This is a genomic window from Phyllobacterium sp. P30BS-XVII, assembly GCF_014138335.1.
GTDB lineage: Bacteria > Pseudomonadota > Alphaproteobacteria > Rhizobiales > Rhizobiaceae > Phyllobacterium > Phyllobacterium meliloti.
The window spans coordinates 1-57,671 of record NZ_JACGXO010000013.1; the positions used below are offsets into that span (position 1 = coordinate 1).

The window sequence follows — 57,671 nt, forward strand, 5'->3', positions numbered from 1 at the left end:
GCCCTTTGGGGTGAAGCCTATGGCTCGCGCAGCCATGCGGACAGAACAAGCAATGCATCCGCCTATAGCCGCAATACCGGCGGTTTCGTCACCGGGTTCGACGGGGTGATTGCCGATACATGGCGCTTTGGTCTCTTGGCGGGTTATGGCAATACGTCTGTCAACACGGCGCGTGGTCATGCCTCAGCCGATAGCTATCAGGTCGGTGTTTATGGCGGCACCAGGATCGATGCGCTGACCTTGAGCCTTGGCACCAGCCTTGCCCATCATGAGATTGATACGCGCCGCAAGGTGGTCTTCGGCGGGATCAATGACAGCAACACCGCAGATTATTCCGCCAACACGGTGCAGCTGTTCGGTGAAGCCGCCTACCGGATCGATACGGCCTATGCTGCATTCGAACCCTTTGCCGCAGCCGCCTATACGCATCTGAAAACCGCTGGCTTTACCGAAACCGGTGGTATCACCGCGTTGTCAGGTCAATCAGACACAACGGACCTGACCACCACAACCCTTGGTCTCAGAGCCTCGCATCGCTTTGCCGTGAGCGAGGCAACCGTGCTCACCGCTCATGGCATGGCGGGTTGGCGGCATGCCTTTGGTGATACCACACCGGAAGCCTCGCTGGCCTTTGCCAGTGGTGGTCAGGCTTTCGCGGTCAGTGGATCACCCATTGCATCCGATACGGCACTCGTCGAAGCCGGACTGAACTTTGGCATCGGCAAGGCCACCACGCTTGGCATCAGCTATACCGGCCAGTTCTCGCAACAGACCCGCGACAACGCCGTCAAGGCCGATCTGACGGTGAGGTTCTAAAGGGGAAACGTGCAGTGGCAACTCAACCAAAACAGGCGGATACCCGACCATGGCAAGGCATTACCGTTGTTGAGAACCTGCTGAATGCCCACGAGCAGCAGGCCATCTACCGGTTCCTTTCTAGTGGAGGCTGGGGTTATGGGTGGCGATCTCATAGCGGCGAAGGTGCGCAATCCTTCTGGCATAAACATTTTGCCGGAGCGATCGGTGATACAGTTGAACCCCAAGAAGGAAAGAAACCGAATATTGGATGCGAGGCTGAACTCGCATCCAAAGCCCCTCTCCTTCACGTATTTTGGCAGCAGCTCAGTCAAACGGCGCTGAAAGGGCATGTTCTCCAGCGCTGCTATGCCAATGGCCTGCCCTATGGCAACGATGGTGCAACCCATACGGATTCCCTGGAACCGGGCGCTTGTACTGCCGTCTACTATCCGCATGAGAAATGGGACCCCGACTGGGGCGGGGAAACAATTCTGTTTAATCAGGAAAAGGATGATATTCTTGCCGCCATATATCCGAAACCGAACAGGCTTCTGCTCTTTCCGGGCTTTGTCCACCATGTCGCACGCGGTGTCTCGCGGGTTTGCCCAACCATCCGGATCACATTGATGTTCAAGACACGCGTGAAACCGGAATGACGAGATAGTCGCAGATTGTTGCGGACATCGCCGGGATTGCACTTCAAAGCTTAGATTATAGTGGCTCTAGGCTTGACTTTTTGGCGGGTGTTGGTATGTGTCCGCCTGAATTTCCGCTTATAGCCACGTTGTTGGACTGAACGGCGGTCCTCTTCTAATTAAAACAGGTAAACTGAAAATGGCTAAGGCTGCGAACATCAAGATCAAGCTTCTGTCGACCGCTGACACCGGTTTCTTCTACGTTACGAGCAAGAACAGCCGTACGAAGACGGAAAAGATGTCTTTCCGTAAGTACGACCCGGTCGCACGCAAGCACGTTGAATTCAAGGAAACCAAGATCAAGTAATCTTGGCTTTTCCCTATGATCAAAATGCCGCCTTCGGGCGGCATTTTTGTTTTCAAGCATATGCATTCGATTCGCACCAACGCACGCGGCGGCGGAATAAAATCACGCAGTGGCAGAGCGTGCTTACGCAACAGCGAAGCAGTTCACGCCGCGCGGAGCGGACTCACATTATAGCGCAGAAATCTTATGCAGCGGCGGAAACAACCTTGTTCCGCCCCGATGCCTTGGCACCGTAAAGCGCCTCGTCGGCGCGCTTGAGCATGTTCTGTACCGTGTCATCCTTTGACTGCACGCTGGCAATGCCGATGCTGATGGTTACCGGCACACTGGTAATACCGTCATCAACAAAGAATGGCGTCGAGGCCACCTCGCGGCGGATTCGCTCGGCCACAATAGCCGCCATGGTCAGGTCCGTATCGGGCATCACAATAAAAAACTCCTCGCCGCCATAACGGCTGGCAAGATCGCTTCCGCGCACATTGCGGCGCAGGCGGCGGGCAAATTCACGCAGCACCTCATCGCCGCCATCGTGTCCGTGCGTATCATTGATGAGCTTGAAGCGATCAATATCGGTCATCAGGATCGACAGTGGACGGCGGCGGTCGATGGCGCGCTTGAACAATGTCGCGAGGTGCGTTTCAAGATAAAGCCGGTTGTGCAGACCGGTCAGGCTGTCGGTGACGGCCATTTCGTAGGTCTTGACCACACTGGCGCGCAGGCCGTCATGATAGGCCTTGCGCCGCAGCTGGGTGCGCAAACGTGCCAGCAATTCATTCGAATTCAGTGGCCGGACCACATAATCATTGACGCCAAGCTCCAACGCACGCCTGATTTTCGGCTCCTCGCCCGGATCGGCAACAAGGATGATCGGCATGGACCGGGTGTTGTCGAGCGAGCGCAGCTGCGCGCAAATCCGCAAGGGATCGTGCGCGGCAAAACTCGATGCGATGATCAGGCAATCATGATTGCCTTGGATGGCATCAAAGAAACCGGTCTGGGGATCAGTCTGGACATCAACCACGCATTCCGGCGACAGGACGCTCCTGATCCGCTCGGCGCTGGCCGGGCGTTCATCGATCAGCAGAATCCGCGCATCCCGCCCAATGGTTTCGATCCCGCTCGGAAAACGCAGGATGGATTCAAGGCCGACATCGCGGGTTGTCGCGACGCGCAACCGCAATTCATCCGTGAGGTTCTTCAGGCGCACAAGGCTTTTGACCCGCGCAAGCAGTTGGAGATCATTGACCGGCTTGGTCAGAAAATCATCAGCACCAAAATTCAGGCCGGTGATGCGATCCATGTCCTGATCAAGCGCCGTCACAAGAATAACCGGGATATGCGCCGTATGAGGCTGGGATTTCAGCCGGCGGCAAACTTCGAATCCGTCCATCCCGGGCATCATCACATCAAGCAGGATGACATCAACGCTGTTGTTTTCGCAAAACTCCAGCGCCTCATAGCCATTGGTGGCGGTGACAACTTCATAATATTCGGCGCTCAGCCGCGCTTCGAGCAGCTTCACATTGGCTGGAACATCATCTACGACAAGAATGCGGGCCGTCATATTTCACTTCTCCGGTAAAACTGACGGGTCAAACGTCGCCAAGATAGGATTTGATGGTTTCGATGAATTTCGGCACCGAGATCGGCTTGGATATATAGGCTTCGCATCCGCCCTGCCGGATGCGTTCCTCATCGCCTTTCATGGCAAAGGCAGTGACAGCAATGACCGGGATAACATGCAGGTCATCATCGGCTTTCAGCCATTTCGTCACCTCAAGTCCGGAGACTTCAGGCAGCTGGATATCCATGAGAATCAGATCAGGGCGGTGTTCACGCGCCAGATCAAGCGCTTCAAGGCCATTGCGCGTCCGGATGGTTTCATAGCCGCTGGCTTCGATAAGGTCGCGGAAGAGCTTCATATTCAGCTCATTATCCTCGACAATCATAACTTTCTTCACCATTGGCCACTTCCCATAGATCGTGCGTTGTGTGGGATTGCCGTATTGACAAGGCTCCCACTGCAGCATCATTGAATGGATGCATTTGATAGCGAGTTTTGATTGATGAAAAGGAAACTCTTCATGCCAATCAAAAATGCTGCGGATCATGTTTAACCAAGGCTTTATTGAACATGTTATTTTGATCAGATTCAATTGGCGCGTGCGCATTTGACCTGCCGCAACCGGCCTGAATGGCTTCAATTGGCAATATTGTTGGTTGAGGTGCCCTGTTGAGCACACATTACGGAGCAGACAAGACCGATGAAACAACAGATGAACCTCGACAGCGCGCAGGATCTGGCGATCAATTCTCTGGTCTTTCTGGCTGGGGATACGGAGTTGCTTCCGCGCTTTCTGGCCCTCACGGGCATTACCGCCGACCAGATTCGTGAGGCGGCACAGGAACCCGGTTTCCTCGCTGGCGTGCTGCAATTCTATCTCGCGCACGAACCAACCCTGATGCGCTACTGCGAGGCGACGCAAACGGACCCTGCCCTGTTTCAGGAAGCGCTGCGGCTGTTGCCGGGCGGACGACAGGATGTGTATTGAGGCGTAAACGGCTTGCAAGAGGCCTGCCACTTCGGTACGTTCGGCATGTTCTATTTATGTTCCTGGTATCATGGCAACCCTTAACGATCCCGAATTTGGTTTTTGCCGCGACTGTCTGACAGCGCAAGCGTCGGCCGGGCGCCGGTGCCAGCAATGCGGCAGCCCGCGCCTGTTGCGCCATCCGGAACTCTACAAGCTCTCAATCGCCCATGTGGATTGCGATGCATTCTATGCTTCGGTCGAAAAACGCGACAATCCTGATCTGCGTGACAAGCCTTTGATCATTGGCGGCGGCAAGCGCGGCGTGGTCTCCACCGCCTGCTATATCGCCCGCATTCACGGCGTAAAATCGGCCATGCCGATGTTCAAGGCGTTGGAAGCCTGTCCGCATGCGGTGGTTATCAGCCCTGATATGGAAAAATATGTGCGTGTCGGGCGGGAAATCCGCCAGATGATGCGCGATCTGACCCCGCAGGTTGAGCCGCTATCCATCGACGAGGCATTTCTTGACCTGACAGGCACACAGCGCCTGCATCACGATCCGCCTGTCCGGGTCATGGCGCAGTTTTCCAATCGGGTGGAAAAGGAAATGGGCCTGTCCGTTTCAGTCGGCCTCTCCTATTGCAAATTTCTGGCAAAGATCGCCTCGGACTTTGATAAACCGCGCGGGTTTTCCATCATCGGCGAGGAGGAAACACCACGTTTTCTCTACGACAAGCCGGTCACTATGATCTGGGGTGTCGGCAAGGTGTTTGCCGCCACACTGGAGAAGGACGGGATTCGCACCATCGGTCAATTGCAGACCATGGAGCTTGGCGCGCTGATGCGCGCTTATGGCACCATGGGTCAGCGCCTTTATCAGCTCTCGCGCGGCATTGACACGCGCCGGGTGGAACCCGACGGTGAATCCAAGAGCGTTTCGGCAGAAACCACGTTTAACGAGGATATCAGCACGCTTGACGATCTGGTTCCGATTCTGCGCTCGCTCTCGGAAAAAGTATCGCGGCGCTTGAAAGCCGCCGATATTGCCGGCAGGACTGTGGTTCTCAAGCTCAAATCCAGCGATTTCAAACTGAAAAGCCGCAATCGCCAATTGGCTGATCCCACCCAGCTTGCCGACCGGATTTTCCGCACTGGTCTGGCATTGCTGGAAAAGGAGATTGACGGCACACGGTTTCGCCTCATCGGCATCGGTGTAACCGATCTTGGCGATGATGGCCGCGCCGACCCGCACGATCTTGTTGATGTTCAGGCCACAAAACGCGCTGTTGCGGAAACCGCTATCGATAAATTGCGCGGGAAATTCGGGAATAATGCCGTCGAGACGGGATATACATTTGGCAAGATCAGACAGAGATCAAGGCCAGTGCCGGATGAGATAGATTAGAGTTTTCTGATATTTATGGGTTGTTTTTATAGATTGAGTCAGGTGCGGGTAAGTGGCGTTGGGTGTTCACCCCCCTCTGTCCTGTCGGACATCTCCCCCACAAGGGGGGAGATCAGCTGTCATCGCTGCCGTTGCACAATCTCCAATGCTTCCTGTGGTGGGAAAGCGTTACTGTCAATGTGATCTCCCCCCTTGTGGGGGGTCCGAAGGACGGGCGAGACCCGTGGCTCGCCCAGGTAGTCCGACAGGACAGAGGGGGTGAGCGCCACCGGTTCGTGGTTCGTGGTTCGTGGTTCGACATAACAACACACCACGTCATTGCAACGTCAAAACGCTACACCATCTCCACATCGACCACACCTGGTATCGCCTTCATCGCGCTGGCCACCTGCGGGCCAACCCGGTAGCGGTTGGGTAGCTCGATTTCCACCTCGCTCGCACCGTTTTCCTTGATCAGGATCAGGCTGACGATCTGACCGTCATTCTGCGGAGCGAGATAGGGTGTAATTGCACTGAGAGGTTCACTGGAGCGCATATAGAGCCGCAAGGCCTTCTGCATACGCGTCGCCTCGTCCTCGAGCGATTGCGCCGTCTGGATGCGCAGGCTGATGCCCTCGGGCCGGTCTTCGGCACCAACAGTCACCACAACGGAACGTCCGGGCTCCAGAAGATCGCGATATTGCGCCAGCGCCTCGGAAAACAGCACGGCTTCAAACTGGCCGGAGGCATCGGAGAACTGGATGATCCCCATCTTGTTGCCGGTTTTGGTCTTGCGTTCCTGCTTGGCGGTGATGGTTCCAGCAAGACGCCCGGCATTGGCGCCGCGCTTGACGGCAGCGGAGAATTCGGCCCAGCTCTGCACCCGCATCTTTTCGAGGATCGGGCGGTATTCATCCAGCGGATGGGCGGAAAGATAGAAACCAGCGGCCTCAAATTCACGCCGCAATTTTTCTGCCGACAACCATGGCGCTGCATTAGGTAGCTGCAAGCCCTGCGAACCACCAGCGGCCATACCGCCAAAAATATCCGCCTGCCCGCTGACACTGTCTTCCTGTGTGCGCTGGGCATGGCCGATAATGCGGTCGAGACCGGCAATGAGCGCAGGCCGTTCGCGGCCAAAGCAATCAAACGCCCCGGCATTGATCAGACTTTCAAAAACACGGCGATTGACCACACGCGGGTCAATTCTTTCACAGAAATCTTCAAGGCTGGCGTAGGGTTTGTCGCCGCGTTTTTCGACGATGTGATCGACAGCTGCCTCACCAACGCCCTTGATGGCGGCCAGCGAATAGAAAATGCGGTTATCACCCACTTCGAAGAGGCGGAACGAGGTGTTGACCGATGGCGTGACCACCTCGATGCCGAGGCGCAACGCCTCGCGCCTGAAATCATTGAGCTTGTCGGTGTTGGCCATGTCGTAGGTCATGGACGACGCGAGGAACTCAACAGGATAATGCGCCTTCATATAGGCTGTCTGGAACGACACGATCGCATAGGCGGCGGCGTGCGATTTGTTGAAACCGTAATCGGCGAATTTGGCAAGCAGGTCGAAAATGAAGTTGGCCTGCGGCTTGGTAACACCGCGCTCCACCGCACCATCGACAAAGCGCTCGCGCTGCTTGTCCATTTCGGCGCGAATCTTCTTACCCATGGCGCGGCGCAGAAGATCGGCTTCACCCAGCGTATAGCCGGACATTTCCTGCGCGATCTGCATCACCTGTTCCTGATAGATGATGACGCCCTGGGTTTCCTTGACGAGATGGTCGATCTTGGGATGGATCGAGGCCATCTCCTCATCGCCGTTCTTGCGCGCATTATAGGTCGGGATGTTCTCCATCGGACCCGGACGATAAAGCGCAACGAGCGCGATAATGTCCTCGATCCGGTCAGGCTTCATACCGATCAGCGCCTTGCGCATACCGGTACTTTCCACCTGAAACACGCCGACGGTCTCGCCGCGCGACAGCATTTCGTAACTCAGCTTGTCATCAAGCGGCAGATTGGAAAGATCGACGGTAATGCCGCGCCGCTTGACCAGATTGACGGCCGTTTGCAGCACGGTGAGGGTTTTCAGGCCAAGAAAGTCGAATTTGACCAGACCCGCCTCTTCCACCATCTTCATGTTGAACTGCGTCACCGGCATGTCGGAGCGTGGATCGCGGTACATCGGTACAAGTTCGGAGAGCGGACGATCACCGATAACGATACCGGCGGCGTGGGTCGATGCGTGGCGGTAAAGCCCTTCCAGCTTCAGCGCAATATCAAGCAGACGCTCGACAACTGGCTCCTTGTCGCGTTCCTCGCGCAGACGCGGCTCATCCTCAATGGCTTTGGCCAGCGTTACCGGATTGGCCGGGTTGGCCGGAACCATTTTGGTCAGGCGATCCACCTGCCCATAGGGCATTTCCAGCACACGACCAACGTCGCGCAGCACAGCGCGCGCCTGCAGTGTTCCGAAGGTGATGATCTGCGCCACCTGATCGCGGCCATATTTGGCCTGAACGTAGCGGATGACCTCGTCTCGGCGCTCCTGACAGAAATCGATGTCAAAGTCCGGCATCGAAACGCGGTCCGGATTGAGGAAGCGTTCGAACAGCAGGGAGAAGCGCAGAGGATCAACGTCGGTGATGGTCAGCGCATAGGCAACGAGCGAGCCCGCACCCGAACCACGACCGGGACCCACAGGAATATCATGGGCTTTCGCCCATTTGATAAAGTCAGAAACGATGAGGAAGTAACCCGGATATTTCATCCGGGTGATGATGGAAATCTCGTATTCCAGCCGCTCGGCATATTCCTGCGGCGTGTGGCCATCGGCAAGACCAAGTGTTTCGATGCGGCTTGCCAGACCTTCACGCGCCTGACGCGCCAACTCATCGGCTTCTTCCTGTAATGCGGCTTCCGGATCACCACTTTCGCCGGTAAAACGCGGCAGGATCGGTGCGCGGTTTTTCGGATAATAGGAACAGCGCAACGCGATCTCGACGGTATTTTCCAGCGCCTCCGGAAGATCGGCAAACAGCGCAACCATCTCGTCTTCGGTCTTGAGGTAATGATCCGGCGTCAGGCGGCGGCGATCATCGATAGAAAGGAGCGAACCGGCGGCAATGGCAAGCAGCGCGTCATGCGCCTCATAATCCGCACTCTTGGAAAAGAACACGTCATTGGTGGCAACGAGCGGCAGTTCCAGTTCGTAAGCCAGATCAATATGGGTTGCTTCCAAGGCACGGTCATAGCCGCGATGGCGCTGCAGCTCGACATAGAGCCTGTCGCCATAGATCGAGCGCAGATGGATCAGCCGCTGGCGCGCTCGGTCAATGCGTTCATCCTTGATCGCCTTGGCGATAGGACCCTCAGGACCACCCGAAAGCACAATGATGCCATCGGACACATCAGGCAGCCATGCGGCGGCAATATGCACGGGATCGCCCGCAGGCGTTTCCAGATAGGCGCGGCTGACGAGCCTGACGAGATTGGCATAGCCCGCTTCCGTTGCGGCCAAGAGAACAAGCGGCGCAAGACCAAGCGCTTCGCGCCGGTTGGCGCTGCGGCTCTCCTCGGCCTGATCGTGGAAGGCAATATCAAGCTGGCAACCGATAATCGGCTGCAAACCGGATTTGGAGCCCTTCTGGGCAAATTCAAGCGCACCGAACAGATTGTTGGTATCGGTAATGGCAATGGCTGGCGCTTTGTTGGCAACGGCCAGATCAATGACCTTGGCGACCTGCAGCGCACCTTCCAGCAGCGAATAGGCGGAATGCACGCGCAGATGAACAAAACGAAGCGCCTGCTTTTCCGCATTGCCTTCGTTCGGGTTACGCTGTCCGTCTGCCAATTCCTGCATCTCCAAAAACTTCCCGGTGAATGCGCTGATTCACCTTTTGGCCATTCTCGGGCAATGGCTCTGGGGTGTCCACCTATACTTTGGCCGCCGGATCGTGCGACTGTGAACAACCCCGCATTTGCACACGAAAGGCCCCATGAATGAGCAACGCATTTCCTGAAATCTATCTGGTTCGGCATGGCCAAACGGAATGGAGCCTTTCCGGCAAACATACGGGCCGAACCGACATACCGCTGACAGCAGCGGGCGAAGCGTCAGCACGCCAACTCGCGAATCGTCTGCAGGGCCACGCCTTCGATGCCGTATGGTCGAGCCCGTCACAGCGCGCATCGAACACCTGCGCCCTCGCCGGTTATGGCTCCGCCCGTCTCATCAAGGATGATCTGGCCGAATGGGACTATGGTTCCTATGAAGGTGTTACCACCAAAGAGATTCTGGCTGAACGTCCCGGCTGGCAGCTTTTTCGCGACGGCTGCCCCAAAGGGGAATTGGCATTCGATGTCGGCGCCCGTGCAGACAGGATCATCGCCGATATCCGCAACGCGAACAGCAGAATTCTCATCTTTTCAAGTTCGCATTTCCTGCGTGTCCTTGCGGCACGCTGGCTTGGCTTGCCGCCAGAGGGCGGCTCGCTCTTCGTTCTGGATACCGCCAGTATCAGTGTACTCGGCTATGAGCATGATCTGACGGAGCCGGTTATTCGCCGGTGGAACCAGATATAACGGACTGGAACAAATGACTGACAATTTCAGTCGTCATCACGGTTCCGATCTCTTCAGATAACACTCACCCACATTGCGAATGTCGCAATAAACAGGCTGACTGTAACGAATGACATGACATCCTGGAAAAGTTCGCTCATCGGTAAAACCCTTCTTCGTTTGCTCTATGTCTATGTTTTGTTCTATTTTTGTTCTAAAGTCAAGCGCACCAAAGCGACCATTGGTGCTATGGTTGTCGATTTCTTAACAGAGGGTAAAACGAAGCTGGATGGGATTGATGGCACACGCTAAACGGGATGCGAATTTGCTTCGCATCCCTTGCTGCCGGATCAGGAGACGGTGGTGATCTTGCCGTCTTTCAGCGTCACCCGGCGATCCATGCGGCGGGCGAGTTCATGATTGTGTGTGGCGATCATCGCCGACAGGCCGGACTGGCGCACCAGTGCTTCGAGCGCCTCAAACACATAGGATGACGTGACCGGATCAAGATTGCCTGTTGGTTCGTCAGCCAGAAGCACAAGCGGTGCATTGGCCACGGCGCGGGCGATAGCCACGCGCTGCTGCTCACCACCTGAAAGTTCCGACGGGCGGTGCGAAGCGCGCGCGCCGACTTTCATGTAATCGAGCAATTGCTGCGCACGTTCGGAAGCCACGCGAGGTTTCATGCCCCGGATCATCTGAGGCATCATCACGTTTTCGAGTGCCGAGAATTCCGGCAGCAGATGGTGGAACTGATAGACAAAGCCAATATCATTGCGGCGGATCGCCGTGCGCTCTTCATCGGAGAGCGAGCCACAGGCGCGCCCGTCCAGAATCACGTCACCATTGTCAGGCCGCTCCAAAAGGCCTGCCGTGTGCAGCAGCGTTGACTTGCCAGCACCTGATGGAGCGACAAGCGCCACCATCTCGCCTCGCCCGAGCGAGAAACTCGCATCGTCAAGAATGACGAGTTCCCGGTCAATCTCATTGTACCGGCGGCCGACATTGGTCAGCTGAAGAATAGGCCCGGCTGACATTATTCGTACCTCAAGGCTTCAACGGGATCGAGCTTGGCTGCGCGCCATGCGGGGAACAGCGTTGCCAGAAATGACAGGACAAGCGCCATCAGAATAACAGTGAAGGTCTCGTTGAAATCCATCTTGGCGGGCAATGTGCTCAGGAAATAAAGTTCAGGATTGAACAGGGTCGTACCTGACAACCACGAGAAGAACTGCCGGATACGCTCGACATTCAGGCAAACAAGAACGCCAAGCGCTACACCGGCAATCGTACCGGTGACGCCAATCGCCGCCCCTGTCATCAGGAAGATGCGCATGACCGAGTTTCGCGTTGCGCCCATGGTCCTGAGAATGGCGATATCGCGGCCCTTATCCTTCACCAGCATGATCAGGCCGGAAATGATGTTCAACGCCGCAACAAGCACAATCAGCGTTAGAATCATGAACATGACGTTGCGCTCGACCTGAAGCGCCGAGAAGAAGGTCACGTTGCGCTGGCGCCAGTCCGTGAGCATCAACGGCCGTGCCGCCGCATCCTCGATGGGCTTTTTCAACGCGTCGACATTGTCAGGGTTGTTGGCAAAAATCTCGATCGATTGGACCTTGCCTTCCTGATTGAAATAAAGCTGTGCCTCGTCCAGCGGCATGAGCGCGATTGACGCGTCATACTCAGACATGCCGATCTGGAAAATCGCCACCACCGGGTAGGATTTGACCCGCGGCGAAACACCAAGCGGGGTCACATCGCCATCCAGCGACATCAGTGTGAGTTTGTCGCCAATGCCCAATCCCAGATTTTCCGCCATGCGCGTGCCGATAGCCACGCCGCCTGCCTTGTCAAAATTGGCAAAAGTGCCCTGTTTGACATTCTTGGCGACGAGCTGAAGCTTGTTGATATCCTCTTCACGCAGGCCGCGTACCAGTGTGCCGGTACCCTGCCCGACATTGCCTTGCCCCAGCACCTGTCCTTCAATGACAGGAATGGCGAAGGAAACGCCCGGCACCGTATCAATGCGCTTGATAAGGTTATCATAATCATCAAGCGGCCGGTCCATCGGCTGCATGATGACATGGCCGTTAATGCCAAGAATGCGGGTGAGCAACTCGCTGCGGAATCCATTCATGACAGCCATGACGATAATGAGCGTCGCCACGCCGAGCATGATGCCGGTGAAGGAAAAACCGGCGATCACCGAAATAAACGTTTCCTTGCGCCGGGCGCGCAGATAGCGCCATGCGATCATCCGTTCATAGGCAGAGAACGGCTTTGGACCCGGTTGGACAGCAGTGACGGCCGGTTCAGTCATAGAGTACCAGCCTGAATGTCAGCGGGGCCTGCAAGCTTGTTGATTGCAGCTTCAATGCTCAGGGTTTCACGTTCACCCGTCGCGCGATCTTTTATCTCGACTTCGCCAGCAGCGACACCGCGCGGGCCAACAATCACCTGCGTGGGCAGGCCGATCAGATCCATCTTGGCGAACTTCGCACCGGGACGATCATCCGTATCATCAAGCAAGGGCTCAAGACCGGCATTGGTCAAAGCTTCGTAGAGCTTGGCGGAAACGGCGTCGCAGGCCTCATCGCCCGGCTTCATGTTGACGATACCGGCTCCGAACGGCGCAACGGCCTTTGGCCAGATAATACCATTCTCGTCATGCGATGCTTCAATGATCGCCGCGATAACGCGCGAAGGCCCGATACCGTAGGACCCCATGGAGACCATATGATCCTTGCCATCGGGTCCGCTAACCTTGGCACCCATCGGCTCGGAATATTTGGTGCCGAAATGGAAGATGTGGCCAACTTCGATGCCGCGCGCGGCGAGCTGTTCGGAAGCACCAACCTTGCCCCATGCAGCTTCATCGTGCATTTCGTCCGTCGCCGCATAGGGCGTCGTCCACTGCGTCACGATATCCGCAATCTGCGCATTATTATCGAAATTGGTATCGGCACCGGGAACCGGCAGATCGAGATAGGCACGGTCACAATAGACCTGACTCTCGCCAGTTTCGGCCAGAATGATGAATTCATGGCTGAGTTCACCGCCGATGGGGCCCGTATCGGCGCGCATCGGAATGACCTTGATGCCAAGACGCGAGAATGTCCTGAGATAAGCAACGAACATACGGTTATAGGCTGCCTTCGCTCCCTCGAAATCAAGATCGAAGGAATAGGCATCCTTCATGAGGAATTCGCGCGAACGCATGACGCCGAAACGCGGGCGGCGTTCATCGCGGAACTTCCACTGGATGTGGTAAAGGTTCAGCGGCAAGTCCTTGTAAGACTTCACATAAGCCCGGAAAATCTCGGTGATCATTTCCTCATTGGTCGGGCCATACAGCATCTCGCGATCGCCGCGATCCTTGATGCGCAGCATCTCATCGCCATAGGCGTCGTAACGGCCGCTTTCACGCCACAGATCGGCGGACTGGATCGTTGGCATCAGCAGCTCAATCGCGCCGGAACGATTCTGTTCCTCGCGGATGATATTGGACACCTTGTTGAGAATGCGCAGCCCTGCCGGCAGCCAGGCATAGATGCCTGCCGATTCCTGACGGATCAGGCCGGCACGCAGCATCAGCCGGTGCGAGACGATTTCCGCCTCTTTAGGATTCTCTTTCAGGATAGGCAGAAAATAACGGGAAAGCCGCATTGAGATCACCAAATTGAAACACAGCCTGAATGCTTGAAGAATCAGGCAAAACCAAGTGCAAAGTTAGCGTATAACCCAAAAATCTTTGCTGATTTCCGGAAAGGATCACGCGCCATTGAAAGTGTCGCTGCGCTCGTCGCAAAACCCTTGGGAATCCACGGCGCAGCAATGTTTCTTAGCGGCTTAACGACTGGTTGGGAACCCGCAACCCACAAATGAGACGCCTCGAATTTGTGACAGTTTTGTTACGCTGCCAGATTTGTAAGCAAAAAATGACTGTATCGAATATTTTTCGTGACATTTCGAAGGCAGTCCGCTATTTTTTTAATCATAATGAGAAAGTAAGAATAATTCTGCTTTCCAGCGCGGTCAAAGTCTTGGGAGGATGTGACCTTTGGCGCGGTAATACGCAGCCACCACGCAAGTGGATTTAGGTCAGACGCGATCTAACAATGCAAGGCGAAAGCCTTGCATTTTTTTTGTTTTGTATTGGGAATACAAGACGTTATCGAACATTTTTAAACTTGAATTAATGTACTGCTATTCTTTATGCCACTACTTCATCGCTATATTTAAACTACTTGCACGCCCGGCGTAGTCATCACATCGGCGATTTCAGTCATGGATGAGATTTTCTGTGTCCAGGCTAATGAATCCAAAAGTTCGGAAAAGCTCTCTGATACCGCTCATCGATTCGCATTCTTCTACCCGTCAGACCGCGGCATACGACTAAGGCCGTAATGTTGAAATCATCTTGGCGTGCTAGCCTTCGACCATGAATTAACGCGCCCTTCGTGGGGATTGGCGCGTTTTCGCATTAGTGTGTTCGGGGACGACCCATGACTGACGACAGGTGCAACGCGGCAATGCCGCGCAAGCGCAGTATATGCATAAGCACAGTGACGCGTAACCGGCCGGTCATGCTGCAAAACCTGCTTGCCTCCTACGCGGCGATGCGGATTCCTGATGATGTGCATCTGCACTTCCTTATTATTGAGAACAATGAAGAGGCAACGCTTCAGGCTGTTGTGCAGCATTTCCGTTCGCAGGTGCCTGATATATCCGTTCAATACGAGGTCGAATCGCGTCTGGGCATTGCGTTTGCACGCAATCGCGCACTGGAATGTGCGCTGGCCGGTGAACATGACCTGCTGACTTTTGCTGATGATGACGAACGGGTCGAGCCTGACTGGCTGGTTGAGTTGCTCGCTGAACGTGACCGATTTGACCTTGATCTGGTCGCCTCGCCTGTTCGTTGTGCCCCCATTGCACCCAACGCCTCCTTTGCTGCGCAGCTTGTTTGGGCGGGTTTGAACCGCAGAAACAGACGCAGTGAGCACAAGGCAACGCTCAAACGCCAGAACAATGAAGCCAACAGAATTTTGCTGGCAACGGGAAGCTGGATGGGTAGCCTCGATTTTTTTCGTCGCACAGGTCTGCGCTTTGACAATGCGCTCGGCATGGCCGGTGGAGAGGACTGGCGCCTGTGCAGGCACGCATGGGAACTGGGTGCCAAAACCGGTTGGACGCCGCTGGCCATTGCCTATGAGACAGTGCCACTTGAGAGACTGACCTTTCGCTATCACTTCCGGCGCGACAGGGACAATAGTGCCGTCGAGATTTGTGCGAAGCTTGCCAATTGCCGCAAGACCACTTTGCTGCGTGTGCCGGGCTCTATCGCGGGCAGAGTCTTGAAGCTTTGCAGCTATACCATCGCCGCGCCGTTTACCCGGGGTGAAGCGCTGATCCGGGTGGCTGCCTGCATGGGCAGTATTACAGGCATTTGCCAGGGCTGTTTTGGTAAAACATCATCGCATTACAGGCAGACAACGGGGTCTTGAGGGTTACGTGCCATTTGCGGGTGATGGGTTGTTTGTTCAACACGACCTTCTGCAATAGATATTCTGCATAGACGTGGTTCGTGGTTCGTGGTTCGACAAGCTCACCATGAGGGCGAGTGAGGATGCAACGCTAATCGCAAAATTTGCAGATCAAAAAAGATTGCAGATCACCAAGATTGCAGAATAAAGCTCTCTGCAAACACCTCTCTCCCTCATGGTGAGCTTGTCGAACCACGAACCATGTTCATGCCGCGCACAATATTTCTGCAGACCCTAATCCAGTTTAGGGAAGAAAACCGGGATATCATCGACACCGAAGCCGAGCTTCTGGTTCACGATATAGAAGATCACAAAGATAACTGCGGAGACAATGGTGGTGATGAGGAACACCCGACCCATGCGATGCTTATGGGGCGCGCTGGCAGTCGTGCCAAGCGTAACATCATCTTCGTCGGCCTGGGTGCGAAGGCCAATCGGCAGTACGGTGAACAGCGTCAGCCACCAGAAGATGAAATAAACAGCCATTCCAGTCGCGATAGGCATTTCAGACCTGCTCCAGTTCGATCAGCGTCCCGTTGAAGTCTTTCGGGTGAAGAAAGAGAACCGGTTTCCCGTGGGCGCCGATCTTTGGTTCGCCGTCGCCCAGAATGCGGGCGCCCTGCTCTTTTAGATGATTTCTCGCTGCCAGAATATCGGTCACTTCGTAGCAGACGTGATGCATGCCGCCTGATGGGTTCTTGGCAAGGAAAGCGGCAATCGGCGAATCTGCATTCAGTGGCTCAAGCAGTTCGATCTTGGTATTGCCGACATCGATGAAGACAACGGTAACACCATGCTCCGGCAAAACCTGCGGCTCGGTGAGTTTTGCGCCAAGCATGTCGCGATAAACAGCAGATGCCGCCGCCAGATCAGGAACAGCGATAGCAACATGATTGAGACGGCCAAGCATCATCTACCTCAAATGCGCGTTACGAATACGGTGACAACAGGCTTTTTGCCCCATGCCTCGTTGGTTGCAGCGCGCACCGCGCGGCGAACGGCTTCGCGCACCATGGCGAGATCCCTACGCTTTTCCCGTGGGATGCTTTGCACGGCGCTCACTGCCGCATCATAAAGCAGGTCTTCGAGAAGTTCACCTTCACGGTCATTCTCCGGCAGGCCGACAGGCACGACTTCCGGGTCTTCGATGATGTTGTACTTCGCATCGAGCAGCATGGAGACAGCGACATGGCCGACATAGGAAAGCTTGCGGCGGTCAACAATGCCGACTTCTTCCTCGTCGCCGATCAGCCTGCCATCCTTGATCAAGCGGCCAAATGGCGCCTGATCGATGATCTCAGCCTTACCCGGTGCGAGGCGCAATATATCGCCATTGCGCACCTGCGGCACTTCCGGAATGCCTGCCATGGCGGCGAGCGAGCCCTGCGCCACCAGATGTGCGGCTTCACCATGCACGGGCACGAGGATACGCGGGCGCACCCATTCATACATGCGCTTCAGCTCATTGCGGCGCGGATGGCCGGAAACATGCACAAGCTGGTCATCATCGGAGATGATGTGAATGCCCTGCTCAATCAGCAGGTTCTTTGTCTCGATGATCGGCTTCTCATTACCGGGGATCGTGCGCGACGAATAAATGACCGTATCACCGGCGGAAAGCGCCACACTGCGCATTTCATCGCGGGCGAGCTTGGCGAGTGCAGCACGGGATTCACCCTGACTGCCGGTCAGGATGATGACAATATTTTCGCGCGGAATGAAACCGTAGTCCTCTTCGGACAGGAATTCCGGAATGCCATCGAGATAGCCAAGTTCGCTGGCCACAGCGATCATGCGTTTCATCGAGCGGCCAAGCACCAGCACCTGACGTCCGGCATCGCGGGCAGCGATGGCAATGGAGCGAATACGTCCGACATTGGACGAGAAGGTCGTAATGGCCACGCGGCCACGGGCATTCTCGATAATATCGCGCAAACTGTCACCGACTTCGCGCTCGGATGGCGATTCACCTTCGCGCAGCGCATTGGTGGAATCGCACATCATGGCGAGAACGCCTTCATCGCCGAGCGCACGGAAACGCGCTTCGTCGATCAAAGGTCCAAGCGATGGTTCCGGGTCCATCTTCCAGTCACCCGTGTGGATGACGGTGCCAAGCGGTGTTTTGATTGCCAGCGAGACAGGTTCAGGAATCGAGTGTGTCACGGCGAGCGCTTCGAACTCGAAAGGTCCGACATTGAATTTCTCTCCGGCACGGTAAATCGTAACGGGAATATCCGGTGCGCCCGGCTCGGAGTGACGCTTGGCTTCCAGCAATCCAGCGGTGAACGGCGTCGCATAGACAGGCACATTCAGCATCGGCCACAGGTCCAGCAACGCGCCATAATGGTCTTCATGGGCATGTGTGATCACAATGCCTTTGAGATTATGCCGCTCTGCCTGCAGAAAACGGATATCGGGAAGCACAAGATCAGCGCCAGGAAGATCCGGTCCGGCAAAGGTGACGCCCATATCGACGACGACCCATTCGCGTTTGTGACTGGGGCCATAGCCATACAAGGCCAGATTCATCCCGATCTCACCAACACCGCCTAAAGGCAGGAACACCAGTTCCGCCTGATCGGAATTTGCCATTTATACTCCTAACAACCGGCTATCCGGCACTTGCTGATGCGACTGCACCGAAGTGAACATCGCCGGCAGCAATCTTCACCCTCTCCCCATCATTATCGCGTATGACAAAACGACAGTCTTCGTCAATTGTCTCGAATATACCACGCAGCACCGAGCCGTCGACCCGCACCGCAACTTCGGTGCCGATTCCGGCGGCCCGCTTCAGCCAGCGCTTGCGGATTTCCGAGAGACCACGTCCCTCGTCCCAGATGCGGCTGTTTTCCTGCCAAGCATCAGACAGTGCCAGAAACAGGGTTTCCGCATCACAATCCGCACCGAGTTGCTTCAATGATGTGGCTGGATACGGCACGTCCTCAGGGTACGCAACCACATTGACGCCAATACCAACAACGACAGCAAAGCGTCCGTCAGGCAAAAGCGTCGATTCAAGCAGAATGCCAGACAGCTTGGCCTTGTTGATCAGGACATCATTGGGCCATTTGAGTTCAATGCGCAGGTCAGAATTGCCCACACCATCAATACCGACCGAAATTGCAGCCTGCGGACATACCGCATCAAGTGCATCGGCCAGCGAAAGCCCAGCGACGAAACCGAGCGTTGCCGCAGTCTTTAATTCAAAATTGCCTGTCAAAAGCAGCGATGCGGCCAGATTGCCGTGGGACGTCGCCCAAGCGCGGCCACGACGCCCGCGCCCACTCTCCTGCTTTTTGGAAACAATCCACAACCGTCCGGGATCGCCCTCATGCGCGCGTTCCAGCGCAATGGCATTGGTCGAACCGACGGTATCAAAAGCTTCAAGCCTGAAACCGTTTTGCTGCGCCAGTGGCGAGAGCGAAAATCCCATTGGTCAGGGTTCCCGGCCTCAGAAGAAGGTTTTTGCGGCAGCTTCCGCATAGGTGCTAACCGGTCCACCGATGAGCACATAAAGCAGCGTCAGCAGGCCTGAAACACCAAGAACCAGACGCAGTTCACCGGCAACAGGAACAAAGCCTTCGGCTGGCTCATCAAACCACATGATCTTGATGATGCGCAGGTAATAGAATGCGCCCACGACCGAAGCCACGATACCGATGATAGCCAGCGCATAGAGGTTGGCCTGCACAGCGGCAAGGAAGGTGTACCACTTGCCCCAGAACCCGGCGAGCGGCGGAATACCTGCCAGCGAGAACATCAGGATAGTGAAGATCGTCGCCATGATTGGATTGGTGCGGGAAAGCCCAGTCAGATCCTCGATCAGCTCGACATTTCCGTGCTTGCGGCGCATCGCCAGAATAAAGGCAAACACACCAAGCGTCGTGATCAGGTAGATGAACATGTAGATGACCACGCCGCGCACGCCAACCTGCGTACCAGCAGCCAGACCAACAAGCGCATAGCCCATATGGCTGATCGACGAATAGGCCATCAGACGCTTGATATTGCGCTGACCAATGGCGGCGAACGCACCCAGAACCATCGATGCAATGGCGATGAAGACGATGATCTGCTGCCAGTCATGGGTGATCGGCTGGAACGTCTCAACCGCAACACGGGTAAGCAGGGCCATGGCAGCCATTTTCGGCGCTGTCGCAAAGAACGCAGTGACCGGTGTCGGTGCGCCTTCGTAAACGTCGGGTGTCCACATGTGGAAAGGCACGGCGGATATCTTGAAGGCAAGACCCGCAAAGATAAAGACCAGACCAAAGACAACGCCAAGCTGGCGTTCGCCGCCTGCCAGCGCCTGTGCGATACCTTCAAAGCCTGTGTGACCGGTAAAGCCGTAAACGAGCGAAATACCGTAGAGCAGCATGCCGGATGACAAAGCGCCGAGGACGAAATACTTCAGGCCAGCTTCCGTCGAGCGGGTGCTGTCACGGTTGATTGCAGCAACGACATAGAGCGCCAGAGACTGCAATTCGAGGCCGAGATACAGCGACAATGTATCATTGGCCGAGATCATCAGCAGCATGCCGAGGGTCGCCAGCATGATAAGGATCGGGAATTCGAACTTGTCGAATTTTTCAACCTTGGCAAAGCCCACCGACATGACAAGCGCGACAATGGAACCAACCAGTGTCAGCACCTTCATGAAGCGCGAGAATGGGTCCGAGACAAAGGCGCGGCCAAAGACGTGGCCATCATGCGGGAACAGGACAACGAGTGCCAGTGCTGCAAGCAGCACGGCAACCGCCAGTCCGTTGACCACGGAATTTGCCCGTTCACCGGAGTAGGCCCCGATCATCAGAAGAGCCAATGCTCCCACTGCGATGAGCAGTTCAGGGGCCATAAGCGTCAAGTTGGCAATCATGTCGGTCTGCATCGGCCTTGGCCTCTTCCTGCTATTTCAGCGCCAGTGTGGCGGCTGCGGACAGCGCGTTATTGTATTGATTGATAAGGGCATGAACCGAGCTTGCCGTCGCGTCGAAAACGGGCATCGGATAAACACCGTAGAAGATGGTGAGGATCACCAGCGGATAGACAACCAGCTTTTCGCGCGGCGACATATCCAGCAGTGACTTCAGGCTTTCCTTGTCGAGCGAACCGAACACCACGCGGCGATAGAGCCACAGCGCGTAGGCCGCCGAGAAAATCACACCTGTCGTTGCAAACAATGCAACCCATGTGTTGACCCGGAAGACACCAAGCAGCGTCAGGAATTCACCGATGAAGCCCGAGGTTCCCGGTAGGCCGACATTGGCCATAGTCAGGATCAGGAACACCACCGCATATTTCGGCATGTTGTTCACAAGGCCGCCATAGGCGGAGATTTCGCGGGTATGGGTGCGGTCATAAACAACACCAACGCAAAGGAACAGCGCGGCGGAAACAAGACCGTGCGAGAGCATCTGGAACAATGCGCCCTGAATGCCCTGCTCGTTCGCTGCAAAGATACCCATGGTCACATAGCCCATGTGGGCGACGGAGGAATAGGCGATCAGCTTCTTGATGTCTTCCTGCATCAGGGCAACCAGAGACGTGTAGACGATGGCAACAACCGAGAGGGTGTAGATCAACGGCGCGAAGTCAGCCGAGGCAATCGGGAACATCGGCAGGGAGAAGCGCAGGAAACCATAGCCGCCGAGCTTCAACAGGATACCGGCCAGAATGGCGGATGCCGCTGTCGGTGCTTCCACGTGCGCATCCGGCAACCATGTATGCACAGGCCACATCGGCATTTTCACAGCGAAGGACGCGAAGAATGCCAGCCACAGCCATGTCTGCATGGACACAGGGAAAGAATGTGCCAGCAGTGTCGGAATGTCCGTCGTGCCAGCCTGCCAGTACATGGCCATGATGGCGATCAGCATCAGCACGGAGCCGAGCAGCGTGTAGAGGAAGAACTTGAAGCTGGCATAGACGCGGCGCTTGCCACCCCACACGCCGATGATGATGAACATCGGCACCAGCACGGCTTCGAAGAATACGTAGAACAGCACGATATCCAGCGCACAGAACACACCGATCATCAGTGTTTCGAGCACGAGGAAGGCAATCATGTATTCCTTGACGCGGGTCTGGATCGCTTCCCAGCTGGCAAGGATGCAAAGCGGCATCAGGAATGTCGTCAGGATAACGAACAGCATCGAAATGCCGTCCACGCCCATATGATAGGAAATTCCGGAGTCGAGCCAGGCAAGCTTTTCCACGAACTGGAAACCAGCATGGCCCTTGTCGAAATAGTACCAGATCGGCAGGGACAAGAGGAATGTGATGACCGTGGTCCACAGTGCCACATTGCGGATATTGCGCCGCGCGGATTCACTGTCATCCCGGATCAGAAGGATCAGGAGCGCACCGACCAATGGCAGGAAGGTAACAGTCGAGAGAATTGGCCAGTCGGTCATCAGAAGTTGCTCCCGAGCATCATCCACGTGACGAGTGCGGCGACCCCAATGAGCATCGCGAACGCATAATGATAGAGGTAACCGGTCTGCAGGCGCACCACGCGGTTAGTGATATCGACAACCCGGGCAGAAATCCCGTCCGGACCATGGCCGTCAATGAGCCAGCCATCGCCCTTCTTCCACAGGAACTTGCCAAGAGCCTTTGCCGGACGCACGAACAGGAAGTCGTAGAGTTCGTCAAAGTACCACTTGTTGAGCAGGAACTGGTAGAGACCGCGATGCTGCTCGGCCAGACGCTTCGGCGTTTCCGGCGAACGGATGTAGAAGATCCAAGCCAGGATGAAGCCAGCCAGCATCGCCAGGAATGGCGAGGCAGCTACAAGCGCTGGAACATGATGATGCAGTTCCAGAATCTCGTTTTCCTTGCCTGTGAACAGCGCGCCCTTCCAGAACTCGGCATATTCATGTCCGAAGAAGTATTCGCGGAAGACAACACCGGCAAACAGCGCACCGATGGCAAGGATGAACAGCGGCACCAGCATGACATAGGGCGATTCATGCACATGATGCATGACATCGTGCGAGGCGCGTGGCTTGCCATGGAATGTCATGAAAATCAGGCGCCATGAATAGAAGCTGGTGAACAGCGCGGCAATCACAAGCAGGACGAAGGCATAAGTGGCAGCCGGGCTTGTCGAAGCATAGGCCGATTCAATGATCGCATCCTTGGAGAAAAAGCCAGCAGTGCCGATAGCCGTGCCGGGAATACCAAGGCCGGTCAGGGCGATCGTGCCGATGACCATCATCCAGTAGGTTTGCGGGATCAGCTTGCGCAGACCACCCATATTGCGCATGTCCTGTTCATCGGAAACCGCATGAATGACGGAACCTGCACCAAGGAACAGCAGCGCTTTGAAGAAAGCGTGTGTGAACAGGTGGAAAATGGCGGCGCCATAGGCACCAAGACCAAGCGCCACAAACATATAACCGAGCTGCGAGCAGGTCGAATAGGCGATGACGCGCTTGATGTCGTTCTGGACAAGACCAACCGTTGCCGCAAAGAAGGCCGTGGTTGCGCCAACGAATGTGACGACGATCAAAGCCGTGTGCGACAGTTCGAAAATCGGCGACAGGCGGGCAACCATGAACACACCTGCCGTAACCATTGTTGCGGCGTGGATGAGTGCGGAAACCGGCGTCGGGCCTTCCATGGCGTCAGGCAGCCAGGTGTGCAGCAGAAACTGTGCTGATTTACCCATCGCGCCCATGAATAGCAGCAGACAGGCAACCGTGATCGCTTCCTGTTTACCCAACGCATAGCCGAGGAAATTCAGGACAACCTTGCCGTCCCCTGCTCCTTCTGCCGGAAGATAGGAGGCAGCGGATTGGAACAGCGTATCAAACTGAACGGTATCGAACAGGACGAACAGCGAGAAAATGCCAAGAAGGAAACCAAAATCGCCGACGCGGTTGACGATGAAAGCTTTCATCGCCGCAGCATTGGCCGAGGGCTTCTTGAACCAGAAACCGATGAGCAGGTAGGAGGCAAGGCCGACGCCTTCCCAGCCGAAGAACATCTGAACCAAATTGTCGCCCGTTACCAGCATCAACATCGCAAAGGTGAAGAGCGACAGATAGGCAAAGAAGCGGGGCCGATGCGGATCGTGATGCATATAGCCGATCGAATAGGTATGGACGAGCGCCGACACCGTGTTGACGACGATCAGCATGACGGCAGTCAGCGTATCGATGCGCAAGGCCCAGTCAAAGCTCAGCGAGCCCGATTCAACCCAGTGCAGGACCGGAACCTTGAATGCTTCGCCATGGCCGAGCGCTACGGTCGTGAAAGCAATCCATGAGAGGACCGCAACCACGATCATCAGACCGGTGGTGACATACTCGCTCGCCTTTGCGCCGATAGCCGAGCCGAAGAGCCCCGCGATCAGAAAGCCGAGCAGCGGAAGGAAGACAATCGCCAGATACAGCATGCCCCCGTCAACCTTTCATCATGTTGACGTCTTCCACGGCAATCGACCCACGATTGCGATAGAACACGACGAGAATAGCAAGTCCGATGGCGGCCTCAGCGGCAGCAACGGTCAAGACAAACAATGCAAAAACCTGTCCAACCAGATCCCCCAGAGCGGCGGAGAACGCCACAAAATTCAGGTTGACGGCGAGCAGGATCAATTCGACCGACATCAGGATGACGATCACGTTCTTACGATTGAGGAAGATACCGAAGATCCCCATCGTGAACAGCAGCGCGGAAACTGTCAGATAATGTGCGATACCGATTACCATCATGGCGCTCCTGTCAAATACCCTTGCCCGTTTCGACCTGTTTGACCTCAATGGCCGTCTCGGGCGTGCGTGCGACCTGCTGCGAGATGTTCTGGCGCTTCACGCCTTCCTTGTGGCGAAGCGTCAGCACAATCGCGCCGATCATGGCGACCAGAAGCACGAGACCGGCAATCTGGAAGTAATAGATGTAATCCGTATAGAGGATGTCGCCGAGCGCGGCCGTGTTGGTGCGCGTCGCCACATCAGGCGTTGGCTGAACGACAACCCGTCCAATGCTTGGCGCGAAGATTGATCCTCCCAGAACAACGATCAGTTCTACCGCCAGGATCATGCCGACAAGTGCGCCGATGGGCGCATATTGCAGCGCGCCGCGCTTCATCTCGGTAAAGTCCACATCCAGCATCATCACGACGAAGAGGAAGAGAACGGCAACCGCGCCGACATAGACCACAAGAAGGATCATCGCCAGGAATTCAGCACCGGTCAGCAGGAAGAGCCCCGCCGCGTTGAAGAAGGCGAGGATGAGAAACAGCACGGAATGCACGGGATTACGCGCCGCAATCACCATGAACGCACTGGCGACGGTGATGAAGGCGAAGAGATAAAAAAACGCCGCCGCAATACCTGTCAGCATGGGTTCCCCCGATTTCCATTCCGGCAGACTATTCTGCCATTTTTAAAGCGATTCACGGACATTTCCGTATAATCGCAGCCTCTTAACGCATGTTCCTGCCGGGTAGAAGCACCCTGCCCTAAGACACATGCGCGCACTTGGACGAGACGATGCCCCATCCACTCAATTCTTACCGGTACGGCGCATCCATTGCGATGTTCCGGGCCAGTTCGCGTTCCCAGCGATCGCCATTGGCGAGCAGCCGGTCCTTGTCATAATAAAGCTCTTCACGGGTTTCCGTGGCGAACTCGAAATTCGGACCTTCGACGATGGCATCAACCGGGCAGGCTTCCTGACAGAAGCCGCAATAGATGCACTTCACCATGTCAATGTCATAACGCACCGTGCGGCGCGTTCCGTCATTGCGGCGCGGGCCAGCTTCGATGGTGATGGCCTGTGCCGGGCAGATCGCTTCGCAAAGCTTGCAGGCAATGCAGCGTTCTTCGCCGTTGGGATAACGGCGCAGCGCATGTTCACCACGGAAACGCGGGCTCAGCGGTCCCTTTTCATAAGGGTAGTTCAACGTTGCCTTCGGCGCGAAGAACTGCCGCATCGACAGGAAGAATGCCCCGACGAACTCCGCCAGCAGGAGCGATTTAGCAGCTTGTGCGAGTTGTGCCATGCTGATTCTCCTTACGGTGTCAGGCCGGTGATTTTAAGAAAGGCCGCGGTTGCGATGACCATGAAGAGCGAGATCGGCAGGAACACTTTCCAACCCAGACGCATCAATTGATCATAGCGGTAGCGCGGAACGAATGCCTTCACCATGGCGATCATGAAGAAGACGAAGAAGAGCTTGAGCATGAACCAGATGATGCCGGGTACCCAGTTCAGGAACCATACATCAACCGGAGGCAACCAGCCGCCGAGGAACAGGATCGTCGTCAGCGCGCACATCAGCGTGATGGCGACATATTCACCAAGGAAGAACAACAGGAACGCGGTCGACGAATACTCGATCATGTGACCGGCAACGAGTTCCGATTCCGCTTCGACCAGATCGAAAGGCGGGCGGTTGGTTTCGGCAAGCGCCGAGATGAAGAAAATGACGAACATCGGGAACAGGCCAAGCCAATGCCAGTCAAGGAATGTGTTTGGCAGGCCGACCATCGTGCCAAGGCCCGTTTTCTGCGACAGGACGATATCCGTGAGGTTCAGCGAACCGACGCAGAGCAGAACGGTGACAATGACAAAACCGATGGAAACTTCATAGGAAACCATCTGCGCAGCGGAGCGAAGCGCACCGAGGAACGGATATTTTGAGTTCGATGCCCAGCCGGCCATGATGACGCCGTAGACTTCGAGCGATGAAATGGCGAGCACATAGAGAATGCCGACATTGACGTTGGCAATCGCCCAGCCTTCATTGACAGGGATAACCGCCCATGCAGCCATGGCAAGCACCGAGGAAACCAGCGGTGCCAACAGGAAAATACCCTTATTGGCGCCGGATGGAATGATCGGTTCCTTGACCACGAACTTCAAAAGATCGGCAAAGGACTGCAACAGGCCGAACGGGCCAACCACGTTCGGACCACGGCGCAACTGAACGGCCGCCCAGATCTTGCGATCCGCGTAAAGCAGGTAAGCGATGATCAGCAGCATCACCACGAGCATCAGCACTGATTTTCCAAGGATAATCAGCAGCGGCAGGATGTAGGTTGCGAAAATTTCTTCCATATCAGTCTCTTCCCCGCCTACTCGGCCGCCTGCTTGAAGCCGCCCTTGGCCAGCGCGGAACATTCAGCCATGACGGCGGAAGCGCGGGCGATCGGGTTGGTCAAGTAGAAGTCTTGCACTGGCGATACGAAGGCCGTCTTTTCAACGGAGCCCGATGCGTTGGCCAGTTTCGTGATGTCGGCAGCGTCACCGGCCTTGATGGCGTCGATGACAGCCAAATGCGGGTATTCTGCATAAAGCTTGGCGCGCAAAGCGGCCAGCGAGTCGAAAGGCAGTTTCTTGCCAAGAACATCGGACAGAGCGCGCAGGACCGCCCAATCTTCCTTGGCATTGCCGGGCGCAAAGGCAGCGCGGCTGGTCATCTGCACACGACCTTCGGTGTTGACGTAAGTGCCGGATTTCTCCGTATAGGTCGCACCCGGCAGAATCACGTCCGCATTGTGCGCGCCCTGATCGCCGTGGGTACCGATATAGACGGTGAAGGCTCTGCCCTTATCAGACCAGTTCAGTTCATCGGCGCCGAGCAGGAACAGCACATCGAGCGCGTCCTTCATTTCGCCAACCGATTTGCCACCCTCGCCCGGTACGAAACCGATATCGAGCGCACCGACGCGGCTTGCAGCGGTGTGAATAACGCCGAAACCATTCCAGTCATCGGCAAGTGCGCCGGTGTCCGCAGCAATCTTGGCAGCAAGAGCCAGAACCGCATTGCCATCCGCACGGCTGAGAGCGCCCTGCCCGATGATAATGATCGGCTTCTTGGCCTTCTTCAGCACCGCGTGGAATTTCAGCGAACCATTGGCAAGTTCCGCCAATGTATCGGCACCGGCACCGAGATATTCATAGTTGAAGCGCAGGTCGGCCTGTTCGCCGATCAGTGCAATCGGGATACCGGCAGCGCGCCAGCGCTTGCGCAGACGGGCATTGAGCAGCGAAGCTTCAAAGCGCGGATTGGAACCAATTATCAAAACAGCGTCGGCGTCTTCGATACCGTCAATGCTTGGATTGAAGATGTAAGACGCGCGGCCATTGGCAGTGTTCAGCACTGTTCCGTCCTGACGCCCGTCAATATTGGCAGAGCAGAGCGAGGTAACAAGCTGTTTCAGCGCATACATTTCCTCAACGGTGGCAAGATCACCGGCAATCGCGCCGATCTTGTCGCCTGTCGTCTTGGCAACGGCAGCCTTGATTGCGTCGAAAGCCTCCGGCCAGCTTGCCGGAACAAGACGGCCATCCTTGCGAACATAAGGGCGGTCAAGGCGCTGCGTGCGCAGACCATCCCAGATGAAGCGGGTCTTGTCGGAAATCCATTCCTCGTTGACGGCTTCATTGACGCGCGGAAGAACGCGCATCACTTCGCGGCCACGGGTATCAACGCGAATCGATGAGCCGACAGCATCCATCACGTCGATAGATTCGGTCTTGGTCAATTCCCATGGACGGGCCTGAAATGCGTAAGGCTTGGATGTCAGTGCGCCGACTGGGCAAAGGTCAATCACATTGCCCTGCAATTCCGATGTCATCGCCTGTTCGAGATAGGTGGTGATTTCGGCATCTTCGCCGCGACCGATCAGGCCAAGCTCGGAAATACCGGCCACTTCCGTCGTAAAGCGGACGCAGCGCGTGCAGTGAATGCAGCGGGTCATCACCGTCTTGACGAGCGGTCCGATGTACTTGTCTTCAACGGCGCGCTTGTTTTCCTTGTAGCGCGATGCACCGATACCAAACACCATGGCCTGATCCTGCAGATCGCACTCGCCGCCCTGATCACAGATCGGGCAATCCAGCGGGTGGTTGATCAGCAGAAATTCCATGACGCCTTCGCGGGCCTTCTTGACCATGGGCGTATTGGTGAAAATCTCTGGTGTTTCGCCGTTCGGGCCCGGACGCAGATCGCGCACGCCCATGGCGCAGGAAGCGGCAGGCTTGGGTGGTCCGCCCTTCACTTCGATCAGGCACATGCGGCAATTGCCGGCGATCGACAAACGCTCATGGAAACAGAAACGCGGTACCTCGGCACCCGCCGTTTCCGCAGCCTGCAGAAGCGTGTAGTGATCCGGTACTTCGATTTCCCTACCGTCGACTTTGATCTTTGCCATTATTCTTCTCCGGCACGGGTTGCCGCTTCATAAGCTTCAAACAGATCTTTCAGGGGAACGCCATTGATCGTCATTCCTGCGAGCATGGCGTTTTCGATCTTAACATTGCTCATATTAACATTTGTGAACAAGGTATTGGAAAGGTTCACATCTTCAACTTTTGAATTGCTGAGGTTCGTATTACCGATCCGCACACAAGACAGGTTGACGTTGTTAAATCCGGTGTTCGACAGATTGACGTCGTCAAAGATGGAATTGGTAATCACGCACTCGCGCACATCAAGAACATCGCGCTTGGAATGTATCTCCATTTCAATGCTCTCCTGATGGGGTCTGAAGAGCTTTGGCCTGCGCCGTCCACTCATCCCGCACGATACGTCCGCCAAACTTCAAATGGTCATCAATCCGGGCGACTTCTTGCGCCGACCACGCCGCAATCTGCGCGTAGGTGTAGACACCAAGGCCGTTCAGAACCTTTTCCAGCTTTGGACCTACACCCGAAATCCGTTTCAGATCATCAGGCACAACAGATTTTTCCGTAGTAACCAGCTTTACCGGCGCAGTGGAACCAGTGACCGGAACGTCAGCAGCCGTGACGGCAACGGCTTTCGGAGCAGTTTCCACGGACTTCTTGCGTATGATCGTCTTCAATTCAGCAACATCTGGTGCTTGTTTGGCGTCAGTCTCAGGCACAGTGCCCAGCGGCTTCAATTTTGTATTGGCATCAAGCACGCCGGCCAGCGCGCCGGCCCATAGGCCCCACATTTGGCTGGCAATACCGAGACTCAAAACAGACGCAGCCGCTATCGCGCCCATGGGCGGCGTCAGCAGATTGGCAGCCGGAACGATCTGCTTCGGCATCACTGCCGACCAGTCTGCGCCCGGTTTCTTGTCTGTCTTGTTATCCGGCATGTGCCCTCAACCCTACTCTGCTGCAACAAGCACGGGGCTTGCCGAAGAAGCATTGCGTGTGAACTCATCAATGCGGCGCTCGATCTCAGGACGGAAGTGCCGGATCAGACCCTGCACCGGCCAGGCAGCCGCGTCGCCAAGCGCGCAGATGGTGTGGCCTTCGATCTGCTTGGTCACATCGAGCAGCATGTCGATTTCACGCTTCTGCGCATTGCCGACTGCCATACGTTCCATGACGCGCCACATCCAGCCTGTGCCTTCACGGCATGGCGTACACTGGCCGCAGCTCTCATGCTTGAAGAAGTAGGACAGGCGTGCAATGGCGCGAACGATGTCCGTGGATTTGTCCATCACAATCGCCGCAGCCGTACCGAAAGACGACTTGACGTTGCGCAGGCCATCGAAATCCATCGGGCAATCGATGATATCAGCAGCCGGAACAACCGGGCAGGATGCACCGCCGGGAATAACCGCCAGCAGGTTGTCCCAACCGCCGCGGATACCGCCCGCATGCTTATCAACCAGTTCGCGGAAGGTGATGCCCATGGCTTCTTCAACCGTGCAGGGACGATTGACGTGGCCGGAGATCATGAACAGCTTGGTGCCGACATTATTCGGGCGGCCAATGCCGGAGAACCATGCCGCACCACGGCGCAGGATGGTTGGAGCAACGGCAACGGATTCAACATTGTTGACCGTTGTCGGGCAACCATAAAGACCCATATTGGCCGGGAATGGCGGCTTCAGACGCGGCTGACCTTTTTTGCCTTCAAGGCTTTCCAGCAATGCGGTTTCTTCACCGCAGATGTAAGCGCCAGCGCCGTGATGGACATAAATGTCGTAGTCCCAGCCGTTTTTGTTGTTCTTGCCAAGCAACTTGGCATCATAGCACTCGTCAATGGCCGCCTGCAGCGCTTCACGCTCACGGATATATTCACCGCGAACATAGATGTAGCAGGTATTGGCACCCATGGCGAAACCGGCAATCAGGCAGCCTTCGATCAGCGTATGCGGATCATTGCGCATGATATCGCGGTCTTTACAGGTGCCCGGCTCGGATTCGTCAGCATTGATGACGAGATAATGCGGGCGACCATCGCTTTCCTTGGGCATGAAGGACCACTTCAAACCCGTGGGGAAGCCGGCACCACCACGGCCACGCAGGCCAGAGGCTTTCATCTCATTGATGATCCAGTCACGGCCCTTGGCGATGATCCCCGCTGTGCCATCCCATTGGCCGCGTGACATCGCACCCTTCAACGATTTGTCGAAAAGGCCGTAAATATTGGTGAAGATGCGGTCTTTGTCAGCGAGCATATCGCACCCGTCCTACTCTCTTCGTCCATTCTCCAGCGAAAACGACTATCGTTTCCGCCAATGATATTATCTCGGCTTCTTGCCGAAAACCTTGATGTACTCGGCTTCGCCGCCCTTGGCCAAGGCCTTGGCTTGCTTCACCCAGTCGTCGCGTTCGATACGGCCCTTGAAATTCAGGTAGCCGTCAACCCATTCGCGTTCAGCCTTTTTCCAGCTGGCGACCTGAGCATATGTGTAGATGCCAAGCTCATGCAGAATGCCCGCAATCTTTGGACCAACGCCAGCAATCAGTTCCAGATCGTCTACGACGGCTGGCTTTTCGATTGCTGCGGGGCGGTTCTTGTCCTCAAGCGAAACAGCAGGAGCCTTGATTGACTGCACCGATGGCTTTTCGCCCAGTGAACCCTCGGCAATTTTGGGGTTCCTGATAGCGCGCGCCGCGGCAGGTGTTGGTTCAGCGGACTTGGAAGCCGCATCTTCCGCCGCCTTCGATGCCTTCACCTTCGATGGCGACTTGATCGCCTCACTGGTGGCCACATCGTGCGTCACTGGCTTGGCCGCATTGGTTGGGGGAACGGCTGCGCCATTAGCAGCTTTCGCCGCAGCCTTTGGCTTGGCAGCGCCATTACCACCGGTAAGCGATGTACGCTCACCAATAGGAGCCGATAGATGACGATCAATCTGCGGTCCCGGGGTGATCGTGTCACCCTTGCCAGCTTCAAACGCATCGATGATTTCTTCGAGACGTTCCGGCGTCAGATCCTCATAGGTATCCTTGAACACCATGATCATCGGAGCGTTGACGCAGGCGCCGAGGCATTCCACCTCTTCCCACGACAAGGTACCTGATGCGTTGAGTTCAAACTGATCATGATGAATGCGATGCTGGCAGACCTTTTTCAGATCCTCCGAACCGCGCAGCATGCATGGCGTTGTGCCGCAAACCTGGATATGGGCACGCGTGCCGACCGGCTTCAGCTGGAACTGCGTGTAGAACGTTGCAACTTCCAGGACACGGATCAGCGGCATGTCGAGCATGATTGCAACATGCTCAATGGCTGCCTTGGTGACCCATCCATCCTGCTCCTGCGCACGCATCAGCAAAGGGATGACAGCCGACTGTTCGCGGCCCTTGGGATATTTCTTGATGGTCAGCTTGGCCCAGGCAGTGTTTTCGCGATTGAACGCAAACACTGCTGGTTGGACGCTATCTTCTGCAAGACGACGGACGGACATTAGCGATCAACCTCACCAAATACGATATCGAGCGAGCCGAGGACAGCGGAGACGTCGGCCAGCATGTGACCACGGCACAGGAAGTCCATGGCTTGAAGATGGGCAAAGCCCGGAGCGCGCAACTTGACGCGGTACGGCTTGTTGGAACCATCGGAGACAAGGAATACGCCGAATTCGCCCTTTGGCGCTTCGACGGCGGCATAAACTTCACCAGCCGGGACGTGATAGCCCTCGGTGTAAAGCTTGAAATGATGGATGAGCGCTTCCATCGACCGCTTCATCTCACCACGCTTCGGTGGGACGATCTTCGCTGACATATTGGAAACGGGCCCTACCCGCTCCTTGCCCAGCAGGAGATCGACGCACTGGCGCATGATGCGAACCGACTGGCGCATTTCTTCCATACGGATCAGATAACGATCGTAGCAATCACCGTTCTTGCCGATCGGAACATCAAATTCCATCTCGGAATAGCATTCATACGGCTGCGACTTGCGCAGATCCCAGGCAGCACCCGAGCCACGCACCATTACGCCGGAGAAACCCCATGCCCAGGCATCCTCAAGCGTTACAACGCCGATATCGACGTTACGCTGTTTGAAAATGCGGTTCGGGGTGATCAGGTCATCGAGATTCTTGACGGTCTGCAGGAACGGATCGCACCACTTGCCGATGTCTTCGACGAGTTTATCAGGAAGGTCCTGATGCACCCCGCCGGGACGGAAATAGGCCGCATGCATACGGGCACCACAGGCGCGCTCGTAGAACACCATCAGCTTTTCACGCTCTTCAAAGCCCCAGAGCGGCGGCGTCAAAGCGCCAACGTCCATGGCCTGCGTGGTCACGTTGAGCAGATGCGAGAGAATGCGGCCAATTTCCGAGAATAGAACACGGATCAGCTGGCCGCGCTTGGGCACTTCAATGCCGAGCAGACGTTCGACAGCCAGTGCATAGGCATGTTCCTGATTCATCGGCGCCACATAGTCAAGGCGGTCGAGATAGGGCACGGCCTGCAAATAGGTCTTGGCTTCCATCAACTTCTCGGTGCCGCGATGCAGAAGACCGATATGCGGGTCAACGCGCGCGACGACTTCACCATCCAATTCCAGCACAAGGCGCAAAACACCGTGTGCCGCAGGATGTTGCGGGCCAAAGTTAATGTTAAAGTTGCGGACGCTGTGTTCAGTCATATTTCGCTCCGCGAAACGTGAGTAGTGAATGGTGAGTAGTGGTCATCAACGTCGTACCTAATTCATTCAGCCTGTTGTTTACTCTGTACAGTGCGGATCAGCGCTCTAAGCATTTTCCCGTTCACTTCGCACTGCGACAGCAGATCAACTTCTTCATTCTGACCCAAAAAGCCAACGCGACGCGATAGCAGAATATGAGTCTCCAGTTCCTTCAATGAGCCTTGTGCTATTCGTAGAAACTGCACAAACGACCCTCTATTCTCTCGCCCATAACCTTCCGCAATATTCGCGGCAATTGAAATGGCCGCACGTCGCATCTGCGCAGTCAGCCCGTAAACCTCTTCCTTCGGGAAGCTCTTAGTGGCTCCGTAACAACATTCGGCAAGAAACATTGCCGACTGCCACACTTTCAAGTCCCGATAGGATTCGATCCTTTGTTGCAAAAACCCCTACTCACTACTGACTACACCACTACCAACTTATTGCTTACTGCTTCGCCTTCTCATCACCGGGCAGCACATAATCAGTGCCTTCCCAAGGTGACTGGAAGTCGAAATTGCGGAATTCCTGCCGCAGTTCCACAGGCTCATACACCACGCGCTTGACCTCATCATCATAACGGACTTCGACGAAGCCTGTCAGCGGGAAGTCCTTGCGCAGTGGATGCCCTTCAAAACCATAATCGGTCAGGATGCGGCGCAAATCCGGATGACCGGAGAACAGCACACCATAGAGATCATAGGTCTCGCGCTCATACCAATCGGCACCCGGATAAACAGGCGTCGCCGATGGCACCGGCGTGTCCTCGTCGGTCGCAACCTTCACACGAATGCGCAGATTCTGACGCGGGGACAGGAGGTGATAGACCACATCAAAGCGATGCGCACGATATGGATAATCCACGCCGCTAATATCGATCAGCGAGATAAACTGGCACTGCACATCATCACGCAGGAATGTCAGCGTGTCGATCAGCGCACCGGCTTCCACTTCAACCGTGAGATCGCCATAGGCAAGTGCTACGGACTTCAGCGAAGAACCCAGCTTTTCGGTGAGATAACCGGAGAGTTCATTCAATGCTTCTTCAAACATCGCCCTCTCCTATCGCTCAATCGTGCCGGTGCGGCGGATTTTCTTCTGCAGCATCAAAACACCATAAAGCAGCGCTTCCGCCGTGGGTGGACAACCGGGAACATAGATATCGACCGGCACAACCCGATCGCAGCCACGAACCACCGAATAGGAATAGTGGTAGTAACCGCCGCCATTGGCGCAGGAACCCATGGAAATGACATAACGCGGCTCTGGCATCTGGTCGTAAACCTTGCGCAGCGCCGGGGCCATCTTGTTGGTCAGCGTACCGGCGACAATCATCACGTCGGACTGACGCGGTGACGCGCGCGGTGCAAAACCGAACCGCTCACCATCATAGCGCGGCATGGATGTGTGCATCATTTCGACCGCGCAGCAGGCAAGGCCGAAGGTCATCCACATCAGTGAACCGGTACGCGCCCAGGTGACAAGCGCGTCAGCAGATGTGACGAGAAATCCCTTGTCGGCAAGTTCATTGTTGATCTCACCGAAAAACGCATCATCGGAACCCAGAGGCTTGCCCGTGTTGGGGTCAATAATACCTTTGGGCCTCGGTGCAACGAGGGTGGTGTTGCTGTCGGTCAATCCCATTCCAGCGCTCCCTTTTTCCACTCATAAATAAAGCCGATTGTCAGAACGCTGAGGAAGATCATCATCGACCAGAAACCGAACCAGCCAATCTTGCTGAAGGCGACAGCCCACGGGAAGAGGAAGGCTACTTCCAGATCGAAGATGATGAACAGAATCGAGACAAGATAGAAGCGGACATCAAATTTCATGCGGGCATCATCGAATGCGTTGAAACCGCACTCATAGGCCGACAATTTTTCCGGGTCTGGCGACTTGTATGCGACCAGAAAAGGCGCAACCAACAGTGCCAAACCGATTACCAGCGCTACCCCGATGAAGATAACGATGGGCAGGTAGGAACTTAAAAGCTCGTTCATGATCCGACTTTTTCCGCCTTGTGAACTCAGGCTGACAAGAATGCCATGTTATGCACATGACTGCCACATATACGCGACAGACCGCCCCGGCTTTAACACCGCTGCGATGCGGCGAGGGTTAGCGCGTTAGCGCCATGCGCGCAAGTGCAACAATCGCCCCAGTGTCACCCCGATTTGGTCACCATTGCGTGACGCAGATCGGTAAAAAGCTGCATATTTTGCTGTTTTATGCCAGTTTAGCCTGCAAAACGCAGCTGAATCGCTCTTTAGAATGATATTAATGTGCCTTGTCGGCCTGTTCGTCCGCGACGTGGTTTTTAGAACTGCGACATTCGGTCCTATAAACGATTTAGGGCAAAATACAGATATTCTGCGCGCAGCAAAACAACACTCGCACCAAGGCGCGAATGCTGTTTCACCAACTCTGGGAAAGAGGGGCGCTTAAAGACCCGCAAGTGGCTCCAGACTGAGCCTTTCACCCTCTTCGGAAACATATTTCTTCTGCTGCGCCCTGCGGTCCAGCAGCAGCGACCAGATCGCCACCCCGAGCCCCAGCAAAGCCAGCACCGCGCCCACAAAGGGAAGATTCTGATAGGACACACCCCATGTCAGCGCCGCGCCACCAACCCAGGCACCTGCGGCATTGCCAGCATTGAACGCACCCTGATTAAGCGTGGCAGCCAGATTCGGGGCTTCGCTTGCGGTTTCGACGACTCGCATTTGCAATGGCGGCACAATAACGAAAGTCAGAATGCCCCAAAGAAACACCACGGCAATCGCAGCCGCCGCGCTGCCGCTGACTTCAGCAAGCAAGGCATGGGTGAATACGACAGTGACCAATGTGCCAATAACGGTCGGCATCAACTTCCAGTCGGCAAGCCTGCCACCGATGACGTTGCCAATGGTCATACCAGCGCCAAACAGCAACAGCACCCATGTGACCGCCGAGGTCGATATGCCTGAAACGTCGGTGAGAATCGGCTTTATATAAGTAAAGACTGCAAAGAGGCTGCCGGAGGCCAGCGCCGAAATCAGCATGGCGAGCCAGACCTGCAATTTCCCGAGAACCTTGATCTCATTCAGAATGCCCCCACCCTTCTCTTCTTCCCTGGCCGCAGGCACAAGCAGCGCAATGGCAATCACCGCGGCTATGCCAATGGCAACAACGGCAAAGAAGGTCGAGCGCCAACCATAGACCTCGCCGAGGGCCGTACCCGCCGGAACGCCGAGAATGTTGGCGAGCGTCAGGCCGGCAAACATCAACGCAATGGCGCTGGCACGCTTGTGGCGAGGCACAAGGCTGGCGGCAACAACGGAACCGATACCGAAAAATGCACCATGGCCGAACGCCGTGACCACCCGGGCGATCATCAGCATCCAGTAATTGGGAGCGATGGCACAGAAAAGATTGCCAATGACAAACAGCATGGCAAGACCGATGAGAACCGGCTTGCGTGGCAGCGATGCAGTGGCGATAGCGATGATGGGCGCACCGATGACAACACCAAGGGCGTATCCGGTGACGAGCAGACCCGCATGGGGAATAGTGACGTGCAGATCAGCGGCCACTTCAGGCAAAAGCCCCATGATGACAAATTCGGTTGTACCGATGCAGAACGATGCAATGGCAAGGGCAAGAATCGGCAAGGGCATGGATGGCAACCATCAGGGCTCGAGTAAGGAATGACGATGCCTAGCCCAAGAAGGTTTCACAATTGTTCTTTGTGCAACGCAGCAATGCATTTATGCGGGGAATACGAAGTTGGTTGATTGAGGGCGGATCAAATCAACCACGCACACAGCCGCCAAACGACACAGGCAGCAGGAGCCTATCTACTGCCTGGTTGATCGTCCTATTGGCCTAGCAACAAACTCGCCTGACATGGTCAACTGATCAGAACTGCATGCGAAACTGAGCCGTTACCGAACCGCCGATAATATTCTCGCCGTACTGAAAATCACCACGCACGCTGCCGATAACAAGCCGGTCAACACCATTTATCTTGCCTGTTAAAGCAAGAAGATTGGCACCGAAGCTCACTTCACCGTATGTTTTCAACCGGTCTGTCTTGACTGGTAGAACAACCGGATTGGCGCTGCTCGGATCCATTGTCAGGGTCGCATTAATATCGCCAGCAAAGTCATGATAGGCGGTTGCCGTGATGAAAGGCGACAGACGGATACGGTCATCCTTGAAGAAGAAATTCCGGGAAACGGTAATGCCGCCAAAACCAATCAGGCTCTCGACATCGGAGAAGCGCACGCGCGCCTCGTTCTGGTTGAGCAGGATATTATGGGGAATAAACAGGTCATCCGTGCTGCTCTTTGAATAGGTAAAGCCAGTCGCGGGAATGAATGACCAGTCCTTATAGGGGAGCGTATAGGAGGTGGAACCGCTAATCGACGTACGCCTGCCGCCAACATCTCCGTTCTTGATCTTGAAGACCGGATCATCAACATTGACGGTATAATCCATCAGTTCCTGACGCACTTGGAAATCAAGGAAGAACGGCCCTTTTGTATAGGCGGCATAGGCACCGTAAAACACCGAATTGAAGTCGGTGGTGTTCGCAAAATTCTTCTGGTCGGACTTACCAAAAATCTGACCACCTGTGAGGCCAAAATTGACGTTGCCGCCCGTGTCCTGAATATTGAACACGCCCGCGTCGAGGCCAACCTGATAGCCATAATAGCTTGTCTCGATCGTTGCCGGCGCTTCAACAGCGGTGCCGTCCGGCTGGTAGATCGTGCCCTTGGTATCGATCTTGGACATACCACCATTGGTTCTGATCCATGGAGCAAGACCAAACTGGTTCTTGTCAGGATCAACAGGCGCCGAGATCAGACCGCTCGATGGCTTGAAGAATGATGAACCGATAACATTCTGTGCCGCGATAAATCCGGAGACCACACTACTAGCAGCGGTGCCGTTGATGCCAGAACGAATGACAAATCGCGAGGGATCGCTACCAGACCCACCAATACGGGCCACATCATACTGAACGATACCACCCGACGGCAGGCCCTCAACAGTTACCGTTCCATCTCCGCCCTTGGCAGCATCCAGAACAAGAATCGTCTTGCCGAAGGCTGTTGGTGCCTGGCCCGCGGTTAAGCCGTTAAGCTTCAGATTAGTCGTTCCCATCAACACGCCGCCGACGGTAACAACGTCAGACGTCGAATTATCAAAATCGACGTCGAGCGCAATGTTTGAACCTGCGTGCCCAACATAGTCGCCCGATATTGCCAGCCTGTCGCCAACGGCGCCATTGACGAGACTGAGGGTGCCGCCTGCGTTATTCTCAAAGCGCTCCAGCCCATTGAGCTGCGTGTTGCCGGTGGCTTTGATCAGACCGGAATTCTGGATGACATCATTGCTGCCAAGCAAATTTGATACGCCCGAATTACCCATGTCCCAAACACCGCCAGCCATATTGTTGACGAATGTCTGCGCACCTGCTCCGGAAGCAAGCATACCCTGCATCTGACCGTAATTGTTCAGAATCGCCTGACCGGCGACGTTATCAAGTAGCGTAAGACTGGAAGCGCTTCCTGATCCTGCAGCGTTATTCAGCGAGGATGTGATCGTCGCATAATTGTCGAAAGTCACCACACCGGTGCTATTGCTGCGTAGCGCTGTTTGACCCGCAGTGACGTTTTGATCGAGCAAGGCGTGAGAATTCGTTGTTTCGCCTTTGAAGGAGATCGCGGTATCTGTGGCGGTTACAGCGCCGCCAAGATCAAGCTCCATCGCGCCATTACCGGTCGTTTCAAGAGCGATTGCCGTATTGCCGCTGATCGTATTGCCTGTCTTGACGGAGATATCTCCGTTTTGAGACTTGACGAAAACGCCATGGCTGCCGCCTTTGATGGCGCTATTGCCGGATATTGTAACCCGTCCACCAACTGAACCGGCGGAAATCGCCGGGCCGGATGTGCCAAGCACACCGCCATTCGTGTTGACATTGACGTTACCCGCGCCTGTCGTATTGGCATTGATACCCGTTGCACCCGATACGAGTTTATCGGCCTGGATATTGATAGATCCCGTTTGCGATGACCCTAGAATACCGACAGACCCGCCTGCGACCTGATCATGAGCTGCAACGTCAATATTATCACTCAAGGAGCCTGCCGAAATCGCCGCGCCAGATGTGCCTTGAACAGCATTGTTTGTAACTATGTTGACGCTTCCGGTCCCTGTCGCGTTTCCAGATACGCCAACCGCGCCTGACACAATGCCCGAAGTCTGAACGGCGATCGCACCATTTTGTGTTTCTGCCAATACACCGATGCCGCCGCTCGTTACATTGCCTACAGCTGCGACCGTCACGCTGCCATCAATCGAACGAGCAGAAATTGCGGGGCCGCTGGAACTTACGACGGTATCTCTGGTGACTACCCTCACCTTTCCTGCCGATGTGGTCGCGGCATCGATTCCACTCACGCCAGACACTTTTCCTGTTGTGTCAATATTGATGTCACCAGTCGTTTCGCGTGCGGTGATTGCTGTGCCCGATCCATTCACGACCGTTCCATTTGCACTGGTCGAAATATTAATTCCGCTGCCGGTATTGGAAACATCAATTCCCGAAGTAGACAACGAAGCTATGGTGCCGCCGATCGCAGTGGCTTTGATATCTGCATTGACATCACCAATCAGCGTTCCGCCGGTCCGTCCGAATGCCTTGGCTGTTACCCTGTCGCTGCTGAAGAGTGTGCCGCCACTCAAAAGATAGCTTTGAGTTTCGACAGAACCTTGCATGAGTCCACCGGTCTGTCTGAAAAGATTCGCCCCCTTCACATCACCGGTGAGTACACTGGTATTGTCGCCAGCCAGAAAATAATTGTTGGCTGTGGCAATCCCCGACATTGTTCCCTTGGATTGTCCGTACGTAACAGTGTTGACTTGGCCATCCATTGTGCCGCCAATTTGCAAGACGCTGGTATCGGCATTCAAAATACCGTTCTTAAATACAGTACCATCATCTCTAATTGTAGCAGTATTGGTGACATGCAAAGTACCGCGAAGTTTGCCCCCGGACAAATCGTAGTTCGCTGCGGTATTTGTTTGGCTCCAGATATTACCGCCCGATTGATTGAGCGTGCCACTCGCTTTAATTGTTCCTATAACATCGCCATTCGAAAGGTTGTAGTTCAGCGTGTTCGCCGTTCCTCCGGCTGACAATTTGCCGCCACTCTGATTAACATTCACGCCATTTATAATCGTTCCGGACATCTCGCCATTATCAGACAGATTATAGATGGGTGTATCAGCAACACCTCTCATCTCGCCATCAGTCTGGATTATACTGGTCGTTGCCTTGATAAAGGCATTAGCTGCAACAACACCATTGTCCTTGATTGTAGCAGTCTGAACATTAATGATTCCAGTCCCTGGAGCTCCATTACCCTCAACACGTCCGTTGCCTGACAGAACAAAATTCTGCGCACTTACGGTACCGGAGAGAGTCCCACCTGACTGCTTGACATCAATGGCATTCACGATGTTCCCGGACATCGTGCCCTTGACTAAATTATAGGTCTCTGTGCTCGCGGTGCCCGCCATCGTTCCATCAAACTGGTTGAATAACTTTCCACCGATAATAGCACCTGTGGAACTAACGCTTCCACCAGTGAACAGATTGTAAAATGGCGCCTGTATCGTTCCCGCGGTGGTTCCACCAATCTGGTTCACTTCGTTCGTGGCAATCAGACTGGCACCTTGCTCAATCCTCGCATTGCCCTTGATATTTGCGTCTATCGTATTAACGGCCCCAGTCAGCTTGCCTGTATTCGTCAGATCATAGCTGTCGGTCTTTGCAGTTCCAGACAATGTTCCATCTGATTGTTTATAGATCTTGGTGACGGCGGTCCCGCCCATGGTCCCGCCAGACTGATCAATCTCATTGGTAGCACTGAGCTTGCCACTGCCCTCGACAGAGGCGGTACCACTAATGGTTGCCGTATCGGTTACGGCAACATTTCCAGTTAGCTTGCCAGCGGAGAATGTATAATTCTTCGCTTTTACGACTTGCGTGCCAGTGCTGGAGATCTCTCCGCCAAGTTGAAAGATAGTACCACTCGCGTTAATGGTCCCAGAAACGACACCATCCCCGCCAAGACCATAATCCTTGGTTGTGGCGGTTCCTCCCATCGTTCCACCAATCTGAGTAATCGCGTTGGTGGCGTTAATATTGCCCGTGTTAGCCACCACAGCTGTGCCTCTGATCGTTGCGCTGTCTGTTGCCGTTACCGAACCAGACAACACGCCACCAGAAAAATCATATTTTTTTGCTGTTACGGTCTGCGTACCAGTGCTAGAAATTTCCCCGCCGGATTGATTCAGATTGCCGATTGCGTTGATCGTTCCTGAAACGATGCCAGTGCCTCCAAGGCCATAATCCCTCGTAGCGACATTACCGGCCATTGTTCCGCCAATTTGACTGACATTCTTTGCGTCAACAATCTTGCCAGTGCTTGAAACCTGCCCGCCCCTCAGAAAATAGGTGTCGGTATCAGCGGTACCCGCCATCGTACCGCCATCTTGCGTGACGGTACCATTGGTGCCTGTGTTAATCGTTACATTATCGGCGATTGTGCCTGAACCACTGATAGTGGCGTCGTTCACACGAATTGTGCCACCGGTAGGATTATTGCTTATTATAGAGCCGTTGCCGCTTACATTCAGCTGGTCTTGCCGTTGCGTAGTGCCGCCAAGATCAAGGACACCGGTTCCCTTTACAACGGTCGAAGCAGTTGTGTCCCCCAGCGTACCAAACCCCTGAACCCTAATCGTTCCATCCTGAATTTCAGTACCGCCACTATAGCTATTGTTCGCACCAGAGAATATAACGGCTCCAGCACCAGCCTTAACAAGCTTTGCATTGTCACCACCAGTGATTGTAGTGTTTATGGTGGCGTTTACTCCAGCATCTGTTGTAATAATTGTTGATGGGTTTGCCAGTTCGAGGCCGCCAGTAGCACCGCTGATATTGTAACCATCCTTCTGGAAAGTCAGCCCCCCAACTTTAAGGGTCGAAAAAAACCCCACAGTCACAACATCACCTGTTCCAGTGAATATTGCTATGTTGCCATCTTTCCAACCGGTTCCGGCTGCCGCGCCTCCAGAATCCGTCCAATTCTTATTGGAGTTGTCCCAGGTTCCTTGCCCGCCATCAACAGTACCGTTGGGGGTCGTGCCCCCGCCAGCATTATTGCCATCCCAATACTGATTGTCGCCAGCGTGCGCCAAATGGGGCAAGAATATATTCAGGCCGACAGACAGCAACCCGGAAACGATGGCAAACCGAGAGAGATTCGTGGTCGATCGTAAACGCCCGATATAGTTTCCACTCCGGAGAGCTTTTTTCTTGAAACAAATAGAGATAGTCGCGCTGGCTTTGGTCAATGAATTGGCTTCCGGTCAGTGTAAGTTAGCGAATTAAAATTTTGATTGTGTTGTGAGCACAAACTATACAAGCCTGCCAGCCACCTCAACCCCAAGATGCATTTACATTACTACAGTTGCAAATATGTGTCGGCTTGGAATGACTTAAATTCTCAAGCCAAAACAAAAGTGCAACTATAGACGCGCTTCACGTTGAAGATACTCTCCACGGTAGTTTTTGGGAAATTATACAACCCAGCCACAGCACTCACCCCCATACGTATACTACAACTCTGTGGTTCCTCATGTGCTCACATGAGCTTTTGCGCATGCGCGCACTGCTGATATCCCCCGTCAACTCATGTTCTACGGTTGTATCACGAAGGTTGCAACAACTAGTTACTTTAATATTTTTGCCGCCTGTAAGCTCATAGAAAAACAACCGTTTTTTCTTCATCCAAGCAAAGTTTTCATCTGCTCATGACAATTTCTTCCCTCTGATTCGGCTCATGCCGCGCAGAACAGAAAGACAGACGCGAGAATTTAACTGCATTTTCTGGAATAAACAGGCTGGTGTAGGCGTTCAGATATATAAGGACCAGAGCAGACCCGCGCAACCGGCATATGCAACACGCCATTCCGCCGTTAAAATCCCGTAATGAGGCTACATGCCCAACACCATAATCGGCATTTTCATGGGAGACGCGCAGATAACAATGCGCACCATTGATGAATGAAAACCAGATATTCTTTTGCGCTTCTCGCTCGCACGGAGCTTTCAACCAAAGATTTACTGTCAAAATCGACTAGCGTGCTTCGCCCTTGGCCTGTCGTATTGCGTGTATTTTCGTCGCGTCGCCCCATATTGCCCGAGAGTCATAGGCTCTCATCGGGAAAGCACCCCACGTAGGCTTGATCTTGAGATTATGACTCTCAATGAAACGCAAGACCATCGTCTTGAGTGTAACGGGCTCTCCTGAACAGCAGTTGATCGTACCCGTAATCTGATCCTGTGCCGCAACATCTGCGATCATTTCGCCCAACTCGGCCACGTCGATGAAATCAAAAAGCAACTCTCCCGAATTCAACGGGAATTCCGCCTTTCCATCCGCTTCGGCTTGCAACAACTTTTTGAAGATTGAATTATTGTTGGCGTCGTCGCCGACAATATAGAAACATCTTACCCATTGGTTGACGGCAGTATACTCCTTGCACAGCAGTTCCTGAACCAGCCGAAGGTGATTTTTTGCTATTCCATAAGCGTGTTGAGGGAAAGTAGGCGTGCCTTCGACAATCGGACCGATATGGAAACCAATCTCGTGCGACGTGCCAGTGCCAACAACATGTCTCAGGCCACCGGCAAGCATGTTTTGAAGGAACGTGATATGTGCGGGCAGGTTTTCCAAGTGTTTGGGGCTGGAGTGTATAAAGCCATCCTCCCAAGCCAGATGAATCAGAACGTCTGGTCGCCCCGTCTCTTCAAAGATATCAGGATTTGGAACGAGAACATCGCCTTCAAATACCTCAACGCCATCATCCCGCGACATCTTGCTGCGGGTTGCAATAACCACTTTCTGACCACGAGAAACTAAAGAATTAACAACATTACGGCCGATGTAACCATTGGCTCCAGTCACCAGATACTTCAAACCACGCTTCCTTCCGTTAATGTGCGGAACAGATGCCATTTCCGAAAGGCGTAAGTCAACCATTCATCCATATTACAACAGATGCCACAGACGCATGTGGTCAAAACACAACGACCATGATGGGGCGTCATTTTTTTGTGGAGTGATCTCATAGCGTTATATTTCCATTCCAGGCCGGATTAAATGTTCTGCACGCCGCGTTGCAGAGTTACAGAGCTAAAAAACCATGAAAGAACTTTCGGCGTCCGTCGACAGAGGTAGCGGGCGATTTGTTGTTATCCTGTCGCCGCTGAAATCTCCCGCGTTCTATCCAATCAGCCAAAATGCATCCACGGCCTCACGATTATGTGCGATTTTCGATCCAGTCCACCAACGAACGCAGACCGTTTTGAAGTGACGCCTTCGGCTCCCAGCCAAGTCCTTTTCCGGTGTTTTGTGCTTTTGAGAATGCGTGCCGCACATCGCCATAGCGATAATCGCCGCTCAAGTGAGGTTCCGGTGCGGCGTAGATTTCGGCGATCTGCTTCGCCAGGTCCTTGACAGTCACCGGTATGCCACCTCCGATATCGATAACTCCTTCCATAATCCCAGGTTTATGCGCGGCCATTATCAAAGCCGCAGCAACATCATCGATGAGAACGAAATCACGCAACATCATTCCATCTTCATAAAGCGGGATTGACTTACCTTCTTTTCCCATCCGACAAAATAGGGAGACGATTCCGGTGTACGGATTAATGAGCGACTGACCTGGTCCAAATACATTCTGCAGGCGGAGTATCATCAACTCCGATCCGCTCGCATTGCACCACGAAGCCAAAATGTGTTCCTGGGCAAGTTTGGTGGCTCCATAGACACTTACCGGCGATGGACGAACATATCCCGCCTGCATAGGCAGCGGCTCTCCGTCAAAGTCCCATTTGGACGCGGCAAGCTGCTCGCGACTGCGTTGACCAGGGTAGAATACAGTGTTGCATTCGAAAGACTGCCAAGCGCCCTCTCCGTAAACGGCCCGGCTGCTTGCCAGAACAATGCGCTTTGGAAGCCTGTCGTGCCGAAGGAAAGCGTCGAGCATCATGGTAGTGCCCGTGACATTCGTATGCGAATGGCGCGACGCTTCCGAAAATGATTGGCCCGTACCCGTTTCCGCCGCAAGATGAATAACAGTCTCCGGTGAACAGTCTGAAAGCAGGCTGTCCCAGGTTTTCGGCTCAGTTATATCGGCCACCAGAAGCTCTACACTCTTGTAAAGAGCGTCCGGTCGACGTTTAGACATGTGTATCTGGGGATGAAGATTATCCACGACGATGACACGATCATAGAGCTTGGCCAATTGGGATGAAATCGCGCAACCGATAAAACCTGCGCCTCCCGTGACAAGACAAATGCCATGACTCACGTTCATTCTCCTAATATTTCAGTTTAAACCTGCTCCTAATATTTAGGCCCCAATTCGCCGGTCAGAAATCAAACTCGAGATGCTGCACCTCTTCAGAACACGTGCAAAGGCGCATATCCGTAACTGAAGGTACGACAAGTGTATAGCCAGCCAGGAAACGTCAAGGAAGATAATCCACTATCTTTTACCAGAACCAGTTTTGCTCTCTTCAAACGGCAACCAATCCACTCAACTCATTGCGTTTACCCAATGAACATCAATGCCAACAAGAATGACATCGCAATGTATAGCCAAGATCAAACGCCGTTATGGCGCCTAGATGGAAAGCCTCTCTTTCACCGCAGTTAGCGAGTAGAGAAAATTCACAAGAGAGTCAAAAGTCGATCTATACGGCTCCGGAGACGAAAGGTATTCCCATTTATAATCGTATGCTGGCTTCATATCCCCGCTCTGGAAATCCCCTTCTTCGTCTACTTCTTCGAAATGGGTTTGGCTTTGAAACCTACTCTCTAGATAACGAAGGGGATGATAGAGATTTTGGTCCAGATGAGTAACTTAACAACTTGGTCGACGACGTTACTGGCAAAAATGGACATGCCATAATTGAAGAAGCCCGCAGCTCACCCGATCTTTACATCATTAAAACACATCAAAAGCCACTTACGGATGACCCGGCGATTTACGTGCTACGAGATGGACGATCATCGATTATATCGTTCTTTCATTACCTCGGTCGCCAAGGCAATCGCATCGTTCCTATGGAATTTATCATTGACGGAGTACCTTTCAGCAGTTCCTGGTCTTCCCATTTTGCAGCATGGAACCCAACAACTCGGTCGAATCCCCTCTTCCTGCGTTTCGAAAATGTGACGCAAGATCCAAATAGCACAATTCTTCAACTCAGCGAATTCCTACAGAAACCAAAGATAGGTAATTTTGATCAGTCGTTTGAAAAATTGAACGCTCTTTCTCCGCAGTTCTTCGGTTCCGATGATGATCAGAAAAATATCGCGGAGATCAAACCATTTTGGGGACTGTTTGTTGCTCGCCACGGTCCGCTCATGAGGCAGATAGGTAAAATATCCGAAGAAAAATGTCTGCCTGTTTTGAAATCCTATTGTACTGAACTCGAAGGAAAAATGGCTCTGGTAAATCTTGCTGCAGAAGTGTCAAACTTAGCTGAAGTTGAATATCATCGTTTTGATCTACTAAGCTCAAGGATGGATAGCTTTGCAGTTGGGCTTACTAATATGATCAACCAAATGACAATAATCGAGAAACACAGCTACGAGCATTATCTAAACCTAACTGCTATGATCACCAAATCTAGAGAAATGGACGAAACAGATAAGATCAGCTAGGCGCCACATGTTGTGCGAATAACGCGGCACACCCAACAAGATGGGATAACGAAGGTCAAAGCCCCATCTTCGTGTGCTATTGCTTCGCTTTGACAACACTCAATCACCAATGGAAACTGACCTTACGCGAATGCTTGTAAGGGTAGCTGCCGCAAGTTCCGTGTTCCTTAATAACCAGACCGTGTTTGCATCAACTTGCCCCGGAAGTGGTATTGATATTCTATTTTCGCCGGAATTGAACTCGTGCCAACCCTGGGTAGTCACACCTGCAACCTGATACGACAAGTAAAGAGAACCGTCACCCTCTCCGTTGATCGTTAGTTGGAGATATCTTTTGGCAGCCTCGTTGTCGGGGAGTTTGATGGTTGATGGTTGGGATAGTCCTGTGTCAGATGCAAAAACGACTTCGCTTTTTCCCGGCTGTGCTGGCCATATAGCATCAGTTGTCAACTCAGGCGTTGTGGCGAACGACGATCGCATCTTCAACGCATCGACATCCCCAAGTGGCACACCGAAATAACGCTCTGTCATCAAATAGAGCACAAATCCGGGTTTGAATTTTTCAACGGTACCTTCGAAATCCAGCTTTGCGGGTGGCTGCTGGACATGATGATTCACCTGGAGCAATTCTTTGAATGAAGCCGTCCAATAGGGTGACAGCGAGGCGCCCATGGAATCTGTAAACACGAGTGTTCGCAGATTGCTGGTCGCATTGGGTGAAAAGGTCTCGCGTGGCAGTTCAAGAAACCCGGTCAAGGTTTCTCCAGAAAGCGGGCGCTGTGTGCCATCCGGCATGATAACATTGTACGTGGGGAACGGCTGTTCACGAACAGGACGGGTCCACTCGTTGGTTACGTCGATATTCAAAAGACCCGCCGCTTCGTTGTTGGCGTTAATCGTTTCAACCTTTATCTTATCACCAACCCCGGCCAATTTTTCACCGGGCATGATCTTTTCAATCTCCGGTGCAATTTTCTGCCAAGCAACGTAGGCACCAAAATCCGACCAGTGAGAATTAAGTTTGGAGTAGGTCTCGGCAATCTTTCGTCCTTCGATCAAATCACTACGTATGTCGAGCAACGGCAATCCCCGTTCCTTCGTCAGCTTGAGCACACGATCAAAAGGTGTTGGATTGTTTGAAAAGCCTGAGGGTACGTGCGCAAGCTTGTCAGCGTAAACAGTACCAGTCGAGGGAGCGACGACAAACAGCATAGGAATCCCGCGCTGCTTGAGATAATCCCGCTCATACTCGAATGTATTTACCCATGCATCTATTTCGGACTGGGGTGGATTGTATCGTCTGGTCACCTGATCATAGGCTTTGACATGATCATTGCCGAGGAACATGTAACCCTCTTTACCCATTGCCATCACATTAGGATTGGGCGAAACTCCAATGCGATATAGAGCCGTATTGTAGAGAGCAATACCATCTGACCAAAGAGGGGTTGCCCGACGCAAAACCTCCTTTTGCACTATAAACGATGCAGGATTGTCAATTACAGTACTAACAAAGGTTCTGAATTGGGGAGACAAAACAGCAGCAGCAGGCGGAATCAAAAGAGCTCCGATAAATACTGTGTTGATGATAGTCCTTGTCGGTGAATTGAACATTCTAAAACCTGAAATAAAGGAACGGGCTGTAAGATCCGGAAAGAACCTTGAGGCTACAGGCAAACACTAGAACTGCTGCGATAACTACGCTACCTGGTACAACCATACTCCCCGGTACGAGTTTCTTCACTTTCTCGTATACAGGCATACTGAATATAGCACCCACAATTAGCGTGCCCACGACAAGCGAATTGGCAAAGGCAGCTAGCGGCCATGCCAGTGTGCCAGCTTCACCGAACCCAAACATTGCCCTCAGCATATGGCTCGCTACATCGGCGGAATCGGCCCGGAAAAGTGTCCAGCCAATCATGACCACAAACATGACATACACATGCCGCAAAGCATTCGGGATCAGCCATTTTTCAGGATTAAACCGCCGTTCGATCAGCATGAAAAGACCGTGCCATAGACCCCAGATCACAAAGGTCCAGGAAGCACCATGCCAGAGTCCAGTCAACGCAAAGACAATCAGCAGATTGACATATGTCCGCCCAGCGCCGCGGCGGTTACCTCCCAAGGAAAAATAGACATAATCGCGGAACCATGACGACAGCGTTATATGCCAGCGGCGCCAGAAATCACCGATGGAGCGGGCCATATAGGGATGATTGAAGTTCTCCGGATACTTAAATCCCATCATACGCCCCATACCGATGGCCATATCGGAATAGCCGGAAAAGTCGAAATAAATCTGCATCGTGTATGCGATGACGCCTAGCCACGCTACACTCAACCCCAACTCTCCGTGCGGAAGCGCAAAGATGGTGTCCGCTGTGGCCGCCATCGTATCAGCGATAAGTACTTTCTTGGCTAACCCTCGCACGAACCGCCCAATGCCTTCGAACACATGTTCGGCCTTTACACGCCGGTCATCCATATCATTGGCGATATCGGCATACCGCACGATGGGCCCCGCAATCAATTGTGGAAACATCGCCTTATATGTCGCGAACACAAACAGGCTCGACGTCGCCTGTATAGTTCCCCGGTAAATATCCATGAGGTAGCTAATACCCTGAAAGGCAAAGAAACTGATACCCAACGGTAAGGCGATATGGAGTACCGGGAGCATATGCTCAATACCGAGCATATGGAGCACCTGGTTGGCGTTCTCTCCGACAAAGCCAATATATTTAAAGTAAGCTAGTAGTCCAAGATTAAACATAATACCGGCAACCAACGCCGAAAGAGCTGCCTTTTTCGACTGTTCAAGAAATCTCTTGATGATCACTCCAAAAGAGAAATTTCCAAGAATCGATATCAAGAGAATAATTACACGCTCGCCCTCGCCGATGGAATAAAATAGCAGACTGACGATAAGAATAAGCAGATTCCGATAGCGAGGATCTAATAGATAATAAGTAAGAAAAAACAATGGAAAAAAGATAAACAGGAAGTTGTAGGAACTGAAAACCATTGTTACCGGCCATTATAAAAAGTGCATATTTCCTGGTCGCACCTCACGTACGGACCAAGTGTGTGTACATTATCCATTCAAGCGCAGGTACGCTTTTCACCAATGTGACCCGGTGAGTCAAGCACGATGCTCGCAACTTTTCACAGGCTAACCACCAAAACATTTTTGGGCGAATACTCTTTCCACCCGCTATCAACAGATGTGGCTAGGTGCCTGTAGCCGATGGTTTCGGTACAGGCTACCGGATACTAGACATATAAAAAGCTTTGTTGAACGGCCGAAACATCATGAGTGCCGTAGACCATGGTGCCCCAATAGTTGTTGCCAACTGCGACCGAGATGAATACTCCGTTGGCGGTATCCTGAACATAAGTCTTTCCAATATAAGCCGAAGACAAGGCGAACAAATCTTGTTTGGCCGTGAAATCGGCGATGGCCTCAACAGTGTTGGCTTGAATATCGTTCATAAACTGGAAGATATCCGCGCCAGCTCCACCCTCATATCGGTCAGCACCAAGACCTCCATACAGCACGTCATTGCCATTGCCGCCATAGAGTGCATCGTTTCCTCCATAACCGTAGAGATAATCTGCACCGTCATTGCCAATCAAAATGTCGCTGTTGACGGTACCACCCACCTGATCGCTCCCAGCCCCCGCATCCACATAGACATAGCCACCATAACTATTGGTGCCGAATATGGTGTCGTCACCAGCACCTGCAAGAACTGTATCAAGACCATTGGCATGAATCGTATCATTGCCATCACCGCCATCAATAGTGCTGACGCCACTTGAGACAGAACCATAATAAGTTGATGAGAAGATTGCATCATTGCCAACTCCCCCATTCAAACTGTCATTCCCCGTTCCACCATACAATGTATCGTCGCCTGGACCCCCATCGAGAAAATCGTCGCCTTCGCTACCGTCCAGGGAATCGTTACCAGTCCATCCAAACAGGGAATCATTGCCTCCGTTTCCGCGGATCCAATCGTCGCCTCCGTTCCCGTAAAGGCCATTAACGCCGTCATTACCCGTGATAATGTCATTGAACGCACTTCCAACACCGACCTCTATAAAGTAATCGCCTTGGTATGCATTGTGGCCATTATAGATATCGATATTATTGTCAAAGCCGTTAACACTGGAAAATGCACCAGGGATTAGACTAAGTATTGTCCCCGTTGTTGATCCAGAGAAATCCAACGTGTCCCATCCACTGGTATCGTGAATCGTGAAGCCAACTGCGCTGAGACGACCGCTGCTTGTAAGAGCAAACCCATCGTTGCTGCCAAAGCCATATGTATTATTAGAAGTGTTGATATTTACCTGCTGGAAGGAGCCATCTGGATTCATAAAATATTTGCGGACCAGAGCCTCAACGTCGGCGCTTCTTGGGGAAATGAGATAATATTCCCGGGATGTAAGGCCAGCTTCAACAGGCGTAAAGTAGGACATTATTGAATACTGCCACGAATCCAACGCGAACTGCGCATTGCTGGCAAAAGTAGCATTGAAGTTATAGTTCCCGCCGTGACCAAGTCCTAGCGCATGGCCGATCTCATGAACGAAGGTCTGATAGCCATAACCTCCGATGCTAAAGTCACCGCCCCACCAGGTAGGCCCAACGTTCAGAAGATGAGTACTACTATCAAAATAAGCACCGGTGTCACTATTGCCGAAATTGACATCAGTTGCCCCGCTAAAAACCTCCTGGAAAGTAACCGGGAGCATTTGTGACCATTTGGCCATTGCTGCACGCGCAGCTACAAGTTGCGAGGTATAGGAATTTAACGCTGTTAGATTGACCTGAACGATGAGATCTGATTGCCGGAATTCAGTAAATCCTCGTGCTTGCCAATAACCACGCCGAAGAAAGTCAACATAGTGATCGAATGAGGGATCAAGCGCGTCAAAACCCAAATCGCTTGATTGCGCTCTGGTATCAAAAACATAAGACAAAGAACACCCCGCGCGGAATTAGACCGGTCTTTTTGACCATTTTATATAGTAAACAACCGACGAGCTACTATGATGTGCGTCTGATTGTTGTCAATGGAAAATCCTTTATAAAAAGGACGACGGGCATTATTATCGAGACTGTGTCTCAGATGAGGATGTTTCATCGTGATTCAGCAATGGTGCTGGTGTCAGTCAATATTTTGTAAAGGGACCAATGTTGTAGGTTCCTTTACACTACAGCAGACAATTCTGAGATACTTTGCGCAGCGTACAGCGAATGCGAGGCATACGCCGTGCCGTTTAGATGTTGGAATGCCGCGTCAGCTAGGATTTGGGGCGTATACGCAAAACACGCCATCGAAATGAAAGCAGCATTGACTGCCACAGGATCGCGATTGACCGGAGCACACCGGGGTGCAGGTTAACGCTGCCTACCGTATGTTTTCCTCCCCCGTTCAACATTGACACAATCATGTTGCGTTGCGACTGGATGGAGTTCGTAGGTAGCGCGGACGTCAACAAATCGACCTTGTGCTCCAACATCACATAAGCTTGAGCAGCACTTCGTGCACTGGAAACATGCTGTGTGATATATCCGGAGTCCTGAGCGACATATGCCATAACACGTTCGAGCGCATGCGCCATGCCGCCATCAGCATGGTTGGGCTCTTTATTGAAGTCTGTCCATTTCCAATTCTGCTTAAATATCTTACGCAAAGCCGACGGACGAAACCAAAACATTGTTCCATATGACGCAACAGGAGTTGTATCATCAAGATTTGCATGAATATTCAGCGTCTTTACGACTTCTTCCACCTTCGACTTGTTGTTATACCAAGCGTGACCAATTGTGTAGAACGATATGTGGATAATTGGAGGTATGGCGATGCCGATCCATGGGCTGTCAACCAGCATATTCAATAGATTGGTAACATACCCCTTACTGCCCAATAGGTTATTCAACAAATGCCGCTTAAAGAACTCTCCGCGCGCAGCCTCAACTTGTGGCGTTTTCTTTGTATGGACTCGGCAGACATAATCGTATCGATCGTCAAGAAAGAGGTCTCGACAACTGATGAATAGTGCCGACATGTCTCTTCCGCGATTTTCCTCGACCACCCTGACAATAATACTCTTTATGCCGGGGTAACCCGTCAACCTTTCGATCAGCTCATTTTTCTTATTTTCCGTGTCCGTGGTCGCAATGAAATCGTAGGGTACCGGAATATTACTTGTATAACTTAAGATTTCCGGCAGCATATCCGTGTAGTACATATGCGCGCAGACCGCGATATTCCCGTATTGTTCGGCTCTTGCTGGTGCACTAGCTTTGTCAGCAAGTATCGACATGAGAGTGGCATTTACGTTCAATGTGCGTAGCTTGCTCGTACGGGCCGCATTCTTCCATATAAGACCCAAGTCGAAATCGGACGTAGACTTCAATATATCCAGTGCGCGCGTGGTATCGGACGCGTTAACTTCCAAATAATTAGTGTCACCAAAAAACATTCTGCGTTTGAGAATGGGACACCGCTTTAACATCATTTCGTCAGGGCGCAGCATGAGAGGATAATCGCCGCCGATATCACGGCAAGATAAATAAACAGAAGATTTGAAGCCCAATTTTTCGAAATAGCTCGTAAACCGGCTCTCGTGTTTCACTACTGAGTCCGTATAATTTGCGATTTCAGGCATGTTTGCCCAATAGTGCTTAAAGGAGGAGGACTGGAGCATCGGCCGCCGAACGGCAATAAAATGTGAGTTAATATGGTACGGTAACACCCCACTATGCGTGAACGGGTTCCTAGACATCTCTGCGTGATCTGTAATGCCCCAGAAATCGCATTCCCGACTATCCATTTCGGTGAATAATTCTGACAATGGGTAAAGAGGCCCATAATTCGTATGATTATAGAGGATCAACTCATCGTACTTGGAGATTTCTTCGTAGCCTATTGATTCAATAGCAGTTTTGTAGGCCCATACGTCAAAGCCATCATTTTCTCGAATGATAATCTCATCGACGCATTTCTTTATCTTCGCCTCGCCGTCCCGATGGAGCGGACCATTGCTCACGAAGATAGTCTTTTCAACAAACGGCTCGAATCCCTTCACCAAGGCTGGCATATAGTCATCTACGATTCCATCTTCATCGTAGAAAAATGCCACGGCAAGACGCTTTGTACCGGCCATTCACTAACTCCTGTGTCGCAATTTGTCCAATTTTGAAATGTCTAGGCAACCCAATTGCAGATTTTCTTCAAAACTACAACTTCAACTTCTGTCTAATCGAGGTAGTAGAATCGTTTGGATCATTTTCTTATGAATCTGCCTGTTGACACAATGTTATGATGAATCGCCCTTTGTTAAAACGCATTCCGCCTCCGAGAGAAAAAAGCGATAAATATCTGCACCGAAAACTTTGTGACAGTTCAACCGAGATATTAAAGGGCCAGAGGTTAGAGAGTTTGATGACAGCGAACAAAGATTGTTGTCAGGACATAGGGAATTATAATATCCATATTAAGAACGTCGCTGTCTGTGCAGGCACAGTTAAATCTTATCACTCGTGTGTTTCATAAGAAAAACACACACTCCATTAACCTTGGAGAACTTGGGCGCCTTATTTATACGGTACTCAACCTCAGTTTCCAAGGATTGAGTTAAAGCGGACGACGCATCATGGCGCTAAGTCAAAACTACTGTCTCAGTGAGAGCCTAATACAACAAATGTTAAACTCATCACGAACCTATCGCAAGTATGCATGGAGATTCGCATTCTAGCATCCCATTTTCACAAAAATCGACGGATGCCGGATTGAGAAATAATGGAGGAAGAACGCGATGACTGCATACATGGTTGAATTTCCGGCGGAATACGATGCCGCAGTATATAAATCTGAAAACGCTGAGCTGGCAAATTTTTCGCCACAACTTCTGGAGCAACACTACTATCTGTACGGTGTGCCTGAAGGACGACCCGGAAATGCGCTGAAGACGCGCACTGATTTTCTGACCCTCATCCCATCCACAGCAAAGGTTCTCGAAATCGGGCCATATTTCTCACCGAGCATGACCGGCGAAAATGTCAAATATTTCGATGTTCTTTCACGTGAACAACTTATTGAACGGGCGATTTCCCAAGGACAGACTGAGCCGAATCCTCCACACATCGACTACGTGTCGCCTGTAGCCGACCTAGGTGTTATCGATGCAAAATTCGATTATATTGTCAGCAGTTATTGCATCGAGCATCAGACCGATTTGATTAAGCATCTACAGGACGTCGAAAATTTGCTTCACCCCGGGGGAAGCTATTTTGTAATGGCACCGGATAAGCGCTACTGTCACGACTACTGGATGAAAGAGAGCGGAGTAGCTGAAGTTCTAGGTGCTCATCACGAGAACAGAACAACCCACCCGTTCCGATCTGTTGTAGAGCATTTGGCGCTTTCGGCACACAACGACCATTTTCGACATTGGGCCGGCGATCATGGCTACCCCTATGAGGATTTCTTGCCACGTCTTGATCGAGCAAAGCACGTATTTGAGAACGCAAACGGCAATTATGTGGATGTTCATTCCTGGTATTTCACGCCGGACAGTATGCGTGAGATTATCCACATTCTCAATCGCACAGGTGACGTAAAACTATCGTGCGCTCGCTGTTATGATACGCGAAGAGACCATAACGATTTCTGGGTCATCTTACAAAAGGCAAACTCCTAAAACTTTAGGCCAGATATTCGTCAGGTGAGATGTACTATTTTTGATAGATTGATCATCATCCTGGCGAATGACGGTCGGCACGTTGTCAATCGCAATAGATCCAGACGATAAGCGTAGGGTAGTTATCGCTGATCGAATGACAGGATTCGACGGACTGCTCATTGCAAAACTGTGCAAATCTTTGCATGGTCAATTCTTAATCTTGCCCAGTTTGTTCTTATAATTTGTCCTATACGTGTTTGGCATGTCTTGATCGCCAAAAAAGTCATATAGGATTGATGTATGCTCCCGATTTGTTCCGCCCATCATTCTTTTTCTGGTGTTTGCTTGACGCGCGGAGGCGGAAATGGTCCAGCCTATGGTCTAACAGCACCCGCTGCCTAATGGGCAAAAGCTAAAAACGTTAAATTTTGTACGTTTGAATGAGACAAAAGGATACAGTGATGAGCATCCGTGGATTAGCGTCCAATGCGGCCTTTTACAGCATGATAGCAATGTTCCCAATTCCCGGAGCTTTTTATGCCAGTGTCACGCCTTCGATTGCAGCGGAAACCAGCACAATTATTGCATCGTGGCCTCCACTTACGGGAATTGATAATTCTGCTTTTACAGGGGATCCTACGCTCCCTGCACCCGCATCCATAAGGCTTACCAGGTCCGACAATGAAAGTGCCTTGCGTTTTTCCTTTGCGTCAAGCAGCGCCTCTTCGGTCTATATCGGCTATAAGATTAATGGTAAGATCACTGAAGGTTGGCACAATTTCAATATTGGTGAACGGGTAACTGTCCGAATACCAGGCAACATAGACGATCAGACCGTCTGGATTAGCCGTGATCCAAAACAGACACCGTTTAATGTTAAAAAAATAGAAATAGTCCGAGGAATGTAAGCTAATTCAAAGCTATCGCATCCGAAAAAGTGCGCTCCGCAATAGTTCCGAGCTATCTGCTAGACGTTCCTAAGCAAGGAACGGCGGACCGGAGAAACATTCTGCGGGCGGTTGTGTGTCCACGCTACTTGACCTGAGATCGAAGTTCTGACCAGTTTTTGGGAGAGTGTTACGTTTTCAATTGACCTCATGCGGCCTGTTTTTCCGGTATAGCTTTCACTGGGAACTCGTTGAATGTGATGTTACCCAATAAAGAATATCGTCTACAACACGAAAATGGCTCAGATAAAGTCCCGGCTCCAGCGTTCATTGGAACGTGATGGCAATATCAAAGGTTGCCTTGGTTCCCAGGGCACAACTCGGTCATCTTCAAGTCATCATTATGTTCCCTCGAAATACCGATAACTGGTTCATCCTTGATCCACGCCTGCTCCACGTTCTTCGTCTTCTCCTTATGATGGAATCTACCAAATTTGGGGGTAGGCTCACGGGCTCAGCTCAGTCTTCACGAATGCAGACAATGCATCACGAAAATTACGCGCGAGAATATTATCTT

Annotated in this window: 45 protein-coding genes; 10 read left to right on the plus strand and 35 right to left on the minus strand. The window is 53.1% G+C overall.

The window, feature by feature from the left end; all coding sequences use genetic code 11:
- The 3 genes from FHW17_RS24020 to rpmG all read left to right on the plus strand — a co-directional run.
- Nucleotides 1-816 (plus strand): autotransporter domain-containing protein (locus tag FHW17_RS24020; RefSeq protein WP_182510982.1); only part of this gene is annotated, 816 nt, incomplete at its 5' end.
- Nucleotides 817-830: 14 nt separating this feature from the next.
- A complete protein-coding gene (locus FHW17_RS25480; RefSeq protein WP_112529609.1) occupies nt 831-1,454 on the plus strand; it encodes a 2OG-Fe(II) oxygenase in 624 nt (207 codons plus the stop codon).
- Between the two features lie 178 nt (nt 1,455-1,632).
- On the plus strand, nt 1,633-1,800 hold the full coding sequence (gene rpmG, locus FHW17_RS24030) for a 50S ribosomal protein L33 (protein ID WP_008122896.1): 168 nt from the start codon (nt 1,633-1,635) through the stop codon (nt 1,798-1,800).
- 184 nt (nt 1,801-1,984) lie between these two features.
- Here rpmG and FHW17_RS24035 read toward each other — a convergent pair whose 3' ends face one another.
- Both FHW17_RS24035 and FHW17_RS24040 read right to left on the minus strand, forming a co-directional pair.
- Entirely contained in the window at nt 1,985-3,364 is a 1,380-nt protein-coding gene (locus tag FHW17_RS24035; protein ID WP_112529607.1) for a PleD family two-component system response regulator, read from the minus strand.
- Nucleotides 3,365-3,392: 28 nt separating this feature from the next.
- The gene (locus FHW17_RS24040) at nt 3,393-3,764 is read right to left on the minus strand and encodes a response regulator (RefSeq protein WP_091884087.1); all 372 of its coding nucleotides are present in this window, start codon (nt 3,762-3,764) and stop codon (nt 3,393-3,395) included.
- Nucleotides 3,765-4,064: 300 nt separating this feature from the next.
- Between FHW17_RS24040 and FHW17_RS24045 the strand changes: the two genes are divergently transcribed.
- The gene (locus tag FHW17_RS24045; RefSeq protein WP_112529605.1) at nt 4,065-4,352 is read left to right on the plus strand and encodes a DUF3572 domain-containing protein; all 288 of its coding nucleotides are present in this window, start codon (nt 4,065-4,067) and stop codon (nt 4,350-4,352) included.
- 70 nt (nt 4,353-4,422) lie between these two features.
- Nucleotides 4,423-5,739 (plus strand): DNA polymerase IV, encoded by a 1,317-nt coding sequence (locus FHW17_RS24050; RefSeq protein WP_112529603.1) that lies wholly within the window; start codon nt 4,423-4,425, stop codon nt 5,737-5,739.
- A gap of 334 nt (nt 5,740-6,073) precedes the next feature.
- Here FHW17_RS24050 and dnaE read toward each other — a convergent pair whose 3' ends face one another.
- The gene (gene dnaE, locus FHW17_RS24055; protein WP_246707020.1) at nt 6,074-9,583 is read right to left on the minus strand and encodes a DNA polymerase III subunit alpha; all 3,510 of its coding nucleotides are present in this window, start codon (nt 9,581-9,583) and stop codon (nt 6,074-6,076) included.
- A gap of 140 nt (nt 9,584-9,723) precedes the next feature.
- Between dnaE and FHW17_RS24060 the strand changes: the two genes are divergently transcribed.
- Entirely contained in the window at nt 9,724-10,305 is a 582-nt protein-coding gene (locus tag FHW17_RS24060) for a histidine phosphatase family protein (RefSeq protein WP_182510983.1), read from the plus strand.
- Nucleotides 10,306-10,634: 329 nt separating this feature from the next.
- On the opposite strand, the gene FHW17_RS24065 is transcribed toward FHW17_RS24060, so the two are convergent.
- The 3 genes from FHW17_RS24065 to proS are packed head-to-tail and all read right to left on the minus strand — an operon-like array spanning nt 10,635 to nt 13,956.
- Nucleotides 10,635-11,321, minus strand: coding sequence for an ABC transporter ATP-binding protein (locus tag FHW17_RS24065; RefSeq protein ID WP_112529599.1), 687 nt, complete (start codon nt 11,319-11,321; stop codon nt 10,635-10,637).
- On the minus strand, nt 11,321-12,610 hold the full coding sequence (locus FHW17_RS24070; protein WP_091883748.1) for a lipoprotein-releasing ABC transporter permease subunit: 1,290 nt from the start codon (nt 12,608-12,610) through the stop codon (nt 11,321-11,323). The genes FHW17_RS24065 and FHW17_RS24070 overlap by 1 nt, the downstream gene beginning before the upstream one ends.
- Complete coding sequence (gene proS, locus FHW17_RS24075) at nt 12,607-13,956, minus strand: proline--tRNA ligase (RefSeq protein WP_112529597.1); 1,350 nt, start codon at nt 13,954-13,956, stop codon at nt 12,607-12,609. The genes FHW17_RS24070 and proS overlap by 4 nt, the downstream gene beginning before the upstream one ends.
- 839 nt (nt 13,957-14,795) lie before the next feature.
- Between proS and FHW17_RS24080 the strand changes: the two genes are divergently transcribed.
- A complete protein-coding gene (locus tag FHW17_RS24080) occupies nt 14,796-15,797 on the plus strand; it encodes a glycosyltransferase family 2 protein (protein WP_246707021.1) in 1,002 nt (333 codons plus the stop codon).
- A gap of 273 nt (nt 15,798-16,070) precedes the next feature.
- On the opposite strand, the gene FHW17_RS24085 is transcribed toward FHW17_RS24080, so the two are convergent.
- From FHW17_RS24085 to FHW17_RS24205, 25 genes are all read right to left on the minus strand, one after another.
- Nucleotides 16,071-16,340 carry a DUF1467 family protein gene (locus FHW17_RS24085; protein ID WP_091883753.1) on the minus strand — a complete coding sequence of 90 codons (270 nt, stop codon included), beginning with the start codon at nt 16,338-16,340 and terminating at the stop codon, nt 16,071-16,073.
- A 1-nt stretch (nt 16,341) separates the two neighbouring features.
- Nucleotides 16,342-16,746, minus strand: a complete 405-nt coding sequence (gene mce, locus FHW17_RS24090) for a methylmalonyl-CoA epimerase (protein ID WP_112529593.1) — start codon at nt 16,744-16,746, stop codon at nt 16,342-16,344.
- 8 nt (nt 16,747-16,754) lie between these two features.
- Nucleotides 16,755-18,428, minus strand: coding sequence for a ribonuclease J (locus tag FHW17_RS24095; protein ID WP_113097730.1), 1,674 nt, complete (start codon nt 18,426-18,428; stop codon nt 16,755-16,757).
- 19 nt (nt 18,429-18,447) lie between these two features.
- Nucleotides 18,448-19,272, minus strand: a complete 825-nt coding sequence (locus FHW17_RS24100) for a biotin--[acetyl-CoA-carboxylase] ligase (RefSeq protein ID WP_112529589.1) — start codon at nt 19,270-19,272, stop codon at nt 18,448-18,450.
- An 18-nt stretch (nt 19,273-19,290) separates the two neighbouring features.
- Nucleotides 19,291-20,727 (minus strand): NADH-quinone oxidoreductase subunit NuoN, encoded by a 1,437-nt coding sequence (nuoN, locus tag FHW17_RS24105; RefSeq protein ID WP_182510984.1) that lies wholly within the window; start codon nt 20,725-20,727, stop codon nt 19,291-19,293.
- A gap of 19 nt (nt 20,728-20,746) precedes the next feature.
- Nucleotides 20,747-22,252 (minus strand): NADH-quinone oxidoreductase subunit M, encoded by a 1,506-nt coding sequence (locus tag FHW17_RS24110; RefSeq protein ID WP_113097732.1) that lies wholly within the window; start codon nt 22,250-22,252, stop codon nt 20,747-20,749.
- Nucleotides 22,252-24,240 (minus strand): NADH-quinone oxidoreductase subunit L, encoded by a 1,989-nt coding sequence (gene nuoL, locus FHW17_RS24115; protein ID WP_182510985.1) that lies wholly within the window; start codon nt 24,238-24,240, stop codon nt 22,252-22,254. Before nuoL ends, FHW17_RS24110 begins: the two co-directional genes overlap by 1 nt.
- 7 nt (nt 24,241-24,247) lie before the next feature.
- Nucleotides 24,248-24,556, minus strand: a complete 309-nt coding sequence (gene nuoK / locus FHW17_RS24120) for an NADH-quinone oxidoreductase subunit NuoK (RefSeq protein ID WP_091883761.1) — start codon at nt 24,554-24,556, stop codon at nt 24,248-24,250.
- A 13-nt stretch (nt 24,557-24,569) separates the two neighbouring features.
- A complete protein-coding gene (locus FHW17_RS24125; RefSeq protein WP_091883762.1) occupies nt 24,570-25,190 on the minus strand; it encodes an NADH-quinone oxidoreductase subunit J in 621 nt (206 codons plus the stop codon).
- Between the two features lie 169 nt (nt 25,191-25,359).
- A complete protein-coding gene (gene nuoI / locus FHW17_RS24130; RefSeq protein WP_091883764.1) occupies nt 25,360-25,851 on the minus strand; it encodes an NADH-quinone oxidoreductase subunit NuoI in 492 nt (163 codons plus the stop codon).
- Between the two features lie 11 nt (nt 25,852-25,862).
- Entirely contained in the window at nt 25,863-26,909 is a 1,047-nt protein-coding gene (gene nuoH, locus FHW17_RS24135; protein ID WP_112529583.1) for an NADH-quinone oxidoreductase subunit NuoH, read from the minus strand.
- A 17-nt stretch (nt 26,910-26,926) separates the two neighbouring features.
- On the minus strand, nt 26,927-29,008 hold the full coding sequence (nuoG, locus tag FHW17_RS24140) for an NADH-quinone oxidoreductase subunit NuoG (protein WP_182510986.1): 2,082 nt from the start codon (nt 29,006-29,008) through the stop codon (nt 26,927-26,929).
- Nucleotides 29,008-29,319 (minus strand): pentapeptide repeat-containing protein, encoded by a 312-nt coding sequence (locus FHW17_RS24145; RefSeq protein WP_112529579.1) that lies wholly within the window; start codon nt 29,317-29,319, stop codon nt 29,008-29,010. The genes nuoG and FHW17_RS24145 overlap by 1 nt, the downstream gene beginning before the upstream one ends.
- Before the next feature lies 1 nt (nt 29,320).
- Nucleotides 29,321-29,920 carry an NADH-ubiquinone dehydrogenase gene (locus FHW17_RS24150; RefSeq protein ID WP_182510987.1) on the minus strand — a complete coding sequence of 200 codons (600 nt, stop codon included), beginning with the start codon at nt 29,918-29,920 and terminating at the stop codon, nt 29,321-29,323.
- 12 nt (nt 29,921-29,932) lie between these two features.
- On the minus strand, nt 29,933-31,237 hold the full coding sequence (gene nuoF / locus FHW17_RS24155) for an NADH-quinone oxidoreductase subunit NuoF (RefSeq protein ID WP_112529575.1): 1,305 nt from the start codon (nt 31,235-31,237) through the stop codon (nt 29,933-29,935).
- A 66-nt stretch (nt 31,238-31,303) separates the two neighbouring features.
- Nucleotides 31,304-32,473, minus strand: coding sequence for an NADH-quinone oxidoreductase subunit NuoE (gene nuoE / locus FHW17_RS24160; protein ID WP_182510988.1), 1,170 nt, complete (start codon nt 32,471-32,473; stop codon nt 31,304-31,306).
- A complete protein-coding gene (locus FHW17_RS24165; protein ID WP_091883774.1) occupies nt 32,473-33,663 on the minus strand; it encodes an NADH-quinone oxidoreductase subunit D in 1,191 nt (396 codons plus the stop codon). The genes nuoE and FHW17_RS24165 overlap by 1 nt, the downstream gene beginning before the upstream one ends.
- Nucleotides 33,664-33,725: 62 nt before the next feature.
- Nucleotides 33,726-34,106 (minus strand): four helix bundle protein, encoded by a 381-nt coding sequence (locus FHW17_RS24170; RefSeq protein WP_112529569.1) that lies wholly within the window; start codon nt 34,104-34,106, stop codon nt 33,726-33,728.
- Nucleotides 34,107-34,149: 43 nt separating this feature from the next.
- On the minus strand, nt 34,150-34,755 hold the full coding sequence (locus FHW17_RS24175; RefSeq protein ID WP_112529567.1) for an NADH-quinone oxidoreductase subunit C: 606 nt from the start codon (nt 34,753-34,755) through the stop codon (nt 34,150-34,152).
- 9 nt (nt 34,756-34,764) lie between these two features.
- The gene (locus FHW17_RS24180) at nt 34,765-35,346 is read right to left on the minus strand and encodes an NADH-quinone oxidoreductase subunit B (protein WP_091883776.1); all 582 of its coding nucleotides are present in this window, start codon (nt 35,344-35,346) and stop codon (nt 34,765-34,767) included.
- Nucleotides 35,337-35,702 carry an NADH-quinone oxidoreductase subunit A gene (locus FHW17_RS24185; protein ID WP_182510989.1) on the minus strand — a complete coding sequence of 122 codons (366 nt, stop codon included), beginning with the start codon at nt 35,700-35,702 and terminating at the stop codon, nt 35,337-35,339. Before FHW17_RS24185 ends, FHW17_RS24180 begins: the two co-directional genes overlap by 10 nt.
- Nucleotides 35,703-36,143: 441 nt before the next feature.
- Nucleotides 36,144-37,355 carry an MFS transporter gene (locus FHW17_RS24190; protein ID WP_182510990.1) on the minus strand — a complete coding sequence of 404 codons (1,212 nt, stop codon included), beginning with the start codon at nt 37,353-37,355 and terminating at the stop codon, nt 36,144-36,146.
- Between the two features lie 241 nt (nt 37,356-37,596).
- Nucleotides 37,597-43,113 (minus strand): autotransporter-associated beta strand repeat-containing protein, encoded by a 5,517-nt coding sequence (locus FHW17_RS24195; RefSeq protein WP_182510991.1) that lies wholly within the window; start codon nt 43,111-43,113, stop codon nt 37,597-37,599.
- Between the two features lie 785 nt (nt 43,114-43,898).
- Nucleotides 43,899-44,804 carry an NAD(P)-dependent oxidoreductase gene (locus FHW17_RS24200; protein ID WP_210276018.1) on the minus strand — a complete coding sequence of 302 codons (906 nt, stop codon included), beginning with the start codon at nt 44,802-44,804 and terminating at the stop codon, nt 43,899-43,901.
- Nucleotides 44,805-45,084: 280 nt separating this feature from the next.
- Nucleotides 45,085-46,140 carry an NAD-dependent epimerase/dehydratase family protein gene (locus FHW17_RS24205; RefSeq protein ID WP_348643778.1) on the minus strand — a complete coding sequence of 352 codons (1,056 nt, stop codon included), beginning with the start codon at nt 46,138-46,140 and terminating at the stop codon, nt 45,085-45,087.
- Nucleotides 46,141-46,703: 563 nt separating this feature from the next.
- Here FHW17_RS24205 and FHW17_RS24210 point away from each other — a divergent pair.
- A complete protein-coding gene (locus tag FHW17_RS24210) occupies nt 46,704-47,501 on the plus strand; it encodes a sulfotransferase domain-containing protein (RefSeq protein WP_112529559.1) in 798 nt (265 codons plus the stop codon).
- Between the two features lie 99 nt (nt 47,502-47,600).
- On the opposite strand, the gene FHW17_RS24215 is transcribed toward FHW17_RS24210, so the two are convergent.
- The 4 genes from FHW17_RS24215 to FHW17_RS24230 form a co-directional block, all read right to left on the minus strand.
- Nucleotides 47,601-49,115, minus strand: coding sequence for a hypothetical protein (locus FHW17_RS24215; protein ID WP_112529557.1), 1,515 nt, complete (start codon nt 49,113-49,115; stop codon nt 47,601-47,603).
- A 1-nt stretch (nt 49,116) separates the two neighbouring features.
- Entirely contained in the window at nt 49,117-50,532 is a 1,416-nt protein-coding gene (locus FHW17_RS24220; RefSeq protein ID WP_112529555.1) for an MBOAT family protein, read from the minus strand.
- Between the two features lie 248 nt (nt 50,533-50,780).
- Nucleotides 50,781-52,496, minus strand: a complete 1,716-nt coding sequence (locus FHW17_RS24225) for a hypothetical protein (RefSeq protein WP_112529553.1) — start codon at nt 52,494-52,496, stop codon at nt 50,781-50,783.
- 324 nt (nt 52,497-52,820) lie between these two features.
- The gene (locus FHW17_RS24230) at nt 52,821-54,689 is read right to left on the minus strand and encodes a rhamnan synthesis F family protein (RefSeq protein WP_182510992.1); all 1,869 of its coding nucleotides are present in this window, start codon (nt 54,687-54,689) and stop codon (nt 52,821-52,823) included.
- Nucleotides 54,690-55,340: 651 nt separating this feature from the next.
- Between FHW17_RS24230 and FHW17_RS24235 the strand changes: the two genes are divergently transcribed.
- Both FHW17_RS24235 and FHW17_RS24240 read left to right on the plus strand, forming a co-directional pair.
- Nucleotides 55,341-56,225, plus strand: a complete 885-nt coding sequence (locus FHW17_RS24235) for a methyltransferase domain-containing protein (protein ID WP_112529549.1) — start codon at nt 55,341-55,343, stop codon at nt 56,223-56,225.
- 443 nt (nt 56,226-56,668) lie between these two features.
- Nucleotides 56,669-57,115: a hypothetical protein gene (locus tag FHW17_RS24240; protein ID WP_162700388.1), complete on the plus strand. Its 447-nt coding sequence runs from the start codon at nt 56,669-56,671 to the stop codon at nt 57,113-57,115.
- The last annotated feature ends 556 nt before the right edge of the window (nt 57,116-57,671 follow it).

Excerpts from the sequence above, each read along its gene's own strand:
- FHW17_RS24070 (WP_091883748.1), bottom strand. The coding sequence starts at position 12,610 with ATGACTGAACCGGCCGTCACTGCTGTCCAACCGGGTCCAAAGCCGTTC.
- FHW17_RS24110 (WP_113097732.1), bottom strand. The coding sequence starts at position 22,252 with ATGACCGACTGGCCAATTCTCTCGACTGTTACCTTCCTGCCATTGGTC.
- FHW17_RS24065 (WP_112529599.1), bottom strand. The coding sequence starts at position 11,321 with ATGTCAGCCGGGCCTATTCTTCAGCTGACCAATGTCGGCCGCCGGTAC.
- FHW17_RS24235 (WP_112529549.1), top strand. The coding sequence starts at position 55,341 with ATGACTGCATACATGGTTGAATTTCCGGCGGAATACGATGCCGCAGTA.
- FHW17_RS24150 (WP_182510987.1), bottom strand. The coding sequence starts at position 29,920 with ATGCCGGATAACAAGACAGACAAGAAACCGGGCGCAGACTGGTCGGCA.
- rpmG (WP_008122896.1), top strand. The coding sequence starts at position 1,633 with ATGGCTAAGGCTGCGAACATCAAGATCAAGCTTCTGTCGACCGCTGAC.
- nuoF (WP_112529575.1), bottom strand. The coding sequence starts at position 31,237 with ATGCTCGCTGACAAAGACCGCATCTTCACCAATATTTACGGCCTTTTC.
- FHW17_RS24040 (WP_091884087.1), bottom strand. The coding sequence starts at position 3,764 with ATGGTGAAGAAAGTTATGATTGTCGAGGATAATGAGCTGAATATGAAG.
- FHW17_RS24045 (WP_112529605.1), top strand. The coding sequence starts at position 4,065 with ATGAAACAACAGATGAACCTCGACAGCGCGCAGGATCTGGCGATCAAT.
- nuoK (WP_091883761.1), bottom strand. The coding sequence starts at position 24,556 with ATGGTAATCGGTATCGCACATTATCTGACAGTTTCCGCGCTGCTGTTC.
- nuoG (WP_182510986.1), bottom strand. The coding sequence starts at position 29,008 with ATGGCAAAGATCAAAGTCGACGGTAGGGAAATCGAAGTACCGGATCAC.
- FHW17_RS24125 (WP_091883762.1), bottom strand. The coding sequence starts at position 25,190 with ATGCTGACAGGTATTGCGGCGGCGTTTTTTTATCTCTTCGCCTTCATC.
- FHW17_RS24215 (WP_112529557.1), bottom strand. The coding sequence starts at position 49,115 with ATGTTCAATTCACCGACAAGGACTATCATCAACACAGTATTTATCGGA.
- FHW17_RS24200 (WP_210276018.1), bottom strand. The coding sequence starts at position 44,804 with ATGGTTGACTTACGCCTTTCGGAAATGGCATCTGTTCCGCACATTAAC.
- FHW17_RS24095 (WP_113097730.1), bottom strand. The coding sequence starts at position 18,428 with ATGGCAAATTCCGATCAGGCGGAACTGGTGTTCCTGCCTTTAGGCGGT.
- nuoE (WP_182510988.1), bottom strand. The coding sequence starts at position 32,473 with ATGTCCGTCCGTCGTCTTGCAGAAGATAGCGTCCAACCAGCAGTGTTT.
- FHW17_RS24230 (WP_182510992.1), bottom strand. The coding sequence starts at position 54,689 with ATGGCCGGTACAAAGCGTCTTGCCGTGGCATTTTTCTACGATGAAGAT.
- FHW17_RS24085 (WP_091883753.1), bottom strand. The coding sequence starts at position 16,340 with ATGCCTATCGCGACTGGAATGGCTGTTTATTTCATCTTCTGGTGGCTG.
- nuoL (WP_182510985.1), bottom strand. The coding sequence starts at position 24,240 with ATGCTGTATCTGGCGATTGTCTTCCTTCCGCTGCTCGGCTTTCTGATC.
- FHW17_RS24145 (WP_112529579.1), bottom strand. The coding sequence starts at position 29,319 with ATGGAGATACATTCCAAGCGCGATGTTCTTGATGTGCGCGAGTGCGTG.
- FHW17_RS24175 (WP_112529567.1), bottom strand. The coding sequence starts at position 34,755 with ATGTTTGAAGAAGCATTGAATGAACTCTCCGGTTATCTCACCGAAAAG.
- proS (WP_112529597.1), bottom strand. The coding sequence starts at position 13,956 with ATGCGGCTTTCCCGTTATTTTCTGCCTATCCTGAAAGAGAATCCTAAA.
- FHW17_RS24220 (WP_112529555.1), bottom strand. The coding sequence starts at position 50,532 with ATGGTTTTCAGTTCCTACAACTTCCTGTTTATCTTTTTTCCATTGTTT.
- FHW17_RS24050 (WP_112529603.1), top strand. The coding sequence starts at position 4,423 with ATGGCAACCCTTAACGATCCCGAATTTGGTTTTTGCCGCGACTGTCTG.
- FHW17_RS24100 (WP_112529589.1), bottom strand. The coding sequence starts at position 19,272 with ATGGGATTTTCGCTCTCGCCACTGGCGCAGCAAAACGGTTTCAGGCTT.
- FHW17_RS24190 (WP_182510990.1), bottom strand. The coding sequence starts at position 37,355 with ATGCCCTTGCCGATTCTTGCCCTTGCCATTGCATCGTTCTGCATCGGT.
- FHW17_RS24165 (WP_091883774.1), bottom strand. The coding sequence starts at position 33,663 with ATGACTGAACACAGCGTCCGCAACTTTAACATTAACTTTGGCCCGCAA.
- FHW17_RS24240 (WP_162700388.1), top strand. The coding sequence starts at position 56,669 with ATGAGCATCCGTGGATTAGCGTCCAATGCGGCCTTTTACAGCATGATA.
- FHW17_RS24180 (WP_091883776.1), bottom strand. The coding sequence starts at position 35,346 with ATGGGATTGACCGACAGCAACACCACCCTCGTTGCACCGAGGCCCAAA.
- nuoH (WP_112529583.1), bottom strand. The coding sequence starts at position 26,909 with ATGGAAGAAATTTTCGCAACCTACATCCTGCCGCTGCTGATTATCCTT.
- FHW17_RS24035 (WP_112529607.1), bottom strand. The coding sequence starts at position 3,364 with ATGACGGCCCGCATTCTTGTCGTAGATGATGTTCCAGCCAATGTGAAG.
- FHW17_RS24185 (WP_182510989.1), bottom strand. The coding sequence starts at position 35,702 with ATGAACGAGCTTTTAAGTTCCTACCTGCCCATCGTTATCTTCATCGGG.
- FHW17_RS24060 (WP_182510983.1), top strand. The coding sequence starts at position 9,724 with ATGAGCAACGCATTTCCTGAAATCTATCTGGTTCGGCATGGCCAAACG.
- nuoN (WP_182510984.1), bottom strand. The coding sequence starts at position 20,727 with ATGCAGACCGACATGATTGCCAACTTGACGCTTATGGCCCCTGAACTG.
- dnaE (WP_246707020.1), bottom strand. The coding sequence starts at position 9,583 with ATGCAGGAATTGGCAGACGGACAGCGTAACCCGAACGAAGGCAATGCG.
- mce (WP_112529593.1), bottom strand. The coding sequence starts at position 16,746 with ATGCTTGGCCGTCTCAATCATGTTGCTATCGCTGTTCCTGATCTGGCG.
- FHW17_RS24080 (WP_246707021.1), top strand. The coding sequence starts at position 14,796 with ATGACTGACGACAGGTGCAACGCGGCAATGCCGCGCAAGCGCAGTATA.
- nuoI (WP_091883764.1), bottom strand. The coding sequence starts at position 25,851 with ATGGCACAACTCGCACAAGCTGCTAAATCGCTCCTGCTGGCGGAGTTC.